Source organism: Agrobacterium sp. O3.4 (assembly GCF_041414895.1).
Classification (GTDB): Bacteria; Pseudomonadota; Alphaproteobacteria; order Rhizobiales; family Rhizobiaceae; genus Agrobacterium; species Agrobacterium cucumeris.
In genome coordinates this window covers 1-57,671 of record NZ_JALPZP010000003.1, presented here as the reverse complement: position 1 = coordinate 57,671, position 57,671 = coordinate 1, and the positions used below count along the sequence as shown (strand labels likewise).

Sequence of the window (57,671 nt, the reverse complement as noted above, 5' to 3'; positions counted from 1 at the left end):
GACACAAGGGTCGGTGGTCAATATCACCTCCGTCAACGGCATGGCGGTGTTCGGCCATCCGGCCTATAGCGCGGCCAAGGCCGGGCTGATCCATCTGACGAAGTTGATCGCTGTCGAATACGGAAAATTCGGCATCCGCTCCAACGCCGTGGCGCCCGGAACCGTGCGCACCCAGGCCTGGGAAGCTCGGGCGGCCAGCAATCCGCAGGTCTTCGAGGAGGCGAAGCACTGGTATCCGCTGCAGCGGATCGTGCGGCCCGAAGATGTGGCCAGCGCCGTCGCGTTTCTGGCCGGTCCACAGGCACAGGCCATCAGCGGCGTATGCCTGCCGGTTGATTGCGGGCTGACGGCGGGGCAGGCGCCGCTGGCCCGGACTTTTTCGCAATCCGAACACTACTGATCGAAGCCCTTTCACGGGCTCAATACGCAATGAAGGGGAGCATCATGGCGCTCGCAAATTATCGTCTCGAAAATTCATGGCATCCGCTCGCAGAGTCCGCATCCGGCGGCTTTACGTTCACGCTGGTCAATCTTTCCCGCGAGCCGCTGAAGGATTTTCGCATCGTCTACACCTCGCTGACGCGGACGGTGGACAAGCCGGTTTGCGGCAATGCGGTTTATCTGCGCCGTAATGCCAATTTCCATGAGTTTGCGCCACCAGCCGGCTTCGTGCTCGAAGCGGGGAAATCCTGGCGCTTTACCGTCGATGGCCTCCTGAGGCCCGCGCGGCATCGCACCGACGGGGCGAAATCGGCCTATGTCAGCCTTGCCGATGGCACACATCGCGCCGTTGATGTCGGCGATTTGATGCTGGATGGGCGTCATAGCGAGCCGGCGCCAGTGCTGCTTTCGGAAGGCGAGCTCGATCTGCCTTTCGCCATCCAGCCATGGCCCGCTGAAATCAATGCTGAACCGGGCGAGGGCTTTCCTGTCGCGCTTTTCCCGACGGAAGACGCAAGCACGGAAGAGGTTCTTGCGGTGGAAACCGTGCTTTCCCTGTTCCGCAGGCTTTTTACCGTCGGTCATGTGCCCTTCAGCCTTGCGCCGGTTCATGAGGGAAAGCCGCTTCATTTCAAGCAGCATAGCGGGCTGGAAGCGGAAGGGTATCGCATCACCTTCTCCGAAGATGCGGTCGTCGTGGAGTATTCGGCCGCTGCCGGTCTGCAATATGGCCTGACGGTTCTGGCGCAATTGCTGCGTGGCGCGCGTATCGATCCCAAATTCCGGTTCCCGGCGTCCGGCAGCATCAGCGATGCGCCGCGTTACAGCTGGCGCGGCTGCCATCTGGATGTCTCGCGGCAATTTTATCCGACCGGCGATGTCGTGCAGCTCATCGATATTCTCGCATGGCTGCGCATGAACCGTTTCCATTGGCACCTGACGGATGACGAGGCATGGCGTCTCGAAATCAAGGCCTATCCGCTGCTGACCACTGTGGGTGCGACCCGTGGTCCGGATGCACCGCTTCTGCCGCAGCTTGGCAACGGGGCTGAGCCGGTTTCGGGCTATTACACGCAGGACGACGTCCGCAGGGTCGTTGCCCACGCGGCCGCGTTGAATGTCGAAATCGTGCCGGAGGTTGATATTCCCGGCCACAGCACGGCGGCTCTTGTCGCCTATCCGGAACTGACGGATGGGCAGGAAGCGCCGGACAGCTATCGCTCGGTGCAGGGATATCCGAACAACGCGCTCAACCCGGCCATCGAGCCGACCTATGAGTTCCTCGGCAAGATATTTGACGAGATGGTGGAGCTGTTCCCGTCGCGGTTGATCCATATTGGCGGCGACGAGGTTGCGGATGGTTCATGGCTGGCCTCGCCGCTTGCGAAGGCGCTGATGGAAAAGGAGGGGCTGGATGGCACCTTCGGCATCCAGTCCTATTTCATGAAGCGTATTCAGGGGATGCTGCATGAGCGTGGCCGCCAGCTTGCCGGCTGGGACGAAGTTTCCCATGGTGGCGGTGTTGATCCGGCTGGAACATTGCTGATGGCTTGGCAGAAGCCGGAAGTCGGTCTTGAGCTTGCAAAACAGGGTTATGACGTGGTGATGACACCGGGTCAGGCCTATTATCTCGACATGGTGCAGGATGAAGCCTGGCAGGAGCCGGGTGCAAGCTGGGCCGGCACCGTTCCGCCCTCGCATACCTATGCCTATGAGGCCGTCGGCGAATTTCCCGAGGAATTGAAGGAGCGGATGAAAGGTGTTCAGGCCTGCATCTGGTCGGAACATTTCCTCAATCGTGCCTATTTCAACCATCTGGTTTTCCCGAGGCTACCGGCCATTGCCGAGGCGGCATGGACGCCGAAGGCGCAGAAGGACTGGCTGCGGTTCTCCGCCATTGTTCCCTTGAGCCCGGTTTATTAAGGGGGAAGGTGCCATGCGTATTGCCGTTGGTGGAATCCATACCGAATGCAGCACCTACTCGCCGGTGCTGATGGGCGAGCAGGATTTTCGCGTCTTTCGCGGTACGGAGCTTCTGGAGGCCGAATACTTCAATTTTCTCGGCGAAGGCGGGGCGGACGTGCTGCCGCTTCTGCACACTCGTGCGGTGCCGGGCGGTCCGGTGTCACGGGTGGCTTATGATGCATTCAAGGCGGAGTTTCTTGACCGTCTCAAGGCTTGCCCGCCGCTCGACGGGCTTTATCTCGCCATGCATGGCGCGATGAATGTCGAAGGCATGGATGACGCAGAAGGGGACTGGATTTCCAGCGCTCGCGCCGTCGTCGGGCCGGATGTGATCATTTCCGCGAGCTACGACCTGCATGGCAATGTCAGCCAGACGATCGTCGATCAGCTGGATATATTCGCCGGCTACCGAACCGCGCCACATATCGATGTGCGTGAGACGATGGTGCGGGCTTGGACAATGTTGCTCAAGGCCCTGAAAACGGGTGAAAAGCCCGGTGTGGCTTGGGCGAAAATTCCCGTTCTCCTGCCCGGTGAAAAGACGTCCACCGAAGATGAACCGGCCAAAAGCCTTTATGAGGTTCTGCCGGGCTATGACACCCGGCCCGGCATTTGGGACGCGAATTTCATGATTGGTTACGTCTGGGCGGACGAGCCACGGGCGACGGCCTGCGCGGTGGTGACGGGATCGGACCGAGAGGCCGCACAGGCCGTTGCGGCCGAAATCGCGCAATCTTACTGGGATGCCCGGCAGAATTTTCGTTTCGGTCCTGTGACCGAGCCGCTCGAGGCCATTCTGGATATTGCAGAAAAGACGGCTACCGGCCCGATCATTCTCGCTGACTCAGGCGACAATCCAACCGGTGGCGGGGTCGGCGATCGTGCCGATGTTCTGGCGGCGCTGATTGCGCGCAACTGGCAGGGTGCTCTCTTGGGCGGCATAACCGACCGACCGGCGGTCGAAGCCTGCTTTGCGGCAGGCGAGGGGGCGAGCCTTTCCCTGAAGATCGGCGGCAGTCTCGATCCGCAAAGCCCTTCGGTCACTGTTGAAGCCAAGGTCCTGAAATTGGATGATTCCAGCGCTGCGGATCAGCGGCAGGCGGTGGTAGGTATCGGCGGCATCACCGTCATTCTGGCGGCGCGACGCAGGCCCTATCACATGATTTCGGATTTCACGCGTCTCGGTTTTGATCCGAAGGTGGTGAAGCTGCTGGTCGTCAAGTCGGGTTATCTTTCGCCGGAGCTTGCGCCGATCGCCAATCCCAACCTGATGGCGCTGACGGAAGGCGTTATCAATCAGGATATCGAAAACCTTCCCAACCGTCGCCGGGAGGGGGATTTTTACCCATGGAAGCCGCATTTCGATTATATGCCCGAACCCATTCTTTCGGCCCGCTGGCGATGACAGCGGTCCGGTAGCTTTTATCCAGCGATCCGGCGGGGCCGGATCATCTCAGGCGAATATCCATGCCGTCGGCTCTTTCCATCGTCATCAACAATCCGTCGATCCGCATCGGGGCGCTCGCCATCCTGTTTTTCGGATTTTCGAATGCGGCGACCGCACCTTATCAGGCGGTCATCGGCATTCGCGAAATCGGGCTCAGCAACACCGTTTATTCCCTTCTGATGCTGTTTGCCGCGATCATCAATGTCAGCGCCAGCGTGCTGATGGGCATTGTCGCCGACAGGCTGGGCGAATATCGCAAACCCATGCTGTTCATCGCGCTGTTCGGTGTCAGCGGTTATATGCTGGTTTATCTGGCGGGGAATGCCACGGCCTTTGTGAGCGCGAAGCTCATTCTCCTGCCGATTTTCGGGGCGATGAACTCGCTGATCTTCGCGCATGTGCGCGCCGATGCCCGCAATCTTTCGACGGGCGACATGATTGCCGTGAACTCGATCATGCGGGCGACAATCTCGCTGTCATGGGTGCTGGTGCCGGGCATCGTCGGCATTTTTCTCATCAGTTCCGGCAATATGCTGACGGCCTTCCTGTTTTCCGGCCTCTGCGCACTTGTCTGTTTTCTGCTCGTCGCCTTCTGCCTGCCCCGGGCCGCCACGCCGGCGGTAGTGAATACGGAAGCGCGTTTCGGTCTGCGTGCCTCGCTTGCGGAAATCGGATCACGGCGGGTATTGCTGCGGATCATCGCCATCGCGCTCATCTGCTCGATGCTGCATCTCAATGATTCGATACGTTCGCTCATCATCACGGGCCAGGCGAAGGGCACGGTTGCCGATATCGGCATCGTGGCGGGCATCGTTGCTGCGCTGGAAATCGTCTTCATTCTCTTATGGGGCTGGATCGAAAAGAAGGTGCCGCAAACACTGACATTAGCGGCGGGAGCGGTGCTTTATGCGGCCTACCTCATTCTGCAGGGGCTTGCGACTGAACCCTGGCATATCTACGCGCAGACGTTCATCAGCGCGCTGGGGGCTGCTGCCATCATCAGCATCCCCATCACTTATCTGCAGGAGTTGATCGCGGACCGGCCGGGGCTTGGAAGCTCGCTGATCGCGGTCAATATCTTCCTCGGCGCAGGTCTTGGCGCTTTGATTTTTGCTCTGGGAACGATGGTCTCCACCTATTCGGGTACCTCGATATTGGGGGCCATCGTGGGTCTTGGCGGTGTTTATATGCTCTACACGCTTGATGGGATGGGTCGCCGCAGGTAGAGCGTCGAACCCAAAAGTGTGGCGGTTTTCAAATGGTCCAGTGCGTAAACAGGGCACGTTCAAATGAAAGAGGTTAGGATGATTCTCGAGATTTGCGTGGACGATGTGGCCGGTCTGGAAGCGGCGGTTCGGGGCGGAGCCGATCGGATCGAGTTATGCGCTGCGCTTTCCGGCGGCGGTGTAACGCCGTCTGCCGGCTTCATGCAACGGGCGGCGTCCTGTGGATTGCCCGTCAGCGTGATGATCAGGCCGCGCGCCGGTGACTTCGTGTTCACGCGCGATGAAGCCGATGTGATGAAACGCGATATCGACGCGGCACGTGCGGCAGGCCTTTCCGGCCTGGTGCTTGGCGCATCGCTTGTCGATGGCTCGCTGGATATCGCTCTGCTCGAGGAACTGCGCCGTCACGCCGATGGGCTGGATATGACGCTGCACCGCGCCTTCGATGTCGTTCCCAATATGGATGAAGCGCTGGAGGCGGCCATCGCGCTTGGTTTCCCGAGAATTCTGACCTCCGGCGGCGCGCGCTCGGCGCTTGAAGGGATAGAGGCGCTGGCGCATCTATCCGAGAAAGCAGCCGGTCGGATTGTCATCATGCCGGGTGCCGGCGTGCGTCCGCAGAGCGTGCAGGCATTGCTGGATCGCTTTCCGATTACGGAAATCCACGCATCCTGTTCTGCCGTCCCATTTTACGACCCGGAAAGCCGGGTGGCGAAGCTCGGTTTCACCGGCGATGGGCGCAAGGGCACGGATGAGGCGGCGGTTCGCGAATTAAAGGCGATGCTTAGCGCTCATCATAAAGGCGGCGCAAAGCTCTAGCCGTACCGGCCGCCCCATCGAGATCAAGGTGGATTGCGTCCGGTCCCGGCAGGGCCAATGCCGCCGTGATGGCATCGGCCATGGATTGCGCGGAGATATCCTTTTCCTCCAGAACCTGCGCGAGCCCCAACCGCGCGAGCCGCTCGGCACGGGCGCTCTGTTCGGTTTCGCCACCGGCTGCAAAGGGAATGAGGAGCGAGCGGCATTTGGCCTGAAGAATATCGCAGACGGTGTTGTAACCCGCCTGTGAAACCGAAAGCCGCGCGCCGGCGAGCAGGCTTGCGAAATCCTTGCGGAAACGGAAGACAGAGACATTGTCCGGTGCCTCAGCCGAAATCGCGTCGAAATCCACCTGGGGCATGTTGGGGCCAGTGACGAGGCACCAGTTCCCGATGCCGTCCAGCAGTGGTGCTGCCTCAAGGGCGGCCCGGACAAGTGCTGCACCGACCGCGCCACCGCCGGCGGACACCACGATATCGAATTTCTCCGCCGGTTGCGGCGGTGGAAGCGGGGCAACAAGGCCGGTATAGACGATGCGCTGGCTGATCTCGCCAGCAAGGGGGAAGGTGTCTTCCAGCCGGGCGAAATTCGGATCGCCATGCACCAGCACGGCATCGAAATGTTTCTTCACCAGTGACACGGTTTCTTCGTCCCGACCCGGCTTGGTTTTTTCCTGCAGGATGTCGCGCAGCGATGTCATGACCAGCGGGCGCGGTTCGCTGTCCTCGATCTCGTCCAGCAGCGGCAGCAATTCGAACCGCACCTGCCTGCGGCCGAAGGGGAAAGCTTCGATGATGACGATATCGGGTTTTGCACCATGATAGGCGCCAATCAGCATATCGGTTCTGAGCTTCCTGAAGGCGTCGTCCACCGGCTTGCCGGAACTGTCGACAAGACCGGAAAAGCTGCCGTCGCTGACGGCGATCGGTGGTAGCTCGACATGGCGGATTCCCTCGCCCGGAAAGCCCGGAACCGGGGTGCCGCCTGTCACCAGAACGACATCGAAACCATCTGCCTGAAGCGCGTTGGCAATGCGGCTGGCGCGGGCGATATGGCCGATGCCCAGAAGATGCTGGACATAAAAGAAGACGGAAGGACGCTTTTCCGGTTCACTCATGGTGCTTTTTCCCACTCGGTCTCGAACAGAGCCTTCAACTCGCTAATGCTGGTGCGGTGGTCGAAAGCGGTTCGCACACGATTCTCGGCGGCACTGCCCAGACGCTGGCGCAATTGCGGATCGGTGATCGCGCTGCGCAGAGCCTGCGCGAAGGCGGTCGGATTTTCCGGTTCCGTCAGCAGACCGTTTTCGCCAGAGACGAAAAATTCCGGAATGCCTGAAATATTGGTGGAAATGCAGGTCAGCGCCTGGCTGGCGGCTTCGACCAGCACATTGGGAAGGCCGTCACGGTCGCCATCGCTGGTAATGCGGCAGGCAAGCGCGAAGAGATCAGCTTCCCGGTAGTTTTCCAGCACTTGTTTCTGGTCCATGGCGCCGGTCCAGACGATCCTGTCGGCGATGCCAAGCTCGTCGGCGAGTTTCCTCAGTGCCGTAAGTTCGTCGCCGCCACCGATATGGGTGAAACGCCAATAGATGTCTTGCGGCAGCGAGGCCAGCGCCTGCAGCAGAATATCGATGCCTTTTTTCTTGACTGCCCGACCGACGCTTAAAATCCGAACCGGATCATCTGCGTCCGATCCGTCTCTTGCCGGTCGCGATGTTTCGAAATGCGGAAAACGGGTTAGATCGAGCCCGTGATAGCTGAGATGCACGTTCTGCTTCTCCCCCGAAAGGGTCTGCAAGTGTTGAAAACCGCCGGCGGTGCAGGTCACGGCCCAGCGGGCGCTTTGCAGCTTGGCGGCAAGGTCGCGATCATTCGAGGTCCAGATATCCTTGGCATGGGCGGAAATCGTCCAGGGTGTGCCGGTGATCAAATGGGTATAGGCGGCGACCGAGGCGGGGGTGTGGATGAAATGGACATGCAGCCACTCGGCATCCACAGGCCATTCATGCGCGAGTACTGCGGCCTGACCGAAACGGCGGAAACGGTTGCGGCTGAGATCGTGTGGCAGATCACTGAAGAAACGGCGGAGCGCGCTGGTGAAGCCCGGCTTCTTGCGGCAGGCCCACAGCGCTTTCAGGACGCGCAGCGGCTCCTCGTGCAGATATTCCGGCAGGTAGGTGACGGGTGCGCGGATTTCGTCATGAACGGGGTGACGTTTCTTGTCTGTCGGCCGGCGCATGGACATGAGTTCAAGTTTCAGTCCGGCCTTTTCAAGTCCCAGAAGTTCCTGGGCGATGAAAGTCTCGGAAAGGCGCGGATAGCCCTTGAGGAGCACCACGATTTTTTTTGTATCGGTCACGTTGCGCGTGTCTCTTTTTGAAGCGGTGGTTGTCGGGGAGCCGGTCACGCGGAGAGTGTGATCGGCGTCCGTTCGCCCTCGGGCGGCAGCCATTCGGCGATCCGTTTCGATATATTTTCCAGACCGTCGAGCTTCAGCTCCCGCGAATTGACGGAGGGCGGTGCACGGCCGGGCAGGGCTTTGAGAGCTTCCGCCATTTTTGCGGGGTTTTCGGCATCCTCCGGCAAAAGCATGTCGAAAAGGCCGAGTTCCGAGGCGCGGCTGGCGCGGATCAGCTGCTCTTCCCGCGGGACGGTGCGCGGCACGACGAGGGCGGGCTTGTCGAAGGACAAAATCTCGCAGACGGTGTTATAGCCGCCCATCGACACGACGGCCTGGGCGCCGGCGACGAGATCTTCCATGCGGTTGTCGAATTCGATGATCTCGATATGCGGAATATCGGCGACACTGCTCATGAAGCGCTGACGCTGATCCGCCGGCATATAGGGGCCGAGAACCACCAGTGCCTTGTGGGTGAGTTCCGGATCATGGCGGTAGGCGTTGATGACATCGTCGATCAATTCACTACCATCGCCGCCGCCGCCGGTGGTGATGAGAAGGTAATCGCCTTCCGGCCGATGCGCCACGGTTTCTGCCTGCGTTTTGGATCGCTGCAGGAAGCCGACGAAATCCATCTTGTCACGAACATTTTCGGGAACATCCAGTCCCGTCAGCGGGTCGTGGAAATCCGGCGGGCCATAGACCCAGACATGGTCATAAAACTGGCCGATCTTGGTCATGACGTTGTTACGCTTCCACTCGGCTTCGAGCAGTTGCGGCGCATCCATGACATCGCGCAGGCCGATGACGAGCTTGGTTCCCTGTCCCTTGAGATAAGCTAGGGTTTCCTCCACTTCACCGCGCAGGCCCATGGGTTCCTTGTCGACGATGAAGATGTCAGGCTTAAAGCTTTCGGCCGTATGATAAATGATGGAGCGGCGCATCTTCAGGGTTTCCTGAAGATCGATATGCCTGTCCATCGAGGTGTATTCGCCGTTGCGCAGCTTGATGACGCTCGGGATTTTCACGAAATCGACGCGGGCGCGATAATCGAAAGCGCCGGCAATGGTGGCTCCCGAAATGATGAGGACGTTGAGGCCGCGATAATCTTCCACCAGCGCATGTGCGATCGTGCGACACCGCCGCAGATGTCCGAGGCCGAAAGAATCGTGGCTGTACATGAGAATACGCGCGTCGTTCAAACGGGAGGTCATGGGCCACACCTCTTGTTGCCTTTCACGATAAAGGCGATGGCGGAAAGGCAGTTCATCAAGGCGTGTTCCATTTTATCTGAAGGGATCCGCAGCATCACGTAGTCCGTCACCGAAGAAATTAAAGGCCAGAATGACGAGAACGACCGGGATCGTCGGTATGAGAAGCCACGGATATAGCGCAATGACGCTGACGCTGCGCGCTTCCGTGAGCAGAATTCCCCAACTTGTGATCGGCGGGCGCAGACCAAGGCCGAGGAAGCTCAGCGCAGTTTCACCGAGGATCATGCCCGGTATCGTCAATGTGGCCGAGGCGATGAGATGCGACATGAAGCCGGGAATAAGATGTCTGCCGATGATGCGCGGTGTGCCCGCACCCATCAATTGTGCAGCCAAAACATAGTCTTCCTCGCGAAGCGCCAGCAATTTCGAGCGCACGGCACGCGCCAGCCCCGTCCAGTCCAGCATGCCGAGAATGATGGTGATGCCGAGATAGACGAGGACAGGGCTCCAGGTCACCGGCATGATCGCCGCAAGCGCCAGCCATAACGGAATGCTTGGAATGGATTGCAGGACCTCAATGATGCGCTGGACAATCAGATCGAAGGTGCCGCCGCGATAACCGGCGAGACCGCCGATCACAATGCCGAGAACGAAGCTCATGGCGACGCCGAGAAGGCCGATGGTGAGCGAGATGCGCGCACCATAGATGATACGCGACAGCACGTCGCGTCCGAGGCGGTCGGTGCCGAGCAGGAACATTTCACCGCCTTCAGCGGGGCATACAAAGTGGGTTCTGCCTTCGAACATGCCCCAGAAACGGTAGGTATCGCCCTTGCAGAAGAAACGCAGCGGCTGAACATCCGTCGGCACGTCGCGATAGACACGCCGCAAATTGTCCATGTCGAGCGTCATTTCCCGACCGTACACGAAAGGCCCGACAAACTTTCCGTTGTCGAACAAATGAATGGCCTGCGGCGGAGCGTAGATATGCTCGATATTGCGGGTATGGAGATTGTAGGGCGCGAGGAACTCGCTGATCAAGATCGAAAGATAAAGCACCACCAGAAACGCGCCGGACCAGACGGCGATCTTGTGCTGGCGGAACTGCCACCACATGAGTTTCAGCTGCGACGCCTTGCTGAAGGCCGCCATACCAGACGTGTTCGGTTCGATCAGGGATGGATCGAAAGGTGCGGTCGATACGTAATGGGGCAGTGCTTCGCCTGCTTTCGGGATGGATGAAGTCATTTGACGTTACCACCTCCGAAGCGGATTCGCGGGTCGAGTATGGCAAGGGCGATATCCGACACCAGAACACCGATCACCGTCAGGAAAGCCAGGAACATCAGGAACGAACCGGCCAAATACATGTCCTGGCTCTGCAGTGCCCTGATGAGCATGGGACCGGTGGTTTCGAGCGACAGGACGACGGCGGTGATTTCCGCGCCTGATATGATGGCGGGCAGGATCGAGCCGATATCCGAGATGAAGAAATTCAGCGCCATGCGCAGCGGATATTTGGTCAGGACCTTGAAGGGGTGCAGGCCCTTGGCACGGGCGGTGACGACATATTGTTTCTGCAATTCGTCCAGAAGGTTGGCGCGCAGGCGGCGGATCATGCCGGCCGTGCCAGCCGTGCCGATGATAAGGACGGGTATCCAGATATGTTCGAGGATCGATCTGAACTTCGCCCAGCTCATCGCCTGGTTCAGATATTCGCGGTCCATCAGATGGCCGATGGAGATGCCGAACCAGATATTGGCGAAATACATCAGGATCAGCGCCAGCATGAAGTTGGGGATGGCGATGCCGAGCAGGCCAAGAAAGGTCAGGCCATAATCGCCCCAGCTGTATTTATGCGTGGCAGAGTAGATGCCGATTGGAAAGGCGATCAGCCAGGTGACGATGATGGTGAGGAACGACACCAGAACCGTGAGCCAGAGGCGGTCTCCGACGACATCGCTCACAGGTAGCTGATATTCGAAGGAATAACCGAAATCACCGACCAGCATGCCAGTCGCCCAGCGGAAGTAGCGGATCGGAGCAGGCTGGTCGAAACCGTAGCGGACGCGCAGCTCCTCGATTTCGGCAAGGTTGGCCGTCTCGCCCATGGCGCGCAATTCGGCGACATAGCTTTCGAAATAATCGCCCGGCGGCAGTTCGATGATGGTGAAGACCAGCATCGAGATCAAGATCAGCGTGGGGATCATCACGAGGATGCGCTTGAGAACATATCGCAGCATATCAGGCGTCCCCGTCGTACCAGAAGGCATCCGGCAGGTAGACGCCAAGATACGATGTGGGTTCATAACCAAAAAGCGCCTTTTCGGGCACGTTTCGCATGCGTTTGACATGGACGACAGGCTGAAGCGCGCCGTTGACGATGCCGATGGAAAACACCTGCTGTGTGTAGATGCCAAGCATTTCCAGCCAGATGGCCTCGCGCTCTTCCTCTGTGACGCTTCGACGCCATTTTTTCAGGAGGTCGAGCAGATGTGCCGCCTCCGGCAAATCGGGCTCCTTGCCCTCGCGGCCGCCGGACAGATAATGGATGCCCCAGACCGGCCATTGCAACTGGTCGTCACCGGTGGGCGCAAGGCCGGATGGCAACATGTCCGGGGTGGGCACACCATTGTCCATGCCCATCCATACCGACATCATCACCTCGCCGCCCATGGCGCGCTTGCGGAAGACGTCGCGCTGGGTGGGGCGGACGGAAACCGCAATGCCGATATGCCGCCAGTGATCCGTCACCAGTTCCATCACATCGGTTTCAAGCGTGCTCTCGCCTGTCGTCTCGACGATGATGTAGGCCGGACGACCGTCTGGAAGGAGCCTTATGCCGGCATTGTCGCGCTTGTCGAGGCCCACTTCATCGAGCAGCCTGTTGGCTGTTGCGCGATCGAAGGCGCTCCAGGCTTCGGCAAATTCGGACCGGTAGAGCGGGCTTTCCGGCAGAACCGTGTCGGCACTTTCCTTCGCCAGCCCGTAAAAACAGACCATGTTGATTTCATGCCGGTTGATCGCAAGGGACAGTGCACGGCGCACCCGCACGTCCTGAAAATAACCCCGCCATGCCGGGTCGGCGCAATTGAGGTTCGGCAGAAGCGCAACGCGTGATCCCTGCGAGCGCTTGTACAGGTTGACCTTCAAGGGGAAACGCTTTTCGGCATCCTTCAGGAAGGTGTAGTCGGCGAAATCGAGGCCGAAATATTGCAAGTCACTGTCGCCGGATGCCGTCTTGGCCGAGATGATATCGGAGGAGGTGACGTTCAGCAGGAAGCGATCGAGATAGGGCAGCTGCAGGCCGTTTTCATCGACACGGTGATAATAGGGGTTGCGCTCGAATACGAACTGTTCGGCCGGCGGCGAGGTCGTGTTGCGCCATGCGTCCAGCGTCGGCAAAGCCGGGTTTTCCGGACGCACCTGCCGCGACATCTTGATATGCAGCCCGCTCCAGTCATCCGCCTTGTTCTTCTTGATGAGTTTGGCGAGATTTTCGGCAGTCTGATATTTGATGTGGAACTGCTTCATATAAGCGGCGGGCAGGAACAGTCTCGCCGGCGAGGCAGCCGCAAGTTTCGCCAGAAAATCCGGGTTCGGGCCTTCCCAGGTGTAACGCACGGTCAGCTGGTCGATGACTTCGATCAGGGGCGGATTGTTGTTGACCAGAAGTTCGATCGGCGGACCGCCCTTATGGATTTCCTTGTTGAGGGCGACATCCTCCCAGAAATAGCGGAAATCCTCCGAGGTAAAGTCGCTGCCATCGGACCATTTGTGGCCCTCGCGCAGCTTGAAGGTGAAGATGCGTTCTTCCTGAACGTCGTAGCTTTCCAGAATGTCCGGGTGCAGCTCGAATTTTTCGTCATAACCGACCAGCCGGGCATAATTGCTGATCGGCATCAGCCTGATGTCGCGCTGGCCGCCGATGAGCATGCGCACGGAGCCGCCATGTTTTCCCGGCTCGCGGCCGAGCGATTTCATATTCATGACGCGGGGGTTTTTCGGCAGACGTTCCGCAACGTCGGGCAACTCGCCCTTTTCCCGCTTTTCCTTGAAATAATCAGGGTCGGTATAGGCGGCGCGCGCATAGGCCGGCAGGAAGACGGAGGCCATGAGGGCGAGAGTGGTGCGGCGCGTGATCAAGGGCGAAGCTCCCGGATATCGACGTTGCCGTTTGCGAGAACAAAATGGCCGTCGCCCAGATCGGCGGAAATCATGTCGCCATCACCCTCGTCACGAAACTGTTTGCCCCAGTCGAATTTGCCCGTCGCGCTGATCTTGCCGATGGTGCGGAAATCAAGCGGACGGTCGAGGTCGGGAAAGGGCACGGCCGCCAGCAGCGATTTCGTGTAGGGATGCACGGGGGAGCGCATCATGATTTCCCGCGGCGCCAGCTCAACGATGCGGCCTTCACACATCACGGCCACGCGGTCGGCCATATAATCCACCACCGCCAGATTGTGCGAGATGAAGAGGTAGGTGAGACCGAGGTCTTTCTGCAAATCCTTGAGCAGGTTGAGAATTTGCGCCTGAACCGAGACATCGAGCGCAGAAACGGGTTCGTCGCAGATCAGCAGTTCTGGCCCAAGCGCCAAAGCTCTGGCAATGCCGATGCGCTGCCTTTGGCCGCCGGAGAAGCTGTGCGGATAACGGTTCAGCGCGCTTTCTCCAAGGCCGATCGCCTTGACGAGATTGCGAACTTTTTCGGCGCGGTATTTCGCATCACCCCGCCCGTGGATTTCCAGCGGCTCGCTCAGGATATTGCCGACCGTCATGCGTGGCGAGAGCGATGAGATGGGGTCCTGAAAGACCATCTGTATTTTCGAGCGCAGTTCCTTGAGGTCGCCGTCTTTGGCGTTGAGAACGTCGATGTCGCCCTGCGGACGGTGGAAGGTGACGGAGCCTTCATCCGGGCGGACGGCGCGCATGAGGATCTTGCTGACGGTGGTCTTGCCGCTGCCGCTTTCGCCCACCAGCCCGAGGCATTCGCCACGGCGGATTTCAAAACTGACGCTGTTGACGGCCTTGGTGGCGTTGGCATCGCCTTTGCGGAACCAGCTGGACTTGCGGGTCGTGAAGGTCTTGCTGATATTATCGACGGTCAGAAGCGGGCCGGGGGTTTTGTTCACCGCAGCGGTTTTTTTGCCGACAAGGCTTTCGTGATCAACATTGATCTCGCGTAGCGCCTTCAGCCTCTCGCCGGGCTTCATGTCGAAATGTGGCACGGCTGCCATCAGGCCCTTGAGATAGGGATGGCTTGGCGACTTGAAAATCTCGTCGACGGTCCCGGCTTCCATGATCTCGCCCTGATAGATCACGGCAACTTCATCGGCGATGTTTGCCACCACGCCGAGATCGTGGGTGATGAGCAGCATGCTCATATTCAGCCGGCTTTGCAGATCCCGCAGCAGCTTGAGGATCTGCGCCTGGATGGTCACATCAAGAGCTGTCGTCGGCTCGTCGGCGATCAGCAGCGCCGGACGACAGATCAGCGCCATGGCGATCATGGCGCGCTGGCGCATGCCGCCGGATAGTTCGAAGGGGTACATGTTCACGACCTTCTTGGGTTTGGAAAACCCCACGAGGTCGAGCGTTTCATACATTTTTTCCGCGCGTTCCGCCGGTGACAGGATGCTGTGGATGCGCAGCGCCTCATCGATCTGATTACCGACGGTGTGCAGCGGCGAAAAGGAGGTCATTGGCTCCTGAAAAATCAGCCCGATGCGATTTCCGCGTATCGAGCGGATTTCCCGGCCGTCTTTCGGCAACTGCAACAGATCGACGGGGCCGGCTGCGGCATTCTCCGGATCTGTGAAGAGCACGCGGCCGTTCACACGCGCCGTCTTGGGATGGATGCCCATGATGGTCTGGCCGATGACGGATTTGCCCGAGCCGGATTCTCCCACAAGTGCGGTGACTTTTCCGGGAAGGATACGAAGGCTGGTGCCCCTCACGGCATCAATGGTGCCGCCCATAAGAGAAAACGAGACCCGCAGGTTTTCAATACGGAGCAAATCTGCGCCTGCGCTCATGCCAAAGGGTTCCTTGCCGTCTCTTTATCGTTGCCTTGTGACAATTTGCTCAGGAGGGCTTAAAGGCACGTTATCGCAGGGTTTGTTGTCTGTCTATGCTTCTGAAACATCGAATTGTGCAGCAAATTCAAAGCCGGCTTCTGAAACGCGATGGCTTGCCTGACGGCTCTTGTTTGGCGATATGTTAACGAGCGTTTCTGGATGGGGATCCATGTCCGACAAGAAATATTATGACGCGCAGCTGGAGAAAGCCCGACAGTTGCAAAATGACGGCCAATATGCGGAAGCGCATGCGCTTCTCCTATCTCTGGTTGCGGCAAAAGACGGGCACCTGATGGGTGAGCGGACGGTGCTCGGTCTGCCGCGCCGGCTGCATGCGGCGCGGCTGCGTCTTGCCAAGGCGGAAGGCGATATGGTTGCCAGGATCGGTTACCAGTATACGCTGGTGCCGCCGCCTCATGTGCTGGCGAAATATGCACAGTTTTCACCGGAAGAGCGCCGCACGGTCAATCTCAAAAGCAGGGAGGATGTGCCGCGGTTCATCCACCAGATATGGATCGGTCAAAAAGCCCCGCCGGTATCGGTGGAAGCCTGGGCAGCTCATGCCGCGAGGCACGGATATGGCTACCGTCTCTGGCGCGAGGCCGACCTTGAGCGGGAAGGCGTGTTTGCAGACGCCGTCTTCAAGACCATGCTCGATCAGGGTGATTATCCGGGCGCGGTGGACGTGGCGCGTTATATTGTACTGGAACGATTTGGCGGCATCTATCTAGACTGCGACTGGTATCCGGCACGGGACGATGTGAGCTTCGAGGCTTTCCTGCCTCTGGTGGGGCTGACGGCATTCGATGAAAAAACGCCGCGTGATACGGGGCAGGGCAGCATGCTGCTTGCCAATTCCTTCATTGCTTCCCCGGCAGGCCATCCGGTTTTTCGCAGGATGCTGGAGGCGTTTTCCGGTGTCCTCCAGGAAATGCCGCGCGCACCGGCCTGGTGGTCGACCGGACCGCTGATTTTTACCGTCATCGCCCGGGAGGGAAGCATCAGCCTCGCACCGGCGTCGTTCGTTGCCGCGTCTCTTGCCGATCATACGCCGGTTGCGGTGGTCGAAGCGCTCCGGCAGAAGCTCAACGAGGCGAATGGGTTGCTGATCGCCTGGAAATCATGGTGAGATTTCGTCTACGAGGTCTCCGGAAGAGCGCCATCGAGCTGCGGGATGATTGTTGGTTGCTTCGAAAAGCCGCCGCAGAAATCGCCAGACATTCTCGTCATGCACGAGATGATGGGTGAGGATGCCGGTGGTGCCGCCCTCTTCGGCGGTCCTCAGGATGCGGGCAGCGGTTTCGGCGAAAAGGATATCGTCGTTGCGGCCGCCTCGGCTGCCGTGCCAGTCGATAACATCGACATGGGTGTTCAGACGGGGCGGCAGGGTGTTTTTCTCCGGGCCGAAAACGGACAGGGCGCGATATCCGAGAACCGCCAGTCCCTCGACGATAATGCCATCCACGCGGTTCCATGGCGGCACGAGCATCGGCACGAAACGTGTGCCATGCAGGTCGTGGAGTTTATCCAGTCCGGATTGCAATTCGTCGAGAACGAGGGAAAGCTCCCGGTGAGCGCCAAGTTCCTGTTTCTTCTCACCGTTCCCGGCATAATTTGTGTGCGACCAGCCATGCACGGCCACATGGGCAATATCTGACGCATCCAGATATTGCGCGAGCCTGTCCGTCGTCATTTCGGGAATGACCGCGAGGGTTACCGGCACGGAAAAGCCGCGGCAAAGATCAAGCAGCGTATCGAGCGCGGATGTCGGCTCCACGGCATCGTCGTCCCGAAGCCAGAGATCGGCGGTCATGCCGCGCCGGCTGCATTCATCCAGCGCTGCAATCAGTTTTTCCACACTCATGATCTTCGCGCCTTTGCTTGCAGCAGGATATGGTTCAGCTCTGTCGCGGCGTTTTCCAGGGATCGTTCATTGACGACGAACTGGCGGGCCGCTTTTGCCAGTTCTTCGCGCTGCCTGTCATTGTCGAGCAGGGTCTTGATCGCGTCGGCATAGGCGGCTGTATCATTTTCCGGTGTCAGTAATCCTGTGGTGCCGGATTTTACCACTTCGGGAACGCCGGCCACTTTTTCGGCTACCACCGGCAGGCCGGCGGCCTGTGCCTCAAGATAGGCAAGACCATAGGCTTCGCCATGGCCGGGCCAGACATAGAGGCATGCTTTTGAAAGAAGTGCGGCGATCTCGGTTGCGGTTTTTTCGCCGTGCCAGACAAGACGATTGTCGGGAAATGTGCTGAATATGGCCTCCACAGTGCCGCGTTCCGGTCCGTCACCGATAATATCCAGCGTCCAGTCGAGATCCTTTGGCAACAAAGCGAGGGCCTCTGAAAGCGCGCGATAACTGTTCAGCTTGTCGCCCGCCCGCATCATGGCGACGGTGATGAGCCTCCCCGGCGTCGGGTTTGGGGCATTCGCAACAAACTTTTCGGTATCGATAAAGGGTTGCAGCATTGCAGAGTGCAGGGTTGGGGACGCGCGCAAAAGCCCTTCGCGATCCCGTGCGGTGAAGCAGATATTGACCGCGGCTGCGTTCAATGCGGCTAGCAACCCGTCCTGCACCGCATGCCAGCCCATGGCATTGCGTTTTGGCGAATAGGAGGCCTCGGCGGTGACGTAGGCAATATCGAACCGTCTGGCGAGTTCCGGCCCGAGCAAATCCGGGGCCTTGTAGTAAGGGTGGTAACAGAACCAGAGGTCTGGCGCGCCTTCCAGTTTCCAGCGCTTGGTAATCGCCTCGATTTCACGCTCGGCTGCATCGGCAAGCGAGGTTCGTGCCGGGTCATCCGCCTGCTTTAGAAAGCTGCGCAGTTCTGAAGCAACGAGCACCGCATGGCCGCCCATCGTCATCGCCTGCATCAGCAGGCGCGCCATCAACCGGTCTCCGGAGGGAACGGGATGGTTGGGCGATTTGAGCGGCGAATAAAAAGCGATCTTCATGCCGATGGTTGTGCGTTGGCGGCGGTTCCTGCGTCAACCGGAATTTGAAAGGGCCGAGCCTTGACAGCCCGGCCATTCTTGCCCAACTGAAAGGCATCTTTTGCACATGCGCGGAGCGTGACACGCTTTGACTTTTTCTGACATTTCCCAGAACCTGCTTTCCAGCATCGAAAATAAAACCGCCAAGGCGGGTGTGATCGGCCTTGGCTATGTCGGCCTGCCGCTCGCCATGACGGTCGCCAAGGCCGGGTTCAAGGTCGTCGGTTTCGATATCGACCCCGGTAAAATTACCGCGATCGATGCGGGCCGCAGCTATATCGAGGCGGTATCCGATGAGGTGCTGACAAGTGTCAGGCAGGACGACGGCTTCGTCGCGACGGCCGATTTTGCCCGACTGGCCGAATGTGATGTGATCGCCATCTGTGTGCCGACGCCGCTGACGAAATATCGCGAGCCGGACCTTTCCTATGTCGAAAAGACCTGCCGGGATATTGCCGCGCATCTGCGCAAGGGGCAGCTCGTGGTTCTGGAATCGACCACCTATCCCGGCACGACCGATGGGGTGGTGAAGACCATTCTGGAGAGCCGCGGGCTGGTTTCCGGCGTTGATTTCTTCATCGGCTTTTCGCCCGAGCGGGAAGATCCCGGCAATCGTGATTTCGAGACTTCGACCATTCCGAAGGTCGTTGCCGGTGATGGCGAAGCGGCTGGAAAACTGATGGCCGCGTTTTATGGATCGGTTGTCAAAAAGATCGTGCCCGTTTCGACAAACGCCACGGCCGAGGCGGTGAAAATCACCGAAAACGTCTTCCGTGCCGTCAATATCGCGCTCGTCAATGAACTCAAGGTCGTCTACGAGGCCATGGGCATCGACATATGGGAAGTGATCGACGCGGCAAAAACCAAGCCTTTTGGTTTCATGCCGTTTTATCCCGGTCCGGGCCTTGGCGGCCACTGCATACCGATCGATCCGTTCTACCTCACCTGGAAATCACGCGAATATGAATTGCCGACGCGGTTCATCGAGCTTGCCGGGGAAATCAACACCGGCATGCCCCGTCACGTCGTCGGGCGGGTTGCGGAAGCGCTCGATATTCATTCCGGCAAGGCGCTCAGCCGTTCGAAGGTTCTGGTTGTCGGTCTCGCCTACAAGAAGAACGTGCCCGACATTCGCGAAAGCCCCTCGCTGAAGCTCATCGAACTTATCCAGGAGCGCGGTGGCGAGGCCGCCTATTATGATCCGCATGTGGCGGAAATCCCGAAAACCCGGGAATACAGCCACCTAATGGGCATGAAATCGGTGCCATGGGACAGTCGGACGATCGGCGCTTTCGATGCCGTTCTCGTGGCGACCGACCATGACAATGTTGATTATGCCGCGCTCAGTGAATGGGCGCCGCTGATCATCGACACGCGAAATGTCTTTGCGCGGCGAGATATTGCTGCAAAACACATCATCAAGGCCTGATACGGACGGACCATGAGCAGACTGGACAGTTTTATTCGCCGGTTGACCGCGCAGCGGGATATTCTCAACCACCTCGCGGCTGATCTCGATCTGCCAGAAGAGGGTGCACTGATGGAAATCGGTCTCGGAAACGGACGCACTTTCAATCACCTGCACGAACTGTTTCCCAGCCGTCGTATCATCGCTTTCGACAGGGCCATGGGTGCGCATGCCTCGTCGGTTCCGGCCCCTGAGGATCTTGTTATTGGTGAAATCTCGGAGACCGCGCCTGCCTTCATCGGTGCAGATGCGGCGATGGTTCATGCCGATATCGGCACGGGCTATCCGGAAAAGGACGCGGTTACACTGACGTGGTTGCCGGATCTTGCCGCGGGCGTTCTGGCGAAAGGCGGCATCGCCGTCAGCGGTCTGCCGCTGGAGCATCCCCTGCTGAACCCGCTGCCGGTGCCGGAAAGCGTGCCAAGGGACCGCTATTTTCTCTATCGCAAGATTTGAACCTGCGCAGGTAAACAGCAACCGCCCGGGCCTTGTCCTAGAGATAACGTTCGCTCTCTTCCTTCGAGAGCAGGAAAACTTTCATCTGTGAGTTCCGTCCGCGGATGGTGATCTGTTCGCTGCGAAGGTCGGCGATATCCTGCCCTGCCTGCGTTAGCGCCGGTTCGGAAACAACGATGGCTGCGCCGAATTCCTTGGCCTTGGATTCGAGCCGGCTTGCGACATTGACGGTATCGCCGATAGCCGTCAGGGTTTTTGCGGCGCCATATCCCATGACACCGACGATGCTTGGGCCGGCGTGAATGCCGACCACAACTTCGAGACGGACGGCGAATTGTTTCTCCAGCCCCTCGTTCAAGATTGCGATATCGCGCAATATGGTGGCGGCCGCCTTCATCGCATTGCGGCAGGCATGTTCCTCGTCCTCTCCAAGTCCAAAAAGAGCCATGGCTCCATCGCCGATGAACTTGTCGAGATGGCCGCCCGCGTGCTCGACGGCCTGGCCGACGATGGTGAAATAACGGTTCAGGAGGAAGACGACATCATAGGGCAGCTTCGCCTCGGACAGCGTGGTGAAGTTACGCAGATCGCAAAAGAGGATGGCGATTTCCTCTTCCCGGCCGGGGCGGGCCAGCTGCGCATCGACCGGCAGGTCGCTCTGCTGGGGCGGCGAAACGAGAAGCGCGATACCAAGATCGCTCGTGGGGCGTAGCTGACAGCCGAGCCTCACATCCGAATCGGCATGGATGCGTCGCAATGTGGTTTGCTCTATGTCTCCGGGTGGCGGAAGCGGGCCTTTGCTGTTCAGAATCTTGACCCGACAGGTTGAGCAGCGCCCTTTGCCACCGCAGACCGAATAATGCGGTATGCCCGCAAGCCGGCTGGCCTCCAGAATGCTCAGCCCGGCCGGCACACGCGCCTGTGCGCCATGTTCGTAGCGGATTTCGATGGCCGTCAACCGTTGCCGCCAGCTGCGCACGCCGCGCAGGACGAAAACCAGCATTACCGCGCCGATAAACGACGTTTCCGCCGTCCCGGTGATGAACCGAATCTGCGTCTCCATTTCCCGTTGCAGCGGTAACTCGTCTTTTTGAATGGTATTGTCGACGAGCCCCGGAGGAAGCGCATATTTTTCGTCGATCTCCGCCAGCCATCGGCCGGCATCGCTGAAGCCCAGCAGCGCCAGAAGCGGCAGCATCACCGCCACCGTCATGAACAGCCCGGCTATGCGCGGGTACCAGTCGCGGTAACGTAGCCAGAAATACAGGCCGATGCATCCGTGGACCCAGATGACGATCAAGGCGAGGCTTTGCCACGCGCCCTGTATCGGGTTGTTGATCCACAGCCTGCGGATGACCGAGTAGTAGCCGACATCGATGCCATAAATCATATGCGACACGCGGATATTGACGGCGTGGCCGATGATCAGAAACGGGATCGACAGGCCGAAAATGACCTGAAGCGCTTCGCGCAACGGCATGCGCAATGTTCTGCGCAGATAAAGCGAGCGCAGAACAAGGCAGACATGCACCAGAACCGAGCCATAAAAAAGCAGGCTACTGATGGGGTTGAGCCAGATGAGGCTGAACCATTTTCGGGCCCGTTCGGCGGTGTCTATGGAGATGAGTGCAAGGGAGTGATTGAAAAGATGGGAAAATACAAAAGCAAATATGATGAGACCGGATAAAATCCGGGCCCGTCTCAAATTGGTCTCCGAAAAGAAACGGATCATGCAAATCCCATCATGTGGTCGCTCAGCGCAGAATCATCATTTAATAAGCCGTGACGTCCTTAGTGCAGGGAATCTCGTGGCAATATCGTGGAGCAAAAGGCTGGCAACGGTCAATTGTGCGTGTTCGAATGTCGCCGGCGCATGTCCTGTTTAAAAAGGAGCCGTTCGGTATGCTCTCGCCTTTTGTTTTACGCATCGTCCGGACATAAAACCGCTGCGCATTTTATTGGAAATTTTCTGGACGCACGATTGCAATCGCGACTTGGGGACGCTGCCAGGCACCCAAACTTTCGCCGAGACCAGGAGGTTGCGGTGACCGCGATCAGAGTTCGATTATCTGGCCGTCCATGGCAGCGAATGCGCCACCGAACTGGGTTTTCGCCTGTTTTTCGATACTGTCCAGCTCCTCGTCGCTGCGACTTGGGGCATGGTGTATGAAACCGACATTTTTTGCATCGGCCAGTTTGGCAAGGCGGATCGCCTGTTGCCAGGACGAATGGCCATAACCGCGATAAAGGCCCATTTCGTCGTCGGTGAACATGGCGTCGTAAAGGAAAAGATCGACATCCCTGATCAGATCGAGCACGGTTTCGTCGATGCTGCCCGGCTCATGCTCCGTATCGGTGATGATGGCGAGGGATTTTCCTTCCCAGTCCAGCCTGTAGCCGATGGCATTACCGGGATGATTGAGCATTCCGGTTCTGATTGAAAGGCCGGGGCGCGGGTTGAGCGTGTCGCCGGGCATGAAGTCCCGCGTCACCATTTTTGCGCAGCAAACCTCCAGCGGCACGGGGAACCAGGGTGGGCTCATGAAATCCTTGAGCATTTCCCGCGTTGTCATGATGCCTGCCAGGTGACCGGACCAAATAGCGACGTCGTTGCAGCTGTTGTAAAACGGCTTGAAGTAGGGGAAGCCGACGATGTGATCGTAATGACAGTGCGAGAAGAACAGATCGACGTTGGTAATGCCTTCCGCCCGCAACGCCAGACCGGCGGGATGAAGCCCAGACCCCGCATCGAACAAAAGAACATGATCTCCGCATCGTACTTCGATGCAGATGGTATTGCCGCCATATTTTCGGAAGTTTTCACCTGAAACAGGAAGCGTTCCCCGCGCGCCCCAGATCTTTACCCGAAAATTTCTATTACTTTCCCGACTTGCTGTGTCGGAATCGAACGCCATGACACACCCCAATAACAACGGAATCTTACACGCTTCCCCCATGAAGCCCGTTGTCTCTACAGATTTTTATATCCGCCTTTTCTGGCGGATGCCTTTACCTCTTATTCAGTCAGCATTTCATTTATATTGCAATGGTGCGACATTTATTTTTCTAATATCGCCCGTCGGGGTAGCAAGGAATTGCCGCTCATGTTCTGGCGCTTGCGCGCGCCTTGCTGAGTTCCGTCGTCGTCTGGGTGAGGCGTTCGGCAAGAACGCGCATGACTTTTATGGTGATATCCGGGAAATCGGACATGAGCTTGAAGAACTGCTCCTTGCCGATCCGCAGGGCTTCGACATTGGTGGAGGCGCGCACAGTTGCGGTTCTAACGCTGTCACAGAGGATGGCGATTTCGCCGACAATGGCGTTGCCGGTCATTTCCGCCACTTTCAATGTGCCTGATGGGGAATCGACCAGAACATCCACCTTGCCGGTCAGAACCACATAGGCCGCATCGCCGACATCCCCCTGCCGGAACAGCACGTCACCCGTATGATAGGACACCCGATCCGATGCAAAAGCGAGTAGTTTGAGCTTCGACGGTTCCATTTCCGAAAAAAACGGGACGCGTTTCAGCATTTGAATTTCGTCTTTGAAGAGCATTGCCTTACCCTATTCTTGTTCCACCTCGGCCACGTTCTTGGACTTATGTTGCGACCATGTCCTTGAATGTACCGTTTTCCTGCGCCAGAGTCTCGTAACTTCCGTCGGCGGTGATTAGTCCCTGGTGGACGAATATGACCCGGCCGAACATGCGTGAGAGCGTTGCATTCGACAGAACCCATATGATTGACGGGTTATTGTTGTTCTGTTTCAGGAGTGTGATGACCCGCTCGACAATTTCCTCCTGTTGTCGGGGATCGAGGCCGGGAAGGGGGCGATTAAAGACGTAATAGTCGGATTTGCGGATCAGCGCGCGGGCAAGATTGAGCTTCTGGCGCTGCAGCGGACCAAGCCGCTTGCCGCCGGCACCGAGGTTGAAATCGAGGCCGACCGCCAGAACACGCTCGTAGACGCCCTGCTTGCGCATGACATCGGCGACGATGTGGGTGATACGCCGCGAGGCATCGGTATAACGATGGCTGACCTTGCCGAAGAGAATATTGTCCAGCAGACTGGTGGCGCTCATATATTTCGTCGGATCGTAGATTTCGATGATGTTTTTCAGACTGTCGGGCAGGTTTTCATGGAACATGTGCCGGACTTCGATGATCCTGTTCATGATTTCCGGCGACAAGAGGCCGAAACGCTGCCGGGGCTCGATGTAAAAGAAGCTCAGCCGCAGCATCGCGCGTTTTTCGCTCTCATTGGCATCATCGAAACCACGGCCCTGCAGGCGCTGCAACATCTGCTGATAGACTGGAATGTCATCGGGCGTCATGAATGTCAGCTGCTGGAAGAAGGGATGGTCTCCCGGCAGATCGGCGAAGATTTCGACGATGTTTTCGGCGATCGTGTAACCCATCTCGAACAGGGTTTTGACAAGACCGGTTTCGCGCATCAGCGAGCGGAAATAATCGCTTTCGATGATGGTCCGGATCGTCTGGGAGGAGTCCCGCATGGTGCCGAACAGCAGGTTTTCGCCGACCGTCGCTTCGCTGTTGTAGCTCTCAAGCTCGAAAGGCGCGATGAGGCCGCTCAAGTTCTCCTTTTCCAGTTCGGCGCGCAGCACATGCCGCAGTTCCACGATGCGGGCGGCAAGATGCAGGTCGGTCAGGGGGTCGATCGACGAGCGCAGTGCAAACTCGAGGATATCCTGCGACAGTTCCACGCTGTCGAGCACGGCCAGGATTGCCCGAATGAGATTTTCCGGTTTGCCGTCACCGGACGGGCTGGAAGCGTAGTCGATCCATTCGCTGTTTATGTCGATCAGCGGATTGCCAGCCATCTTGGCTTCGCGGATTTCCCACTTGCGGTGTTCCAGAGCCGCACCCTCATAGTTCTTGTTTGCCAGCGGGGCGTGTTTCAGGCCGTAGAGCAGATTGTCCATCAGGCTGGCATGGAAAAAATAACTGTCCGAGGAGACATAGGAGATGCGCCGTCCCGTCAGCGATTCCGGCAGTTCCAGTATGTCGACATCATTGATGCTGATCTTGCCGGAGGCCGGCCAGAGTGTACGGCCGATCGCATCCGCAAGCGCTTCGCCTCCCGCGCCGCCGACGATGGCGATGACTTCACCCGGCTCGATCTTCAGCGATGCCTGCTCCAGAAGCCGGCTGCCGCTGTCGTCTTCCAGTGTCAGATTGGTGATGACGATCGGTGCGGTGATGGCTGCGACGGTTCCCGGCGACAGTTTCTGCACGTTCTCTTCGATCATGTTCGGGGCATTGAACTGTTCGAAGACCTGCTCGTATTTCACCTGCACATCCTGACGTGCCTGATCCCAGTCGATCAGTTCCTTCAGCGGTCCGGGCAATTCCTTGTAGGCGTTGATGACGGCGACCAGCTGGCCAACATCGAGGCTGCCCTTGAGGGTGAGATAACCGCCAAGCGCATAAAAGAAGAAGGGCGTAAGCTGCGCGAGGAAGTTATTGATGAATTTGACCAGAAACTTCCACTGGTAGAGATCGTAACGGATCTTGAAGATGTCGCCGAGCCGGTGGGAAGCATCGGCGCGCTCGAAATTTGACGTATCATAGGCGTGGATGGTGCCGATGCCGTCGACCATCTCGCCGATGCGCCCGGCAAGCTGGCGGGCGCTCAACTGCCGCTGGCGACCGAGTTCAATCAGGCGACGGCGCATCTTGGGGATGATGCCGACCTGAATGGCGGCCATGAAGGCAGCGATCAGACCCAGCCAGAAATTCTGCACGAGGATGAAGAAGAGAGCAGAGAGCGCCTGACCGCCGAGAAGCGCTGGCTGCACGAAGGCGTCGCCGGTAAAGCCGCCTAGCGGCTCGACCTCGTCCTTCACCATGCTGGAGATCTCAGCGCCCTTGACCCGCTTGAAATGGCTGGGTGGGAAGCGCAGGATCCTGTCGATCAGTTCAAAGCGGACACGCCGGAGAAGCCGTTCGCCAAGGCGGCCCTTGAAGGTATTGATGTAATATTTGAAAAGCCCGTTGATGACGACAAGCGCAAGGAATGTCAGGCTGAGCGCCATCAGCATCGACATGCGGTTGAGTTCGAGCCCGGGGAACAAGGTCACGGTGCCCCAATAAGGGATATCGACCGTGAGATGCATGAAAAGCTGTGTTGCGTTCGCCCCTTCGAAACCATCCCCCTGAATGGGGCCGTTGACGATCTGCTTGGGCAGATCGAAGGCGAGGAAGTAGGGGATCATGGACAGGGCCACGATCAGCAGAATGAAAAGCTGCTGCCGCCTCGTGTGCGACCAGATATAACGCGTAAGGCTTTGTTCCATATAAAACTTCTATGACCTGTCGGGGCAAGCCCGGGGTGTTGGTTTGCGCGGTGTCTAGACGATCCGGTGGGCGGGTGGCGCAAGCTCCTCCTGCAAATAGGTACGTGACTCGCTATTTATCAGTATATTCAAGCGGTTTCGAGCAAAATAGCATCCGCATCGAGGCTTACCCGCCACACTGAAAGATTGTTTTTGCAACCCGTGTGTCGCAATCCATATAAATGCGACAGTATTTTTAGAATTCTCTAATGTTATTGTTTTTAGTGTAGAACAGGCGTTAAGACACTTGGGTATAGTGATCCCGTAGTGGTTGAGCCAGACGCTGGCGCAATAGTGGCAAGGTCGATGGCGATAGATATTTCAGAGCGTGCAGGCGGCGAACCTCCCCTTGAGTCACGGCAGCTTTTCGACATTGCAGCGGATGGAATGATCGCGCATCCCGTTTCTTTTGAAGGGCTTGCCGGTATTTTTCATCCGGCGCGCAAAGATGTGCAGCGGGATCATGCGGTTCTTTTCGTCAGCCCGTGGGGCATGGAAGAGCTGTGCAGCCGCAAGTTTCAGCGCGTTCTGGCCGAGCGGCTGGCCGCTTCCGGCGTTGCCAGCCTGCGATTTGACTATCTTGGCTCAGGCGACGCGCTCGATCCGGACGATGTGGGTCGGGCGGCGGACTGGCTTTCCGACACGCGCGCGGCGTTTGAGTATCTGAAGCGTCTTTCCGGCTGTTCCGGGGTTGTCGTTGTCGCGCAGGGCCTCGGTTGCGCGATTGCAGCTCAGGCACTTGCCGGTACTGCACCCGCCGGTTCCATGGCTCTTCTGGCGCCGGTCGTCTCCGGTCGCGCCTATCTGCGTGAACTGGCGATGTGGTCCTCCATGATTGACGATGGTCTTGGTCTTTTACCCGCGCAACGCTCAGTACAGCCCGGGGCGATCGCCGGAATGACCATGCCTGTTGGTGTTGCGGATACGATCAAGAAGATCAATCTCTCCGGTCTTGAAACTGTTCCGGCCCGCAATGTCCTTGTGCTTGCGAGAGCCGGTCGTGTGACTGACAGTGATCTCGCCAGACATCTCGCGGCGCTTGGCGGTGAGGTGAAAGAGGCGGCTTTTTCGGGTTATGACGATCTCGTTTCCAGCCCGACGCTTTCGAAAATATCCGGCGATGTCGTGAACCGACTGGTGGATTGGGTCTTGTCACAGACCCATGCCGGGAACCCGGTCACACTCCCTGAAGATTTCACCATCAACGCGCCACAGCGCGGCAATGGCTTTTTCGAACAGCCGGTGCAATTTGGTGAGGGCGGACGGCTTTTCGGCATCTTTTGCGAGCCGGACCATCGACAACCGGTTTCTTCGGTCCTTCTGCTTGGCGCGGCCTATGACCGGCATGCGGGCTGGGGCAGGCTTTCCGTGCAGACCGCCCGTGCCCTTGCGCGTGCCGGTGTCGCGTCGCTGCGCTTCGATGCCGCCAATATTGCCGACAGCCCGCCGGTCAAAAACGTGCCGGATCAGGTTCTTTATGATGCCTCGCAGAATGACGATGTCTCTGCCGCTCTCGATTTTCTCGAGCGGCGCGGCAAAGGTCCCTTCATCGCGGCCGGCCGGTGCAGCGGTGCCTATCTCGCTTTCAACGGCGCGCTTGCGGATGGTCGGATCAGCGCAGTCGCTGCGGTCAACCCGGTCGTCTTCCACTGGCAGAAAGGCCGCTCCGTCGATGAAGCCTTGCACAAGCGTCCGCGCTCGTTTGGGGAGTACAGCCAGCGTTTTCGCCAGGGGGCAACGTTCAAGCGTCTCTTCAGCGGCGATGTGGATGTCATCAGTGCCGGACTTAACATCTTCAAGGCAACGATGAAGAAGCTTTCGACAAAAACGGCAAGGCTGTTCCGCCGGGGCAGCGAAGAAGGGCGCGCCGTTTACGGTGCTTTTGATTCACTCAAGGCAAAGGGCACCGCTGTCAGTCTGCTCTATAGCGACAATGACGACGGGCTTGAGCATTTTCGCTATTACTTCGATGCCGATGGTCGCGGGCTTTCGGCCTATCAGAATGTGTCGCTGACAATTATTGCCGATGCCGACCACAATCTTTCGACACCGGAAGCGAAAACGATCTTCATCGATGCGGTGACGCGATTGGCTCTAAAAGGAGAAACGCCGGCCGGAGCCCAGTGATACCACGTCTCCGGACGGTGGCGTTTCGATTGTCCCGGCCTCCGGCACAAGATTGATTGTCTTGCTCTCGCCGGGGGCGAGATGGAACCAGTTTTCCGAGGCACGATAGCCTTCCGCCGACACATGGACGGATTGCGCCAGCCGGTCGGTACCGATTTCGAGCGACCAGTTGCCGTTGGTTTCGCTGATACCCGAAGACAGATTGGCGGCATGCAGCGCTTTTTTCCGGCCGAGCGGAAAATGGAAGGCGTCGGCGATAACAAGCCCGGTTGCGACATCACGAAGCCGGGCGACCGTGACATCATGGGATGGCGGGCCGAAACGATAGGCATAGGTCGTGTCGAAAAAGGCGCCGAACAAATCGGTTGCGGCAATTATCTGGCTCTGCCGCGGCGAGAGCGTCAGCGGGCGTTTGGCGTGCACGACTGGCTGCATGCCGTCGCGCAGGCATGTCAGTTCCAGCATGGCGTCCAAGCTCTCGCTGGTTTCGTTGATGAGATGGATGTCCAGCCCGTTGGTGCCTTCATCGGCAAGGCTGAGCTGGACGGGGCGGAACGCGCGCTTTAATGCGTGCCAGACGGATTTGGGCCGGCCGGTGGCGTCGATGATACCCCAGCCAGCGCCGGGAACGAGATCCTGCAGGGTCCAGACCAGCGCGCCCCGACAAGAGGAACTGCTGCGCCGCCATTCGGCGAAGGTCGCTTCCATAACCTCGGCTGTTGCTGCACGGGACATGTCGAGATAAAGCCCGCCATCCTCGCGTCGCAGAACGTCCGGTTCAACGTCGTAAAGCAGCTTCAGATAATGGTCGCGAACATCTTCGAAATCCCAGGACGCGCCGCGATCGCGCGGCGTGCGGGCTTTCCAGCGTGGATCGTGCACGGCCACGCCGGGAAGATATTTGTCCAGCGTTTCCTGTTCGGGAATATTGGAAAAAGCCAGGCACTCGGCGGCAAAGCGCACATCGGCGCGGCGGGCATCTTCCAGCGGACGGCAATAGGCGCCCACACCATAATAGTGACCGACCCCGGCATTGGGGAAAAATGGCAGCGCGCCGCCGGAGGGGGAGTTGGTGACATAGGCCGCATCCGGCCGTTTCTCAGCCAGCACATCCGGAATAATCTCCTCGGTGAGCGTCGCCTTCCATATCTGTTCCGGCAGGCCGAGCATGGCGCCCTGCTGGTACATCTCGCTGCCGCCGCAGAAAACGGCGAGGGAGGGAGAAAGCGCTGTCGTCTCGAGGAACTGCGAGATTTCCGTAACAATATGCTGGCGCAGGCCGTCATCCTTTGCCGGGTAATCGAAATTGGCAAGCATGGCGTCCTGCCAGACCATGATGCCCAGTTCATCGCAAAGCGCGAAGAATTCCGGCGTCTCATAGGCCATGGTGCCGCCGATACGGATCATGTTCATGCCGGCTTCGGCTGCTTTTTTGAGCCATGGCTCGTAGTCCGGCCGTGTTCCCGGCAGGCGCACGATGTCGGCCGTCGCCCAGACTGCGCCGCGGCAGAAGACGGGTTGGCCGTTCACCTTGAGCCCGAAACCGTTGCCATCCTCGCCGTTATCGATCTCCACCTGGCGGAAACCCGTGCGCCCGAGCCTGTGTTGCTTGCCGTCCAACTCCAGAATGATGTCGTGCAGCGCGGGTCTGCCATGGGTGTGCGGCCACCAGATTTCGACGCCGGGTATGAGTAGTTCGCCGAGGAGTTTGCCGTCCTCGCCCTTTGAAAGATTGATACAGTAACCCGCGCAAATCACCCGTGCGGACTGGATGTCACGGTTCGCTTCAAGAGCGATGCTGACCTTTCCCGTGCCGGTATCGTCAAGCGAAGATTGCAGGGTGCAAAGCACGCTTTCCTGCTTGATGAGGCTGATGGGTCGCCATGGGCCAGCGGCATGGATTTCCGGGCACCAGCCGGGCATATGGCCAAGTGCGGTGGTACGGATCAGCCGCAACCCCTGTGTGTTCATCATCTGCGGACGCCAGCGGGCGCGCGGACCGGTTTTTTCGAGCCGTGGTGCAAGCGCCCGGAAACAGATCGAAAGTTCGTCCGCGCCTGTGAGCGTGACTGGCACTTCCAGCCTTTCGAACATGCTTTGGCTGGCGGCGATCAGCTCACCGTTGAAGAAGATTTCCGCAACGGTTGCGAGGCCGTCGAAGCGCAGTGTGGCCCGTTCCCGCACATCGGAAATCATCGTCAGCCGATACCAGGCATCCCTGTCGTTGAGCGTGACAGGAGCAAGACGATCGAATTTCCCGGCATCCTCCAGTGCCTGCGCCACCGTGCCGGGCACGGAGACGTGCAGGCTTTCAAGTGTTGCCGGGATGTCGGACGGGGTTTCGCAGGCATCGGCGGGCGTCAGTGTCAGCGTCCAGCCTTCACTCAGAAACTCCTCGCTTTCGCCCGGAAAATAAGTCCTCACGCGGCCTCGCTGGCGTCAGATAGTTTCGCCGCAAGGCTTTCCATCAAGCCATCCCATGCGTCCGCTGCCGGATCGAGCACGGATGCCAGCGCGTCGAATTTGCGGCGGGTGACAGCGCGGGCTAGCTGGAACTGCACGGTCTTGGCGACCTCGGAGATACGCAGCGCGTGGTCCCTTGCTTCGGAAAAACCGTCCTTGTCGAGCCATTCGAGATGGCTTGCCGCCAGTTCGAAATTGGCGCCGAGCTGGCGCAGCGTGTTGAAGGCATATTTGTGGAAAAAGCCGAAGGGCCTGTCGGCAACCTTTTCCACCTGCGCCGGAAACACGGCTGAAAAGGCTCTGACCGGATTGGCGGATGGCCGCCGTGAAAAATGAAATCTCAGCAATCGCTCGGCCGTCTTGCGAACATGGGCCGACGACGGATTGCTTTCTGCGAATTTCGCAAATTCGGTGTAGGGCAGGAAGGGTGGGTCGGTCTCGGCCAGATGGTGCTGGAACAACCCGTCGAAATCCTCGCCCGACAGATGGAAAAAGCCGGCATTGTGGAAGTAGTCTAGTTCCCGGTTCGCCAGATCGAGCCGGTTGATGGCGACGGTGGTTTTGCCGTGCTCCTTCTGATAGCCCACCCCATGGGTGTCGGGCATATAGAAGCTGTCCATCTCGACCAGGCAGATGCGACCGCGTTCCAACTGCGCCTCGATGTGGTTTTCCACCCGGTCGAAGATCGCCAGTTCGGTGGCGCGAACGCCATAAAGCGCTTCGAGATCTTCCAGCGGCACCTTGAAGAAGGTGAACTGGTCACCCTCAAAGTCCTGCGTCAGGGTGAAACCGAACATGGCTTCCGGCGGCAGGCCTTTCGAGGCCAGAACCTCTATCCACAAATCGATGTAGCAATTGGTCTCCGGCCACATTCTTTCGGAAGAATGGAGCGGATGTTGCACATAGTTCTTGGGATCAAGGCCCGGAAAAATCTGCCGCATGGATAATCAGCCCCAGAGGGTTTCCACGACCTTTGCAGGCCATTTCTTCACATACAGACCATGATGCGCAAACAGCGCCAGAGCGATACGCTCAAGGCCGAAACCGACGCAGGCGGTATGGGCGACATCGCCGTTGGCGAGGTTCAGACCCCATTTCTGGCCGAAGGCATCCTGATGGTAGTTGAAGCTCATGCAGGCTGTCGGGTTGGTCGTCGATGTGACCGGGATCAGCAGTTCGAATTTCAGGTTCTGATCGCGCTGGTTGTTGGCGAGCATCTTGCCGGCGCGGCCGAAGAAAGGATCGTTGGCGACATCGATGGTGACGTCGAGGCCGACCGCCTTCATCATCTCGACGCCGCGATCCATCCAGGTCTGGCGGAATTCGGTGACGTCGGACTCTGTGCCCATGCAAACATATTCGCGCATGCGGAAAAGCTGCTGGCGCGCCGGATCCTTGGAGGGTTCGTGGCGGAAGCAATAGGACTGGATGTCATAGAGACCGCCGCCGGCGGGCAGCGCGCCGCGCTTGGCGATCGTCGGATAAAGCGGATAGCAGGCTGCCGGCGTCAGCACGATGTCTGTGGCTTTCTGGTCCTTGGTCCAGTCTTCACCCTCATCCATGCATTTCAGAAGGCTGACATGGTCAAGCTCGCAGCCGCAGAAGGAATGGACCGTGCCGGCCAGCTGCGGAAAGCTTTTCATGTAGCCGCTTTTTTCGAAGTAGGCGCGGTTGATGCCGGGCGGAAAACGGATCGCTTCGGCGCCATCGGCGGCGCCCGTGCGGTCGATCAGCCGCTCGAATGCGGCAATCACGTCCTCGAACTGGCCGCTGCGTCCATAAAGACCGTCCACACCCGTTTCAATCAGCAGGCCTTCTTCGAACAGTCGATCGAGGAACGATGTTTGCATGTCCATGGTCTTATCCCAAGAGGCTGGTGTCCTGCTTGTGAACCAGCAGGAGATTGGCGGAATTGCCGAGAATACGGTCGTTGGAAATCATCAGGCGGGCGGAATGCGCGTCGCGCAGATGCCGGCCGAGGCTGTAGGGCGTGCCGTTCTTGTAGCCCATGATGCCGCAGACCAGCATGGCGTGGTCGATGATCTCGAGAATGGTTTCCGAAGAGCAGATCTTCACATTGTTCATGGCGACAGCAAAAGCCATGGACATCAGCTTTTCGGCATCGCTCTTGGTGTCCTCATAAGCCTTGATGCCGGCAATGATATTGGATTTCACCACCTGCAGCTTGGTGGAGACCTCGGCAAGCCGTATCGCGCCGGGAGGGGCGGTGCCGGGCGATTTGCGGGCCGCGGCTCTGACGAAGGATTGCGCGCGCAGCACCGCGTCGGAGGCGATGCCATACCATACGGCGCTCCACAGGAGATGCGAGCTTGCAAGCATGGATTGTGCAGCGATTTCCGCGAAGGGCTTCGGGAAAATCTGCGCCGCCGGCGCTTCGCCGCGGAACAGGAAGCCGTCCGAACAGGTGCCGCGCATGCCGAGCGTATCCCAGATATGGGTCTTTTCGAGCGTGTACTGGTTTTTCAGGAAAACCGTCATCACCTGATCGGCAGGCGCGGCGTCCTTATGGGCGCGCGAGGTGATGAGGATCGCATCGGCATTACTGCCATAGGAAATGACGGTGGCATCCTTTTCCAGCCGGCAGCTATCGCCATCCACCTCGATCGCGCAGATGGAATTGCGTAGATTGCCGCCAATGCCGCCTTCGGTGGTGGCGGAGCCGAGCAGAAGCTGTTCGCCGGCGATGCGGCGCATGAAGCCCGCATGCCATGCGCTTGCCTCGCCGTGTTCCACCAGGCTGGACAGCTTGATGTGATGCATGGCGAAAATCATCGCAGCTGCCGAACAGGCCTGGCCGATCCGCGCGCAGATATCGGCGATTTGCTGCAGGGATGCGCCTTCACCGCCGAGGGCGGAGGGGACCTGGATGCCCAGCAGGCGTTCCTGCCGCAGCGCATCGACAGCTTCCTGCGGGAAGCGGCCGGTGACATCCACCTCATCCGCATGTTTGGCGGCAATGGTCGCGACACGGCCCGCGCGCGCGGACAGCGTTTCATCCTGCGGCGCTACGGTCACGTTCATCAGGCAGCCTCTTTACCATCCAGGATGAGCTTAACGGTGTCTTCAATGGCCTTGATGCTGGCGAAAGACTTGCGGTTCAGCAGATTGTCGGGAAACTCGATATCGAATGCTTCTTCGATACCCAGCATCAGTTGCACCGATGCAAAGGAAGAAAGGCCTGCCGCATAAAGATCTGCTTCATCTGCAATCGTATCGACGGGGGTGGGAAGCTGGCCGAATTTTGCCAGTATTTCACGAATAGTCGCATTCATTCCGACGTATCTCCAATGAAATTAACATTAGGAAGGTTTGTGCTTATCGTTATGTCGCAAACGATAATATTCACCTAAACCGTTAGGTTAATTACAACTAACGGCAGCATGCGCCATTCCCGCACCTTTGCCAAGCGTTGATCGGCGGCCTTGACAAAAGGCGGCCGGTGTTTTTTCCTGTGGCCATTCACCAGGGGTGTCCCGTCAAGGGGCTGAGATTCTGCTTTCATGCGCAGTGACCCGTTGAACCTGATCCAGTTCATACTGGCGTAGGGACGGTGCAAAAACCTGATGTCGGCTGGCGTGTGCATTGCGCTGTCGGCGGCGGTATTTTCCATCATTCCGGCTCGAACTGGGTCTCCACTGTCAAACTTTGGAGCCTCAAGATGAATATCGCTGCCAAGAATATCCCGCTGTCGGTCACCACCGGGCCGCATGCGGCCTCCACGAAAATCCACAAGCCAGGAATTTTACATCCGCATATCCGCGTGCCGATGCGCGAGATCGCCGTCCACCCGACGGCAGGCGAACCGCCGGTAACGGTTTATGATTCCTCCGGTCCCTATACCGATCCCACGCATCCCGTTCTGATTGAAAAAGGTCTGCCGCGACTGCGTCATGACTGGGTCGTGGCACGTGGTGATGTCGAGGCTTACGAGGGTCGGCACGTCAAGCCGGAGGATAACGGCTTTGCCACCGGCGAGCGCCTGACGCCGGAATTTTCCGTGCGCCACCAGCCACTCAGGGCGACTGCCGGCAAAGCGGTGACACAGCTTGCCTATGCGCGAGCCGGCATCATCACCCCGGAAATGGAATTCATCGCCATCCGCGAAAATCTCGGGCGCGAGGCGGCCAAGGAGAAGCTGGTGCGCGACGGAGAAAGCTTTGGCGCGCATATCCCTGACTACGTGACGGCCGAATTCGTTCGGCAGGAAGTGGCGTCGGGTCGGGCCATCATTCCTGCCAATATCAATCATTCGGAACTTGAACCGATGATCATCGGCCGCAATTTTCTGGTGAAGATCAACGCCAATATCGGCAATTCTGCCGTCACTTCCTCCATGGCGGAAGAGGTGGAGAAGATGGTCTGGGCGATCCGCTGGGGCGCGGATACCGTCATGGACCTTTCGACCGGGCGCAACATCCACAATATCCGCGAATGGATCATCCGTAATTCGCCGGTGCCGATCGGCACAGTGCCGCTTTATCAGGCGCTGGAGAAGGTCAATGGTATTGCCGAGGACCTGAATTGGGAGGTGTTTCGCGACACCCTGATCGAGCAGGCGGAGCAGGGGGTGGATTATTTCACCATCCATGCCGGCGTGCGGCTGCATTACATTCCGCTCACCGTCAACCGCGTTACCGGCATCGTCTCGCGCGGTGGGTCGATCATGGCCAAGTGGTGTCTGCATCATCATCGCGAGAGCTTTCTTTATGAGCATTTCGACGAGATTTGTGACATTTGCCGCGCCTATGACGTTTCCTTCTCGCTGGGCGATGGTCTGCGTCCCGGCTCGATCGCCGACGCCAACGACGCGGCTCAGTTCGCCGAGCTGGAGACGTTGGGCGAGCTGACGCAGATCGCCTGGGCGAAGGACTGCCAGGTGATGATCGAAGGCCCCGGCCATGTGCCGATGCACAAGATCAAGGAAAACATGGACAAGCAGCTGAAGACCTGCGGCGAGGCGCCCTTCTATACGCTTGGACCGCTGACGACCGATATTGCACCCGGTTACGACCACATTACGTCAGGCATCGGTGCGGCGATGATCGGCTGGTTCGGCACCGCGATGCTCTGCTACGTCACGCCCAAGGAACATCTCGGCCTGCCTGACCGTAACGACGTGAAGGTCGGTGTCATCACCTACAAGATCGCTGCCCATGCCGCCGACCTTGCCAAGGGCCATCCGGCGGCACAGGTGCGGGATGATGCGCTTTCGCGCGCAAGGTTCGAATTCCGCTGGGAAGATCAGTTCAACCTGTCGCTCGACCCGGATACGGCGCGGTCTTTCCATGATGAGACCCTGCCGAAGGAGGCGCACAAGGTCGCGCATTTCTGCTCCATGTGCGGGCCGAAATTCTGCTCAATGCGGATTTCCCATGATATCCGCGCCGAGGCGCAGAAGGAGGGGCTGGAGGCCATGGCCGCCCGCTTCAAGGAAGGCGGCGAGCTTTATATGCCGCTGCCGACGCCTGCAAATGCCGAATAAAATGCGCGTTCTTGTCAAGGGAACGGGGGTCGCCGGATTGACGGCGGCCTTCGAGCTGGCGCGGAGCGGTGTTGCTGTCGAGGTGTCGGAGCGCAATTCCGAGCCTTCTCGTGGGGCGTCGTTCTATGCGGGCGGCATGCTGGCGCCTTGGTGCGAGCGTGAAAGTGCTCAAGAGGCGGTTCTGACGCTCGGTAAGGTGGCGCCTGACTGGTGGGACGAAGCGGCTCCCGGCCTTGTAGTCCGTAACGGCACGCTGGTGGTCGCGCCTGCCCGCGACATGGCGGAGCTGTCTCGTTTCGCATCGCGGACCAGTGGCTATCGCTGGGTGGATGAGGGCGAAATCGCCGCTCTGGAGCCTGATCTTGCCGGCCGATTCCGATCCGGACTTTACTTCCCGGGCGAGGGACATCTCGATCCGCGCCTTGCTTTGAAATCGCTGCATGAGCGGCTTTGCGCCATGGGTGTGCCGTTTCATATGGGCGTTTCGGTGGATGAACAGCGGTTCGCCCGGGTGGTGGATTGCACCGGGTCTGCGGCGGTAGGAACGATTTTCAGCCTTCGCGGTGTGCGGGGAGAGATGCTTTATCTCCGCACGCCAGAGATCTCCCTCTCCCGTCCCGTCCGGCTGCTGCATCCGCGCATTCCGCTTTACATCGTGCCGCGTGAGCCCGGCCGTTTCATGGTGGGTGCGACGATGATCGAGACGGAGGATGCCGGAGCGATTTCCGCCCGCTCGATGATGGAATTCCTCAATGCCGCCTATGCCGTGCATCCGGCCTTTGCGGAGGCGGAAATCATCGAGACCGGCACGGGCGTGCGCCCCGCCTATCCCGACAATCTGCCTGATGTGACCGAGGACGGGCGAACCGTCTTCATCAACGGCGCTTACCGGCATGGCTTTCTGCTCTCGCCGGCGATGGCGCAGCATGCGGCCGGGATCGTCTGCCAAACTCTTATTCAAAAGGAACAGGATCATGAAACTTCTGGTGAATGGCGACGAGCTTGATCTTGCCGCCGAGACGCTGGCCGGCCTGCTTGCCAGCCTCGAATATGAGGGCGAGTGGCTGGCGACGGCGGTCAATGGCGATCTGGTGCATTCGGAAGAGCGCGCCGATTATTTGCTGAAAGCTTTCGACCGCGTCGAAATCCTTTCGCCGATGCAGGGAGGTTGAGGCCATGCTGACGCTTTATGGCCGCGAGGTCTCGTCCCGTCTTCTGCTCGGTACGGCGCGTTATCCGTCTCCCGCCGTGCTTGCCGATGCGGTGCGGGCCAGCAATGCGGATATTCTGACGATTTCGCTGCGTCGGGAAATGGCGGGCGGCAAGCAAGGCGGTCAGTTTTTCGAGCTGATCCGCGAACTGGAACGCCATATCCTGCCCAATACCGCCGGTTGCCACACCGTGAAGGAAGCGGTGCTGACGGCGAAGATGGCGCGTGAGGTGTTTCGCACCAACTGGATCAAGCTGGAAGTCATCGGTCATCACGATACCTTGCAGCCGGATGTCTTTGCGCTGGTGGAGGCGGCAAAAATCCTCTGTGACGAGGGTTTTGAGGTCTTTCCCTATACGACTGATGATGTTGTCGTGGGCGAAAAGCTGCTGGAGGCCGGCTGCAGGGTGCTGATGCCCTGGTGCGCGCCGATCGGCAGCGCCATGGGACCGCTTAACTTGACGGCACTGAAATCGATGCGGGCGCGGTTTCCCGATGTGCCGCTGATCGTCGATGCCGGTATTGGCCGGCCGTCACATGCGGTGACGGTGATGGAGCTTGGCTATGACGCCGTTTTGCTCAATACGGCGGTTGCCGGGGCACGTGAACCGGTCGGTATGGCGGAGGCTTTTGCCCGTGCGATAGAGGCTGGCCACTTGGCATTTCTGTCCGGGCCGCTGGAACCACGGGATATGGCCGTTCCCTCGACACCTGTTATCGGGACAGCGGTTTTCTCCTGATCGCGGCTTTTGCCAGAGGCGGGGCATGTCACCTTTTTGCGTTGACAGTGCCCGGCCGCGGCGGGATACCGGGAGGAAAGGGGAACGGCATGGCGACACGCAACAATCTTCTCACGGATATCGACGGCGTTTCGGTCGGCAATGTCACCGATCTCTCCCTCGGCTCCGGCGTCACGGCGATTGTTTTCGAAAAGCCCGCCATTGCCTCCGGCTCGGTTCTCGGCGGTGCGCCCGGCGGGCGCGATACTGGCCTTTTGGACCCGGCGATGACGGTGGAAACCGTGGATGCACTGGTACTTTCCGGCGGTTCGGCCTTCGGGCTGGATGCGGCGGGCGGGGTTCAGGCCGGGTTGCGTGAGATCGGTCGTGGGTTGCAGGTAGGTTCCACCCGCGTGCCTATCGTGCCGCAGGCGATCCTGATGGATCTGCTGAACGGCGGCGACAAGGAGTGGGGCCTGCATTCGCCTTATCGCGAGATGGGATATGCGGCCTTCAAGGCGGCAGGCCGCGCGGCGTTTGAACTCGGAACGGTTGGCGCAGGAACGGGCGCGACGACAGCCACCTTCAAGGGTGGCCTCGGTTCGGCCAGCGCCATCAGTTCCGGCGGCTATAAGGTGGCGGCCATCGTCGCGGTCAATGCGCTGGGTTCCGCGACTGTTGGCACAAGCCGTCATTTCTGGTCCGCGCCGTTTGAAATGCAGGGCGAATTCGGCGATTGCGGTTTTCCGGAACGTTTCGAACCTGACCATACCGCGCTGCGGCTCAAGGGGGTCAATCTCACCGCGACGACCATCGGCGCTGTCGTGACCGATGCGACACTTACAAAGGCGCAGGCGCATCGCCTCTCCATCATGGCGCATGACGGGCTGGCGCGTGCGGTTCTGCCTGCCCATTTGCCGAGCGACGGCGACACCATGTTCGCGGCTGCGACCGGCGACAAACCGCTTGAAGGCGGCGTTCATTTTGCCGAACTCTGCTATCTCGCCACAATCGTGATGGCGCGGGCGGTGGCGCGCGGTGTCCATGCGGCGACGGCGCTGCCGGTGGCGGGCGCACAAAAGGCCTATCGCGATCTTCATGGGCAGGGCCGTTAAGCGATGAACGAAACGAGAGTACCGCTGAAACCCGTCCTTCGCATTGACTTCCCCCCTGGGGAGCGCCTGGGCCACGGAAAGATCGAGTTGATGGAGTTGATCACCGAGACAGGCTCGATCTCGGCCGCCGGGCGGGCAATGGATATGTCCTATCGCCGCGCATGGCTGCTGGTCGATGCGCTGAACCATATGTTCATGCAGCCGGTGATCGAATCCCAGCGCGGCGGCAAGCAGGGTGGCGGCGCGGCGCTGACTGCCTTCGGCACAGAATTGCTTGAGCGCTATCGCGGCATGGAAAGGCGGATGACCGAGGTCTTGCGTCAGGATATCGAGTGGCTGGAGGCCAACCGCAATCCCGATGATGCCGTCAATAGGGATCGAGAGCCGCCGATTTTATGATCGCATGTATCGGTTTGCCGGGCTCCAGTTGCAGGCGTTCTCGCGAGAGGTCGGTGATGCGCGACTGGATGATATCGCCACCGCAATCCACCTGAACCGTCACCATACCGTCCTCGCTGACCGAGATATCTGCGATATGGCCTTCGAGAATGTTGAGCGCGCTGAGGCCTTCGGGTTTCACCAAAGCCAGCATGACATCGCGAGCCGGTATCAGCACCCGTGCAGGGTTGCCGGGTGCTCCCATTTTTGCCGGAACCTGAAGCAGTGCTGTGCTGAGCCTTACGGCAGCAAGCCCGTGCCGTGCATCGAAGCTTTCGATGTGCCCTGACAGGATGCTGCCCGCTTCCCGCCGCTCCAGATGGCTGCTGAAATCGGGTCTCCCCAGCACATCGGCCGCATTTCCCTGCGCCTCCACCTTGCCGTCTTTCATCACCACGATGCGGTCGGCAAGGCGGGCGACTTCCTGGATGGAATGGCTGACATAGACGATCGGAATTTTCGTCTCGTCGCGCAGCCGTTCGAGGTAGGGAATGATCTCGGCCTTGCGCTGTTCGTCCAGCGAGGCGAGCGGTTCGTCCATCAGCAATAGTCTGGGGGAAGAAAGCAAGGCGCGGCCGATGGCAACACGCTGTTTTTCGCCGCCTGAGAGTTTGTTCGGACGGCGCTGCAAGAGATGGCCGATGCCGAGCATGTCGACGATACGGTCATCGTGTGCGACCTTCGTTTTGTCTGGGGTGAACCATCTGCCATAATTCAGGTTCTGCGCCACGCTGAGATGCGGGAAGAGCCGCGCTTCCTGAAAGACATAACCAAAACGGCGTCTGTGGGCCGGCAGGAACAGCCGGTTTCCGCTATCGGCCAGTACTTCGCCGTCGAGCGAGACTTTTCCTTCATCTGGCCGCAGCAGGCCGGCAATGATGCGGATCATCGATGTCTTGCCGGAGCCGGAGCGCCCGAAGAGTGCGGTCACGCCGCCTTCGGAGGCAAATGACGCGTCAAGTTCGAAGGAGCCGAGGCGGTGGTGAGTTGAGACCGAAAGCGTCATTCCATGCTCACCCGTTTGCCAATGATACGGGCCAGAAACTCCGAGACGAGCAAGGCGAGCATGGAAATCACGACGGAAACGATGGTCAGTCGCAAAGCACCGGCATCGCCGCCGGGCACCTGCGTGAAGGTGTAGATGGCGGCGGACAGCGTCTGGGTCTCGCCCGGAATGTTTGAAACGAAGGTAATGGTCGCGCCGAATTCGCCCATGGCCTTGGCAAAAGCAAGGATCATGCCGGCGATGATGCCGGGGAGTGTCAGGGGGAGCGTGACGGTGAGGAACACCCAGAACGGGCTTGCCCCCAGGGTACCCGCTGCTTCTTCCAGCTTGCGGTCCACCGCCTCGATGGAGAGGCGGATGGAGCGCACCATCAGCGGGAAGGCCATGACGGCGCAGGCGAGCGCTGCACCGGTCCAGCGGAAGGAAAAGACGATGCCGAAATAAGTATCGAGAAATTGCCCGATGGCACCCCTGCGGCCGAAGAGAACGAGCAGCAGGAAACCGGTGACGACGGGTGGCAGAATGAGCGGCAAATGGACGATGCCGTTCAGCAGCGATTTGCCCCAGAAGCGGCCGCGGGCGAGCGCCACGGCCACCGCAATGCCAAAAGGCAGGCTGGCAAGCATGGCGATGGAGGAAACCCACAGGCTGAGCCTGATCGCCGTCCATTCTTCAGGGCTGAGTGTCCACCAATGCAATGCCATATCCTGCAATCGTCAAGTTTCATGGCCCACCGGGAGGTGGGCCTGAGACAAGCTTATTTCAAAACGGTAAAGCCTTGCTTTTCGAAGAAGGGCGTTGCCTTGGCCGACTTCAGGAAGTCCAGATAGGCCTTTGCTGCCGGGGACTTTGCTTCTGAGAGAATGGCGACCGGGTAGATGATCGGCGGGTGGCTGTCTTCCGGGAAGGTGCCGACAATCGTTACGCCCGGATCAGCGGCTGCGTCGGTCTGGTAAACGATACCGTAGGGTGCTTCACCGCGCGAGACGAGCAGCAGGGCGGCACGCACACTTTCAGCGCCGGCGACTTTCTTTTCAACCGAAGACCAGGCGCCGAGCTTTTCCAGAGCGGCCTTGCCGTATTTGCCGGCGGGAACGGAATCGACCGCGCCCATGGCCAGACGGCCTTCACCCACGAGAGCAGCAAGATCGAAGCCCTGCTTGATATCGACCGGCTTTGCCTTGTCTGCGGGAGCGACGAGAACGATGCGGTTACCGAGAAGATTGGAGCGGCTGTCAGCGTTGATCAGCTTCTTTTCGGCGACATAGTCCATCCATGCAAGGTCAGCGGAAATGAAGATATCCGCCGGCGCGCCCTGCTCGATCTGCTTGGCGAGCGCGGAGCTTGCGGCATAAGAAACGGTCGCTTCGTTGCCGCTTTCCTTTGCCCATTCGGCATTGATGGCGTCGAGCGCGTTTTTCATGCTCGCGGCAGCAAAGACCGTAACTTTTTCGGCGGCATGGGCCGGAACACCCACAAAGGAAGCTGCCACCCAGAAGGAGGTGGCGGCGGCAATGGTTTTGAAGAAGCTGCGACGCAAAAGTCTCATGGTCTGTTACCCCCGGTTTCGAGATATTCTGGTGAATATATCGATAGGCCTATAGGGCAATCATTATATTTTCAAGAATATATCGATGGGTTGGGAAAAAGGCCGCAGCTTTGGCTGGCGCGGTCAGTGAAAAAAGTTCGAAAATTTGTCATTCGTCATGTTCGGACCGGTGCCCGACATCGCAGGCATAACTGCCCGCATATCCGATCAGAAACGTTCGCCGGCGAAATGGGCGATCTGTGCGCCCGCTTCGTAGTAAGCTTCCTTCACCGCACGGAAAGCCTGTGCCTTGGGTTCCGTTATCGGCAGGGGCAGGTCGCTTTCGGTTATGTCACCCAGAATATGCTGTGCAATTACCTTACCGAAGGCGGTGCCGGGCGCGATACCGCGGCCATTATAGCCTGAAAAGCCGACGACATTGTCTGCGAATTTGTGAAGGCGCGGCACGGCATTGTCGGTCATGCCGATCTGGCCATACCATTCACATTCGAATTCCGTATCCCCGAGCTGCGGGAAGAGCCGCTTCAGTGAGCGTTTCGCCCAGGCCCGGTGAATGGCGGCGCCGGTGCCACGCAGGGCGCCGACACTGCCGAACACCAGTCGGCCGGCGTTGTCCATGCGGAAGGATGAGAGGATTTCCTTCGTATCCCAACAGCCCTCACGGCCCGGTAAAATGCTTTTTTTAAGGTTGTCGCCGAGCGGCTTCGTGGCGAAGTTGAAATAGGGCAGGTAGGTCTGTTCGTCACGGACAATCTGCCACGGGCCGGTGCTATAGGCTTCGGTGGCCACAACGATCCAGTTGGCGGTTACCGATCCCTGCTGCGTCTTCACCACCCATTGTCCACCGCTGCGTTCGGTCGCCACTACGGGGGTTGTGGTGTGCAGCCTCGCGCCTGCATTTTGTGCTGCGGCGGCGAGACCACGAACATAGGCAAGCGGCTGGATCGTGCCGGCGCGGGTGTCCAGAAGAGAGCCGGAATAAGCCGTGCTGCCGGTGCGCCTTGCCGTTTCATCGGCATCGAGAACACGCACGGGCGCGCCCCTCGCAGCCCATTGTTCACAACGCTCGCGAATTTCGGTGAGGCCCTTCTCGCCGACGGCGCAATGTAAGGTGCCGTTTTTTTCGATCTCGCAGGGAATCTCGTGTTTTTCCACCAGTGTGCGGACGAGCAGCGGCGCGTCGCCCAGAAGGCCGAGAAGACGTTCCCCATAAACCTCGCCCAGTACACCCGGCAATTCCCTGGGCATGACCCACATGCCGCCATTGATGAGGCCGACATTACGGCCTGCGCCGCCGAAGCCGATTTCCTTAGCCTCGAGAAGGACGACGTCCACGCCTCTTTCAGCAAGATGCAGGGCGGCGGATTGCCCGGTGAAACCGCCACCGACAATGACGACATCGGCAACCGCCGAGCCCTGCAAGGCGGGCGTTACGGGCGGCTGCGGCGCGGTCTTTTCCCAGAGGCCGTGCGAGCGGGGGTCGTTGTACATCGTTCCACCATATTCCGGGCCAGTTCATTTGTTTTTCGTATGAGTGACAAGCCCTTGTTTATGAGACTTTACAAGCGCTCGCACCTGTTGAATATCGACATATCGTCAAGAGTTCATTCCGTGAGGGAATATGGTTCTGCCGCCGCGCCGTTTTCTGCCATCGCTTTCACTGCTGGCGGCCTTCGAAGCCGCTTCGCGGGCGGGCAGCGTTACCGCTGCGGCGAGGGAACTCGGCCTGACGCAGGGCGCGGTCAGCCGGCAAATCCTGGCGCTGGAAGAACAACTTGGCGTGGCGCTGTTTCTCCGCGAGCGGCAGACGATCCGGCTGACAAGGGCGGGGGAGGGTTATGCGCGGGAAATTCGCGAAGCCCTGCGGCGCATATCGACCGCTTCGCTCAATCTGCGCGCCAACCCGGATGGCGGCACGCTCAATCTCGGTGTTCTGCCCAGCTTCGGCACACGCTGGCTCGTGCCGCGCCTTCCCGATTTCATCGCCCGGCATCCGGGTGTTTCGGTCAATCTTCTGACGCGGTCGTCACTGTTCGATTTTCGGACCGATACCGTCGACGCGGCGATCCATTTCGGTCTGCCACACTGGCCGGGCACCGAGCTGGTTTTCCTGATGCAGGAAAAGGTCGTTCCGGTATGCAGCCCGGCCTTCAGGGAGCGCCATGAACTTTCAAGGCCGGGCGATCTGTTGCAGGTGCCGCTGCTGCACATGACGACACGGCCGGATGCCTGGGAACAATGGTTTCGCGGCCATGATGTGCGTTTTGACAATGTGCACGGCATGCTCTTCGATCAGTTCACCACCATTGCCGAAGCTGCAGGTGCGGGGCTCGGCGTATCGCTCATTCCTTCCTTCATGATCGAGGAGGAGTTGCGAAGTGGGCGTCTGGTTGCGGCTGTTGCGGGGGAAGTGGAAAGCGAAGAGGCCTATTACCTTGCCTGCATGCCTGATCGCGCCGGTTATGCGCCGCTTGAGAGCTTCCGGCGCTGGATCGTTGCCGAGGCGGCAATTGGGCCGGGAGCGTTTTCGGCGTAAACCGGCGGGCGGTCTTGCAAGTCTGCTGCGGCTCAGCCAATAGTGCGCCATGACGCGTGGCGCCAGATGCCACACACCGAAAGTTCCAATACGGGAGATGTCCGTGAAGCCCATTTTTGTTCAGCTTCAATGTGAGCCCGGCAAGACCTATGATGTCGCCGACGCCATCTATAAAACCGAACTGGTTTCCGAGCTTTATTCCACCAGCGGCGAATATGATCTGCTGCTGAAAATCTATCTTCCGCAGGAAGAGGATATTGGCAAGTTCATCAACCAGAACATCGTCAATATTCCAGGGATCGTCCGCTCGCTGACGACACTGACCTTCACCGCGTTCTGACGCAGATAAGCATTCATGCATGCATGGATATCATCGCTGTGAAGGCGGTGGTCGGGCTGCCCGGGGGTGCGCGCCGCTTCATCGAATCTAGATGTGTTGTTTACGGGAAGGCCTTATCGGGGCTTTTCGGATCAGCGGATGGGAGTGTTTTGATACACCCTGCAGCAAACTGTCATGCAAAATAAAAGCGCGCCATCGGCCCGCAATTTGGGGTCCGATATTTGGCGCGCTCTGGTTTTGACGGTTCAATGAGCGGGCGATAGTTTTCCCGCATCAGGCCGCGGCCAGATTCCGGTTGCGCACGAGATCACGGATTGCGATCCGCACGTCATCAGCACTGTCGAACTTCTGTTCGTCCAGATCGTGAACGTGGAACTTCACCGCGATGAACTTCAACCGGTCGTTGTCCGGTATGACGATGCCGACGGGTTCGCCAGCGAATTCAATAACTTGCTTTTGCATAGATATACTCCCGCTGTGGCTAATTCACAGCATGTTGTCGAACTGAATTTCAGGAAATTGAGACCGTTAAGTCACATTCGACAGCAGCGGGAACACGTGGATTTAAATCCAGCATTCCAGGACACAAGACCAAGGATTGCGTTAATGTTGATATATTTTGACATGACACACTCCCTGTAATTGGTGTTGGTCCGGAATCAGGAGACTCGTTCTCCAGTTACACACTGATAATCCAGACCCGCATGAAAATCAATGCTGATTGTTATAGGTAGAATATTTTTCTTTATGATGACAGGAGAGGGGCGGAATTGTGAAATTTTTGTTTTCGTTGGGGGCCGCCCGCAAAAGCCCGGCACAGCGGGCTTTTTATGTTTTTTTTAATTGCTGCCAGCTGTCCGCGGCGGGTAAATATGATCGTTTCCGTTGAAATCAGATATGGAATAACAGCCATCGCGGGTTTTTTCGGCCGCATTTGAGCCAATTGCCGCCTTGCCGTGGCCTCCGGGTATGTCGAGAACATAGGTCGGCTGGCAGAGACCGGAGAGATTTCCCCGCAGAGCGGAAACGATTCGCTGGCCTTCTTCGATCGATAGCCGGAAATGGCTGGTGCCGGGCGCAAGATCTGGATGGTGCAGGTAATAGGGCTTGATGCGGGTCTCAACGAAGGCGCGCATAAGCTCGGCCAGAGTTGCGGGGTCGTCATTGACGCCCTTCAGAAGCACCGTCTGGCTGACCATGGCTATGCCGGCATCAATCAGCCGCGCGCAGGCGCTTCTGGCTTCGTCGCCAAGTTCGCGTGCGTGATTGGCGTGCAGAGCCACATAGGTGGTCTTGCCGCTGGCTTTCAGGGCTTCGATAAGCGGCCCGTCGATGCGCTCAGGATCGACGACCGGCACGCGGGTATGAAAACGAACGATCTTCACATGCGGTATGTCTTTTAACCGCTTCATCAGATCGGACAGGCGTCGCGCCGAGAGCACCAGCGGATCGCCGCCGGTGAGGATCACCTCCCAGATGGCCGGGTTGGCTTTTATGTAGTCGAATGCGGCGTCCAGCTCCTCCGGGCTCATCATGCCGTTGCCCTGCGGGCCGACCATTTCGCGACGGAAACAGAAACGGCAATAGACGGGGCAGACATGCACTGCCTTTAAAAGAACCCGGTCGGGATAACGGTGAACGATGCCATGCACGGGGCTATGGGCATCGTCGCCGATCGGATCGTCCCGTTCTTCGGGAAGGTGGTTAAGTTCGGCCATATCCGGCACGAATTGCCGGGCAATGGGATCCTGTGGGTCGCGGCTGTCGATGAGGTCGGCAATCGGTGGCGTGATCGCCAGCGCATAACGCTGCGTCACCGCGCGCAGGCTCTCCAGTGCGCTGGCCTCGATCAGCCCCGCTTCGACAAGCGCTTCCGGTGTCTTGATGGTTTCAAGCCTTGTCATCGTCCATATTCCGCAACGGGTGCCCACATGACGAGATCGATGCGGGGAGCACCGGTTGCCAGCATTACCAGCCGGTCAAAACCGAGCGCGATACCGCTGGCCTGCGGCATGATGGCGAGAGCCGCCAGAAAGTCCTCGTCCAGCGGATAGGTCTCGCCATAGACCCGCTGCTTCTCGGCCATTTCCATTTCGAAGCGCCGTCTTTGCTCTGCAGCGTCGGTCAATTCACCGAAGGCATTGGCAAGTTCCACGCCGCAGGCATAAAGCTCGAAACGTTCCGCCACCCGCGCATCGCTTGCGGACTTGCGGGCAAGGGCTGCTTCACTGGTTGGGTATTCATCGAGAATGGTGACGCGGCCGAAACCCAGTTCCGGCTCCACCCGCTCGACGATGACGCGGCTGAACATATCCGCCCAGGTATCATCTTCGGCGACGCGGATACCGGCATGGGTAAGGCTGGCGGCGAGATGTCGCTCATCGGTCTCGCCGTTTTGGCCGATTGTGGCCAGAAGATCTATTCCCGCATAACGCTCGAAGGCCTCGGCGACGCTCAGGCGTTCGGGCTCCAGAAACGGATCGACACTGCGGCCAAGATAGGTGAAGTTTTTTGTGCCGGTGGTTTCAGCGGCCAATGCCAGAAGATCGGCGCTGTCCTTCATCAAGCTCTCATAGGTTTCACCGACCCGATACCATTCCAGCATGGTGAATTCCGGGTGGTGCAGGGGGCCTCTTTCCCGGTTCCTGTAAACATGGGCGAAACAGGAAATACGTTTTTCACCGGCCGCAAGCAGCTTCTTGCAGGCGAATTCCGGCGAGGTATGGAGATAGAGCGGTACGGCATCGCCGCCCGGCGTCAGGCCCTCAGTGGCAAAGGCGTGCAGGTGGGCCTCGTTACCGGGGGAAATCTGCAGGGTGGCGGTATCGACCTCGAGAAAATCAGCGCGGGCAAAGTGGCTGCGAAATGCCGACTGGATCGCGTTGCGGCCAATGAGAAAAGCGCGGCGGTCGGCATGGACGTCGGGCGTCCACCAGGGCGACATTGTCTCGTTGCGTGCACGCATCTTCTCTTCTTTTCCGTCTTCTCTGCGGCGCCTGTTGCGGATAAACGCCCCGCAAAACGCCTGATCGCGTCATTTAAAGCAATTCCGGGCGGAAAACCGCTAGGCACTCTTCCGCGAATTGCTGTAGAAGGCTGGCAATTCGCGCGGATTTAAGGTAGTTGCGCCCCAGAAAAAAGACAAAATGTCTGCCGGGGCCGGTGCTGCCGCGCAGTCCTTTACGACGCATTTCATCGAGTTACAAGGAAGTCATATGGTCAAGGTTATCGCCTCATCCGTCCGCAAGGGCAATGTTCTCGACGTGGACGGCAAGCTTTACGTCGTTCTTACCGCGCAGAACTTTCACCCCGGCAAGGGCACGCCGGTCACGCAGGTGGACATGCGCCGCATCGTTGATGGCACGAAGGTCTCCGAGCGCTGGCGCACCACCGAACAGGTCGAGCGCGCTTTCGTCGAAGACCTGAACTTCCAATTCCTTTATGAAGACGGCGAAGGCTTCCACTTCATGAACCCGGAAAACTATGACCAGGTCGTGGTTGATGTCGAGACGATGGGTGACCAGAAGGCATATCTGCAGGAAGGCATGACCTGCGTTCTTTCCATCCACGAAGGCAACCCGCTGGCTGTTGAACTTCCGCGCCACGTGACGCTGGAAATCATGGAGACGGAACCGGTTGTGAAGGGCCAGACGGCTTCTTCGTCCTACAAGCCGGCAATCCTTTCCAACGGCATCCGCACGATGGTTCCGCCGCATATCGATGCCGGCATCCGCGTCGTCATCGCCACGGAAGACAATTCCTACGTGGAACGCGCCAAGAACTGAGCCTGGTGACGGGTTAAACAAAAAAAAGCACCGGGTGACCGGTGCTTTTTTTATGTCTGGAACAATAAAAAAGCCCGCGTCGAAACGCGGGCTTTTTCGTTTGCCTTGTGGCGTGTCTTACATGGCCTTCGCTGCGGTCCGGGTCGGGCCGGCTGCTTTCTTCGGGGCTGGCTGGCCAACGGCATAACCGCCGCCGAGCGCCACGTTCAGCGACACGTAGTCCTGTGCAGTCGTCTGGATCGCCGTGGCAAGGTTTGCCTGCGCATCCGAGACAGAACGCTGGGCATCCAGAACATCGAGCAAGGACGATGCACCATCACGATAGCTGGCGGTGGAGAGCTGCAGCGCTTCCTGGTAGGAGGCGACGGTCTTTCTCAGGGCATCGACGGTACGCTGGTCGCGATTGACGGCGGCCAGGGCGTTCTCGACTTCTTCCACCGCGTTAAGAACGGTCGATTTCCAGACGAGATATTGTTCGCGCGCCTGCGAGTTGGCGATGTCGACGTTGGCGCGCAGTCGGCCACCATCAAGGATCGGAAGAGTGAGGCTTGGACCGAAGGACCAGCTATTGGCCGTTCCTCTACCGCCGCCGCTCAGGAAATTGTAGCTCGGGGTGATCGCGCCACCAAGCTCGATGCTCGGATAAAGTTGAGCCTCGGTTACACCTATCGTGGCGACAGCAGCGGCAAGATTGCGTTCGGCGACGCGAATGTCCGGACGGTTGCGGATCAGGTCGGCCGGGATACCGGTGCGGGGAATCGCGCGCGCAACAGGCTGGCGTGCGCCCTTCTGCAGTTCGGTAATAAGCGATGAGGCCGGCATGCCGAGCAGGGTCGCGATGCGATGCGCGGCCTTGCGGAAGCTGGTTTCAAGGCCGGGGATCTGTGACAGCGTGGAATTGACCAGACCTTCGGACTGGACGACGTCAAGACGTGAGGCCGCACCGGCTTCGAGCTGCAACTTGGTCAGATCAAGCGTTTCGCGGCGGGAAGACAGGTTCTGACGGGCAATCGCCAGACGCTCCTGATAATAACGCACGTCGATATAGGCTGCGGCCACTGACGAAATCAGTGTCAGGCGCTGAACATCAACGGTAGAATAAGCGGCATCGAGCGACGCATTGGCGCTTTCCGTTGCCCGGCGGTAGCGGCCGAAGAGGTCGAGGAACCAGGAAACGCTGAGGCTGCCGTTGGACACGTTTGTGACGGGAACGTCACGATAGCTGCCCTTGGTTCCGCTGGTCGTGTGGCTGCCACTGCCCGTCAGGCTCGGCAGGCCGCCGGCGCCGTCCACGATCACCTGGGCCTGCGCCTGATTGATACGCTCGATCGCCTGCATCACGGTGAGGTTCTGCGCCAGGCCCGTCGAAACGTAACCGTTCAGGCGGCCGTCGTTGAAGGCAGTCCACCATGCAACGCTGCTGATGTCGCCATTACTGGTTTTTCCGGCTTCCGCAAACTTTCCCGGCAATTGAACTTCCGGCGTCTTGTGGTCGGGTCCAACAACGCAGCCTGAGAGCAGCAGCATTGTCAGGGGAAGAGTAGCGCGAATAGACAGCATATAATTTTCCCAATTCTCTAGGTTGGCTTACCGAGCGCGGCTTGCTGACAAATGGGCTGCGCGGTCGATATGCCGTAGAAACGTGCATTTGCCAAATCGGCAACATTTCTAGCAGCGTATTAACGGTTGGCACAGCCCATTTTTGTTTTGTTAACGCCTTGAAAGGCGACGAATGATGACGAAAAAGGACGGAACGAAGAAAATTCCGAGCAGTGTTGCAGAAAGCATACCACCCAGCACCCCGATACCGATTGCATTTTGCGCCGCGGAACCTGCCCCGGTTGCAATAGCGAGAGGTACGACACCGAGGATAAAGGCGAGCGACGTCATGATGATCGGACGCAGGCGCAGCTTGGCAGCCTCAAGTGTCGCCTCCAGCAAAGTTAAGCCGTGCTCCTGCCTTTCCTTGGCGAATTCGACGATCAGGATCGCGTTTTTCGCCGCAAGACCGATGGTCGTCAGCAGGCCCACCTTGAAGTAGACGTCGTTCGACTGGCCGAAGAAATGTGCTGCGGTCAATGCGCCAAGCACACCCACCGGCACGGCCATGATGACCGAGAAGGGGATGGACCAGCTTTCATAAAGCGCGGCAAGGCAAAGGAACACGATGAGCACCGACAGAGCGTAAAGCATGGGCGCCTGCGAACCGGACAGACGTTCCTGGTAGGAAATGCCCTGCCACGCCACGGTGTAGCCGCCCGGCAGGCTTGCCGTCAGCCGCTCCATCTCGTCCATGGCGTCACCGGAGGCAACACCCGTCCCGGCGGTACCTTCAAGCGAGATTGCGCCCGTACCATTATAGCGTGCCAGAGACGGCGGGGCGTTGATCCACTTCACCTCGCTGAAGGAGGAGAAGGGCACCATTTCGCCGTTGGTGTTGCGGGCATACCAGAACTTGAGGTCGTCCGGCTGCATGCGGTAGGGCGCGTCGCTCTGGACATAGACGGGCTTGAGTTCGCCGTTGAGCGTGAAGTCATTGACATCCCGGCCGGCAAAGATCGTCGTTAGCATGAGATTCACGGAGGCAAGATCGACGCCCATGGCTCCCATCTTTTCCTGATCGAGAATGATCTTCATCTGCGTTTCATTGTCCTGGCTGTCGCTTCGAAGCGAACTGATCTTCGGATTGCCGGTGGCAAGCGCGATCAGTTCCTTGGATGAAGCAGTCAGGGCGTCAGTGCCGTTGCGGCCGCTATCCACGAGATACATCGAGAAACCGCTCGATGTACCCATGCCCTGAATGGCTGGCGGCAGAAGCGGGAAGACCTGCGCATCGCGGAAACCGAAGAAGGTGCCCATGGCGCGCTGCACGATGGCGGCAGCGTGCTGATCGGGCGCGGTTCGTTCGCCGAAATCCTTGAGCTTGGTGAAGACGATTGCGTTGTTCTGACCCGAGCCGCTGAAGCTGAAGCCAAGCACGCCGAAAACCGATTCGACATTGGCGGCTTCTTTTTCGCGGAAGTAGCTCTCGACCTGCTTCACCACCTCGTTGGTGCGTTCGATGTTCGAACCGGTCGGCGTCTGAATGATCGTCAGAAGCACGCCCTGGTCTTCCTGCGGCAAGAACGAGCTTGGCAGCTTGCTGAAGAACCAGGCGCAGCCGCCAATGACGATTGCAAAGAGGATCATCACGCGCAGGGGGCGTTTCAGCAGGTAGCCGATGGAGGAGACATAGCCGTCCGTCGTCTTCCCGAAGCCGCGGTTGAACCACGCTCCCGGACCGCGCTGCTTTTTATGGTGGTCGATGGGCTTGAGCATCGTGGCGCAGAGTGCCGGCGTCAGAACGATGGCGACCACCGCTGAAAGCAGCATGGCTGAAACGATGGTGATCGAGAACTGACGATAGATGATACCCGTCGATCCGCCGAAGAAGGCCATCGGAATGAACACGGCCGTCAATACAAGCGCGATGCCGATGATCGCCCCGGTGATTTCACCCATCGATTTTTCGGTTGCCTCGACCGGCGACAGGCCTTCTTCCGACATGATGCGCTCGACGTTTTCGACAACGACGATGGCGTCATCGACGAGAAGGCCGATGGCCAGAACCATGGCGAACATGGTGAGGGTGTTGATGGAATATCCCGTCAGCGCAAGGATGCCGAAGGTGCCGAGCAGCACGACGGGCACGGCAATCATCGGAATAAAGGTGGCTCTGAGGTTCTGCAGGAACACCAGAAGCACGACGAAGACGAGGATGATCGCTTCGATCAGCGTATGCACCACTTTCTCGATCGAGAGCTTCACGAAGGGTGTCGTGTCGTAGGGATATTCGATCGAAACGCCTTCGGGCAGCGAACCCTCGACGGCCGAGAGCGCCGACTTTACGCGCGCCGCCGTATCGAGCGCGTTCGCACCCGTGGCAAGATTGACCGCGAAACCGGCAGAAGGCCGGCCGTTGGAACGGGAATCCCCACCATAGGTTTCCTGGCCGATTTCGATGCGGGCCACGTCGCTGAGGCGGACGGTCGAGCCATCTTTTTCGACTTTCAGGATCACCGATTCGAAATCGGCGACCGTGGTGAGCTGGCTCTGCGCCGTTACCGTTACGTTGAGCTGCTGACCCTTGACGGCAGGCACCGCGCCGAGCGAGCCGACCGAAACCTGCGTGTTCTGGCTTTGGATGGCGCCGGTGACGTCGGCCGTGGTCAGCTGATATTTGTTGAGCTTGAACGGATCCAGCCAGATGCGCATCGCATATTCGGAGCCGAAGACGTTGATGCTGCCCACACCTTCCAGACGCTTGATCTGGTCTTCGACGCGTGAGGAGAACACGTCGCCGAGATCGGCCGAATTGCGCTTGCCGTCGGTCGAGATAAGCGCCCCGACCATCAGGATGCTCGATGTGGAGCGGCTGACCTGGATACCCTGCTGCTGCACGGTATCAGGCAACTGCGACTGGACGAGCTGCAGCTTGTTCTGCACCTGAACCTGCGCAATGTCAGGCATGATGCTGTTACCGAAGGTCAGTGTCACTTCGGCGCTGCCGGTGGAGGAAGACGACGTCATATAGGTGAGGTCGTCGAGGCCGGTCATGCCGTCCTCGATGATCGTCGTTACCGATTTTTCGACTGTTTCGGCGCTGGCGCCGTTATAGGTCGCGCTGACGCGCACCGTCGTCGGCGCAATATCGGGATATTGCGAGATGGAGAGCGTCGCGATTGCCAACGCGCCGCCCAGCATGATGACGATGGCGATAACCCATGCAAAAACGGGGCGCCGGATGAAGAAATGGGCCATGGCAGTCCTGCCTTACCTTTTACGAGCTTCGACCGAGGGTTTCGTGCTCATGCTTATTTCGAGGGGGCGGCGGCAGGCGGAGCTTGCTGCGGCAGAACAACGATACCGCGATCGTCGATGGTTACTTCCACCGGCGCGACAGTTGCGCCGTCGGCAATCCACTGGAAGCCGTCCACGATGAGCTTGTCGCCATCCTTGACGTTTTCCATCACCAGCCAGGCGTTGTTGGATTGCTGGCTGGACGGGAAGGTGCGGGTTTCCACCTTGTTTTCCGCCGAGACGAACTTTGCGGTCAGTTCGCCATTGGCGTTGCGGCTTGCCGCGCGCTGCGGAATGCGGAAGCCCTTCTCCTTGCCGATGGTCAGCGTGGCGCGAACATAGGTGCCGGGAAGCAGAAGATCGTCCGGATTGTCGAAGAGGGCGCGAATGGAGAAAGTGCCCGTTGTTTCGCTCACCGCCATGTCCGACATGTCGATCTTGCCGTCATGTTTGTATTCGGTGCCGTCTTCCAGCGTCAGATGAATGCCGGTTTCCTTGGTGTCGCCGCCGAGCTGGCCCGACGAAATCGCATTTTTCAGACGCAGAAGATTGATGCTGGATTCCATCAGATCGATATAGATCGGATCGATGCGGCGCAGCGTCGTCAAAGCGGTCGTCTGGTTTGCCGTTACCACGTTGCCGATGCTGAAAGCGGTGGCGCTGGTGATGCCATCGAAAGGCGCGCGAACCTTGGTGAGATCGAGATTGATTTCAGCCGTTTCCAGCGCCGCCTTGGTCTGGGCCACGTCGGCCTGTGCCTGCAGCAGCGTCACCTTGGCGTTTTCATATTCGATCTGCGTTGCGCCGCTGTTGACCAGCCGTTCGTAGCGGGCAAGGTTCGCCTCGGCGCTTGGAACGCTGGCTTCGGCCTTCGCCACGCTGGCCTTGGCCTGCGCCACTTCCGCAAGATAGGTGTTGTCTTCGATCTGGTAGAGAACGTCGCCCTGCTTGACTTCGCTGCCTTCCTTGAAGGGAATTTCGCGGATGATGCCGGTGACGCGCGGACGGATCTCGGCCGTCTGGAACGCGCTGGCGCGACCGGGAAGCACTGTTGTCAGAGGATATTCGCTGCTCTTCATCAGGATGATGCTGACCGGAGACGGCGGACGCTCGGCACCCTGACCCGCGGTCTGGCCGCTCTCGCCGCCATCGCTGCATCCTGCCAGGACCGCGGTTACACACAAAGAAGCAAATAGGGGTAAAATACGTCGGCTCATTGTTCTTCCCTGCGTATCGGTCGCATTCAACTATAAGCGCAATGTCGCTCGGCGGATGCGCGCCCGGGAGGAACGGTTAAGACGGGAAAGGCCTTCTTGGGGGCCTTCGTCATCACATTCATTCCGGACCGCCACGCGCATAGAAGCGCAGGCTTAGGCGCTTCGCAAGCAATTGCGAGAAGGTGACGTAAATAGGGAATCGTCACTTAGCAAGCGGATTGCGCAATCCGGCGTCGACTAAATCGACGAGTTGGTCACAACGTGTTGCTAAATTGCCGATATCTTCCCGGGCAAGGAGGACGGGATGTATGACGCTGGTCAGCGCGTGGAGCACGGTTTCCGCCAGACTGGGAATGTTGGTGGCGGTGTAGGTTCCCGTCTCGACGCCGTCCTCAATGATCTCAGCCAGCAATTTCACGATGACGGATTTGTAGTAATCTCCGCACTTCATGTCCTGCTTGGCGGTCATCAGGATCATTTCGAAGACATAGGGATTTTTATTGAGATCCTGGTGGTGCTGTTCCATGAGGTTGCGCGCGAGGTGACGCAGCCTCTCAAGCGGTGCATGGCTTTTGTCGAGTGGACAGATCTGCCGTTCGAAAGCGCCTATCTGTTCGAAGCCGAGGGCATCGACCAGGGCATTCTTCGAGCTGAAATTCTTGAAGACATTGGCAGGTGACATGCCAAGCGCTGCAGCGATATCGGCAATCGCCACGGCATTAAAACCACGCTCGCGGAAAAGTTCTTCGGCTTTGGCAAGAATGTCCCGCCGGGTTTCCTCGGCGGAACGGCGGGGCCGGCGTTTGACAGGACGATCGCTCTTCCTGTCCACCTTTCTCGCCTGTTCTATCATTTTGCTCACGGTCAGACTCCGGGGAAGAAGGGCTCCAGATTCCGGCGTACTCTTGCAAGCGGCGTCTCACCGCTATCGTCGGGAACGAAACTCTGTCCGGTGATGCGTTCGTAAGCATCAATATAGACCTTCGAGGTCTGCAAGACGAGGTCCTGCGGAATCTCGGGAACCTCGTCCTTATAGGGGTCGCAACGTTCGGCAACCCAGGCCCTGACGAAATCCTTGTCGAAGCTCGCCGGCCGGGTGCCATTGCGGAAGCTTTCCTCATAGCTGTCGGCCATCCAGTAGCGGCTGCTATCCGGCGTGTGGATTTCGTCGGCCAGAATGATCTTGCCGTTTTCATCCGTCCCGAATTCATATTTTGTGTCGACGAGAATGAGGCCTTGCTTTGAGGCAATCTCCTGCCCGCGCTTGAACAGCGCCAGCGCATAATGGGACAGCGTGTCCCATTGCTCCAGTGTCAGAAGTTTCTTCTCGACGATCTCTACAGGTGTCAGCGGCTCGTCATGGCCGCCATCGAAGGCCTTGCTTGTCGGCGTGATCACCGGCTCGGGTAAAATCTGATTGTCCTTCATTCCGTCCGGCAGGCTCATGCCGTACATCTGCCGCTCACCCTTCTTATAAAGGGTCAGGATCGATGTGCCGGTGGTGCCGGCGAGATAACCGCGAACCACGACTTCGACCGGCAATATGTCCAGTCTCTTGCCGATGACGACATTCGGATCGGGATAACTCACCACGTGATTAGGGCAAATATCCTTCGTCAGCTCGAACCAGTAGCGCGCCGTCTGGGTCAATACCTGTCCCTTATAAGGAACGCATGTGAGTATCCGGTCGAAGGCGCTCAGGCGATCGGTGGATATGATGACGCGGTTGCCGTCAGGCAGATCGTAGTTTTCCCGCACCTTGCCACGGTAATAATTCGGCAGCTCGGGAATGACGGCTTCATCGAGAATGCGCACGGGTTCTCCAATTCTTGGCTTTATGGGGGGCGTTGGGCGCCCAGTCTTTCTGAAACTCTTGTCCGTTCCTATGGCATGTTTCCCGGAACAGGACCAGTCGCTACAGAAAGGCGGCCCTTTCCGGCGTCTTTTGGTGCTTTT

Annotated in this window: 48 protein-coding genes and 1 riboswitch (1 of these 49 running past the window's edge); of the genes, 18 read left to right on the top strand and 30 right to left on the bottom strand. The window is 58.8% G+C overall.

What is annotated here, in order from left to right:
- The 5 genes from M0412_RS17515 to M0412_RS17495 form a co-directional block, all read left to right on the top strand.
- Positions 1-400: the 3' portion of an SDR family oxidoreductase gene (locus M0412_RS17515; RefSeq protein WP_269701263.1), read on the top strand. It extends 383 nt beyond the left edge of the window; the window shows 400 of its 783 coding nt (coding positions 384-783); its start codon lies off the left edge, out of view; the stop codon is at positions 398-400.
- 44 nt (positions 401-444) lie between these two features.
- A complete protein-coding gene (locus M0412_RS17510) occupies positions 445-2,364 on the top strand; it encodes a beta-N-acetylhexosaminidase (protein WP_269701265.1) in 1,920 nt (639 codons plus the stop codon).
- Between the two features lie 13 nt (positions 2,365-2,377).
- On the top strand, positions 2,378-3,811 hold the full coding sequence (locus M0412_RS17505; RefSeq protein WP_269701267.1) for a M81 family metallopeptidase: 1,434 nt from the start codon (positions 2,378-2,380) through the stop codon (positions 3,809-3,811).
- 62 nt (positions 3,812-3,873) lie between these two features.
- A complete protein-coding gene (locus M0412_RS17500; protein WP_269701269.1) occupies positions 3,874-5,079 on the top strand; it encodes an MFS transporter in 1,206 nt (401 codons plus the stop codon).
- A gap of 78 nt (positions 5,080-5,157) precedes the next feature.
- Positions 5,158-5,898 (top strand): copper homeostasis protein CutC, encoded by a 741-nt coding sequence (locus tag M0412_RS17495; protein WP_269701271.1) that lies wholly within the window; start codon positions 5,158-5,160, stop codon positions 5,896-5,898.
- Here the strand turns inward: M0412_RS17495 and M0412_RS17490 are convergent.
- From M0412_RS17490 to M0412_RS17460, 7 genes are all read right to left on the bottom strand, one after another.
- Complete coding sequence (locus tag M0412_RS17490) at positions 5,864-7,015, bottom strand: glycosyltransferase family protein (protein WP_269701273.1); 1,152 nt, start codon at positions 7,013-7,015, stop codon at positions 5,864-5,866. The two genes, M0412_RS17495 and M0412_RS17490, sit on opposite strands and share 35 nt — an antisense overlap.
- The gene (locus M0412_RS17485) at positions 7,012-8,259 is read right to left on the bottom strand and encodes a glycosyltransferase family 4 protein (RefSeq protein ID WP_269701275.1); all 1,248 of its coding nucleotides are present in this window, start codon (positions 8,257-8,259) and stop codon (positions 7,012-7,014) included. The genes M0412_RS17490 and M0412_RS17485 overlap by 4 nt, the downstream gene beginning before the upstream one ends.
- Positions 8,260-8,303: 44 nt before the next feature.
- Positions 8,304-9,512 (bottom strand): glycosyltransferase family protein, encoded by a 1,209-nt coding sequence (locus M0412_RS17480; RefSeq protein WP_269701278.1) that lies wholly within the window; start codon positions 9,510-9,512, stop codon positions 8,304-8,306.
- A 72-nt stretch (positions 9,513-9,584) separates the two neighbouring features.
- Positions 9,585-10,760 carry an ABC transporter permease gene (locus M0412_RS17475; RefSeq protein WP_269701280.1) on the bottom strand — a complete coding sequence of 392 codons (1,176 nt, stop codon included), beginning with the start codon at positions 10,758-10,760 and terminating at the stop codon, positions 9,585-9,587.
- Positions 10,757-11,755 (bottom strand): ABC transporter permease, encoded by a 999-nt coding sequence (locus tag M0412_RS17470; protein WP_142842335.1) that lies wholly within the window; start codon positions 11,753-11,755, stop codon positions 10,757-10,759. The genes M0412_RS17475 and M0412_RS17470 overlap by 4 nt, the downstream gene beginning before the upstream one ends.
- 1 nt (position 11,756) lies before the next feature.
- Positions 11,757-13,658, bottom strand: a complete 1,902-nt coding sequence (locus M0412_RS17465) for an ABC transporter substrate-binding protein (protein WP_269701282.1) — start codon at positions 13,656-13,658, stop codon at positions 11,757-11,759.
- The gene (locus M0412_RS17460; protein WP_142842337.1) at positions 13,655-15,547 is read right to left on the bottom strand and encodes an ABC transporter ATP-binding protein; all 1,893 of its coding nucleotides are present in this window, start codon (positions 15,545-15,547) and stop codon (positions 13,655-13,657) included. The genes M0412_RS17465 and M0412_RS17460 overlap by 4 nt, the downstream gene beginning before the upstream one ends.
- 211 nt (positions 15,548-15,758) lie before the next feature.
- Here M0412_RS17460 and M0412_RS17455 point away from each other — a divergent pair, with 211 nt between their 5' ends.
- A complete protein-coding gene (locus tag M0412_RS17455; protein WP_161991392.1) occupies positions 15,759-16,718 on the top strand; it encodes a glycosyltransferase family 32 protein in 960 nt (319 codons plus the stop codon).
- Here M0412_RS17455 and M0412_RS17450 read toward each other — a convergent pair.
- Positions 16,710-17,453 (bottom strand): polysaccharide deacetylase family protein, encoded by a 744-nt coding sequence (locus M0412_RS17450; RefSeq protein WP_142842338.1) that lies wholly within the window; start codon positions 17,451-17,453, stop codon positions 16,710-16,712. The two genes, M0412_RS17455 and M0412_RS17450, sit on opposite strands and share 9 nt — an antisense overlap.
- Positions 17,450-18,547: a glycosyltransferase family 4 protein gene (locus tag M0412_RS17445; RefSeq protein ID WP_142842339.1), complete on the bottom strand. Its 1,098-nt coding sequence runs from the start codon at positions 18,545-18,547 to the stop codon at positions 17,450-17,452. Before M0412_RS17445 ends, M0412_RS17450 begins: the two co-directional genes overlap by 4 nt.
- A gap of 127 nt (positions 18,548-18,674) precedes the next feature.
- Here M0412_RS17445 and M0412_RS17440 point away from each other — a divergent pair, with 127 nt between their 5' ends.
- Both M0412_RS17440 and M0412_RS17435 read left to right on the top strand, forming a co-directional pair.
- Positions 18,675-20,015, top strand: a complete 1,341-nt coding sequence (locus M0412_RS17440; protein WP_161991393.1) for a nucleotide sugar dehydrogenase — start codon at positions 18,675-18,677, stop codon at positions 20,013-20,015.
- Positions 20,016-20,027: 12 nt separating this feature from the next.
- Complete coding sequence (locus M0412_RS17435) at positions 20,028-20,510, top strand: class I SAM-dependent methyltransferase (protein WP_142842340.1); 483 nt, start codon at positions 20,028-20,030, stop codon at positions 20,508-20,510.
- Between the two features lie 37 nt (positions 20,511-20,547).
- On the opposite strand, the gene M0412_RS17430 is transcribed toward M0412_RS17435, so the two are convergent.
- The 4 genes from M0412_RS17430 to M0412_RS17415 form a co-directional block, all read right to left on the bottom strand.
- Entirely contained in the window at positions 20,548-22,242 is a 1,695-nt protein-coding gene (locus M0412_RS17430; RefSeq protein WP_142842341.1) for an adenylate/guanylate cyclase domain-containing protein, read from the bottom strand.
- A gap of 322 nt (positions 22,243-22,564) precedes the next feature.
- Complete coding sequence (locus M0412_RS17425) at positions 22,565-23,266, bottom strand: MBL fold metallo-hydrolase (protein ID WP_269701289.1); 702 nt, start codon at positions 23,264-23,266, stop codon at positions 22,565-22,567.
- A 346-nt stretch (positions 23,267-23,612) separates the two neighbouring features.
- A complete protein-coding gene (locus tag M0412_RS17420) occupies positions 23,613-24,068 on the bottom strand; it encodes a cyclic nucleotide-binding domain-containing protein (RefSeq protein WP_046799488.1) in 456 nt (151 codons plus the stop codon).
- A gap of 43 nt (positions 24,069-24,111) precedes the next feature.
- A complete protein-coding gene (locus M0412_RS17415; protein WP_142842343.1) occupies positions 24,112-26,829 on the bottom strand; it encodes an ABC transporter ATP-binding protein in 2,718 nt (905 codons plus the stop codon).
- 345 nt (positions 26,830-27,174) lie between these two features.
- Between M0412_RS17415 and M0412_RS17410 the strand changes: the two genes are divergently transcribed.
- Complete coding sequence (locus M0412_RS17410; RefSeq protein ID WP_161991394.1) at positions 27,175-28,995, top strand: serine aminopeptidase domain-containing protein; 1,821 nt, start codon at positions 27,175-27,177, stop codon at positions 28,993-28,995.
- On the opposite strand, the gene M0412_RS17405 is transcribed toward M0412_RS17410, so the two are convergent.
- Genes M0412_RS17405 through M0412_RS17385 form a run of 5 tightly spaced genes read right to left on the bottom strand, consistent with a single transcriptional unit; the run spans position 28,963 to position 34,751 of the window.
- A complete protein-coding gene (locus M0412_RS17405; protein ID WP_269701294.1) occupies positions 28,963-31,419 on the bottom strand; it encodes a glycoside hydrolase family 2 protein in 2,457 nt (818 codons plus the stop codon). The two genes, M0412_RS17410 and M0412_RS17405, sit on opposite strands and share 33 nt — an antisense overlap.
- Positions 31,416-32,399, bottom strand: a complete 984-nt coding sequence (locus tag M0412_RS17400) for a DUF1839 family protein (protein ID WP_142842346.1) — start codon at positions 32,397-32,399, stop codon at positions 31,416-31,418. The genes M0412_RS17405 and M0412_RS17400 overlap by 4 nt, the downstream gene beginning before the upstream one ends.
- A 6-nt stretch (positions 32,400-32,405) precedes the next feature.
- Positions 32,406-33,314: an amino acid--[acyl-carrier-protein] ligase gene (locus M0412_RS17395; protein WP_269701296.1), complete on the bottom strand. Its 909-nt coding sequence runs from the start codon at positions 33,312-33,314 to the stop codon at positions 32,406-32,408.
- A gap of 4 nt (positions 33,315-33,318) precedes the next feature.
- Positions 33,319-34,500: an acyl-CoA dehydrogenase family protein gene (locus M0412_RS17390; protein ID WP_269701298.1), complete on the bottom strand. Its 1,182-nt coding sequence runs from the start codon at positions 34,498-34,500 to the stop codon at positions 33,319-33,321.
- A complete protein-coding gene (locus M0412_RS17385; protein ID WP_003504852.1) occupies positions 34,500-34,751 on the bottom strand; it encodes an acyl carrier protein in 252 nt (83 codons plus the stop codon). The genes M0412_RS17390 and M0412_RS17385 overlap by 1 nt, the downstream gene beginning before the upstream one ends.
- A gap of 182 nt (positions 34,752-34,933) precedes the next feature.
- A riboswitch (TPP riboswitch) is annotated at positions 34,934-35,045 on the top strand.
- 92 nt (positions 35,046-35,137) lie between these two features.
- Between M0412_RS17385 and thiC the strand changes: the two genes are divergently transcribed.
- The 6 genes from thiC to M0412_RS17355 all read left to right on the top strand — a co-directional run bounded on the left by thiC (position 35,138) and on the right by M0412_RS17355 (position 40,404).
- Positions 35,138-36,961, top strand: coding sequence for a phosphomethylpyrimidine synthase ThiC (gene thiC / locus M0412_RS17380; RefSeq protein WP_142842349.1), 1,824 nt, complete (start codon positions 35,138-35,140; stop codon positions 36,959-36,961).
- A gap of 1 nt (position 36,962) precedes the next feature.
- A complete protein-coding gene (gene thiO, locus M0412_RS17375) occupies positions 36,963-37,967 on the top strand; it encodes a glycine oxidase ThiO (protein WP_269701310.1) in 1,005 nt (334 codons plus the stop codon).
- Complete coding sequence (thiS, locus tag M0412_RS17370) at positions 37,936-38,133, top strand: sulfur carrier protein ThiS (RefSeq protein ID WP_065114209.1); 198 nt, start codon at positions 37,936-37,938, stop codon at positions 38,131-38,133. Before thiO ends, thiS begins: the two co-directional genes overlap by 32 nt.
- Positions 38,134-38,137: 4 nt before the next feature.
- Positions 38,138-38,911: a thiazole synthase gene (locus M0412_RS17365; RefSeq protein ID WP_269701313.1), complete on the top strand. Its 774-nt coding sequence runs from the start codon at positions 38,138-38,140 to the stop codon at positions 38,909-38,911.
- A gap of 89 nt (positions 38,912-39,000) precedes the next feature.
- Entirely contained in the window at positions 39,001-40,005 is a 1,005-nt protein-coding gene (locus tag M0412_RS17360) for a P1 family peptidase (protein ID WP_269701315.1), read from the top strand.
- A 3-nt stretch (positions 40,006-40,008) separates the two neighbouring features.
- Positions 40,009-40,404 (top strand): winged helix-turn-helix domain-containing protein, encoded by a 396-nt coding sequence (locus tag M0412_RS17355; protein WP_269701317.1) that lies wholly within the window; start codon positions 40,009-40,011, stop codon positions 40,402-40,404.
- Here the strand turns inward: M0412_RS17355 and modC are convergent.
- The 4 genes from modC to M0412_RS17335 all read right to left on the bottom strand — a co-directional run bounded on the left by modC (position 40,373) and on the right by M0412_RS17335 (position 44,489).
- Entirely contained in the window at positions 40,373-41,449 is a 1,077-nt protein-coding gene (gene modC / locus M0412_RS17350; protein WP_269701319.1) for a molybdenum ABC transporter ATP-binding protein, read from the bottom strand. The two genes, M0412_RS17355 and modC, sit on opposite strands and share 32 nt — an antisense overlap.
- Positions 41,446-42,153: a molybdate ABC transporter permease subunit gene (gene modB / locus M0412_RS17345; RefSeq protein WP_065116060.1), complete on the bottom strand. Its 708-nt coding sequence runs from the start codon at positions 42,151-42,153 to the stop codon at positions 41,446-41,448. The genes modC and modB overlap by 4 nt, the downstream gene beginning before the upstream one ends.
- A gap of 53 nt (positions 42,154-42,206) precedes the next feature.
- Entirely contained in the window at positions 42,207-42,998 is a 792-nt protein-coding gene (modA, locus tag M0412_RS17340; RefSeq protein ID WP_269701321.1) for a molybdate ABC transporter substrate-binding protein, read from the bottom strand.
- 207 nt (positions 42,999-43,205) lie between these two features.
- Positions 43,206-44,489, bottom strand: a complete 1,284-nt coding sequence (locus M0412_RS17335; RefSeq protein ID WP_269701323.1) for an FAD-binding oxidoreductase — start codon at positions 44,487-44,489, stop codon at positions 43,206-43,208.
- Between the two features lie 130 nt (positions 44,490-44,619).
- On the opposite strand from M0412_RS17335, the gene M0412_RS17330 reads away from it, so the two are divergent.
- Together M0412_RS17330 and M0412_RS17325 are read left to right on the top strand one after the other, a co-directional pair.
- Positions 44,620-45,534: a LysR family transcriptional regulator gene (locus M0412_RS17330; RefSeq protein WP_269701325.1), complete on the top strand. Its 915-nt coding sequence runs from the start codon at positions 44,620-44,622 to the stop codon at positions 45,532-45,534.
- A 103-nt stretch (positions 45,535-45,637) separates the two neighbouring features.
- The gene (locus M0412_RS17325) at positions 45,638-45,874 is read left to right on the top strand and encodes an Lrp/AsnC ligand binding domain-containing protein (protein ID WP_003521320.1); all 237 of its coding nucleotides are present in this window, start codon (positions 45,638-45,640) and stop codon (positions 45,872-45,874) included.
- Between the two features lie 273 nt (positions 45,875-46,147).
- On the opposite strand, the gene M0412_RS17320 is transcribed toward M0412_RS17325, so the two are convergent.
- The 3 genes from M0412_RS17320 to epmA all read right to left on the bottom strand — a co-directional run bounded on the left by M0412_RS17320 (position 46,148) and on the right by epmA (position 48,839).
- On the bottom strand, positions 46,148-46,336 hold the full coding sequence (locus tag M0412_RS17320) for a hypothetical protein (RefSeq protein WP_045019798.1): 189 nt from the start codon (positions 46,334-46,336) through the stop codon (positions 46,148-46,150).
- A 377-nt stretch (positions 46,337-46,713) separates the two neighbouring features.
- Positions 46,714-47,778: a lysine-2,3-aminomutase-like protein gene (locus tag M0412_RS17315; RefSeq protein WP_269701338.1), complete on the bottom strand. Its 1,065-nt coding sequence runs from the start codon at positions 47,776-47,778 to the stop codon at positions 46,714-46,716.
- Positions 47,775-48,839 (bottom strand): EF-P lysine aminoacylase EpmA, encoded by a 1,065-nt coding sequence (gene epmA / locus M0412_RS17310; RefSeq protein WP_269701341.1) that lies wholly within the window; start codon positions 48,837-48,839, stop codon positions 47,775-47,777. The genes M0412_RS17315 and epmA overlap by 4 nt, the downstream gene beginning before the upstream one ends.
- Positions 48,840-49,089: 250 nt before the next feature.
- Between epmA and efp the strand changes: the two genes are divergently transcribed.
- On the top strand, positions 49,090-49,659 hold the full coding sequence (gene efp, locus M0412_RS17305) for an elongation factor P (RefSeq protein WP_142842361.1): 570 nt from the start codon (positions 49,090-49,092) through the stop codon (positions 49,657-49,659).
- A 117-nt stretch (positions 49,660-49,776) separates the two neighbouring features.
- Here efp and M0412_RS17300 read toward each other — a convergent pair whose 3' ends face one another.
- From M0412_RS17300 to M0412_RS17280, 5 genes are all read right to left on the bottom strand, one after another.
- The gene (locus tag M0412_RS17300; protein WP_269701345.1) at positions 49,777-51,219 is read right to left on the bottom strand and encodes an efflux transporter outer membrane subunit; all 1,443 of its coding nucleotides are present in this window, start codon (positions 51,217-51,219) and stop codon (positions 49,777-49,779) included.
- 150 nt (positions 51,220-51,369) lie between these two features.
- Positions 51,370-54,459 carry an efflux RND transporter permease subunit gene (locus tag M0412_RS17295; protein ID WP_142842363.1) on the bottom strand — a complete coding sequence of 1,030 codons (3,090 nt, stop codon included), beginning with the start codon at positions 54,457-54,459 and terminating at the stop codon, positions 51,370-51,372.
- A gap of 53 nt (positions 54,460-54,512) precedes the next feature.
- The gene (locus tag M0412_RS17290) at positions 54,513-55,715 is read right to left on the bottom strand and encodes an efflux RND transporter periplasmic adaptor subunit (protein ID WP_269701348.1); all 1,203 of its coding nucleotides are present in this window, start codon (positions 55,713-55,715) and stop codon (positions 54,513-54,515) included.
- A gap of 202 nt (positions 55,716-55,917) precedes the next feature.
- Positions 55,918-56,577, bottom strand: coding sequence for a TetR/AcrR family transcriptional regulator (locus tag M0412_RS17285; RefSeq protein WP_269701351.1), 660 nt, complete (start codon positions 56,575-56,577; stop codon positions 55,918-55,920).
- A gap of 2 nt (positions 56,578-56,579) precedes the next feature.
- On the bottom strand, positions 56,580-57,530 hold the full coding sequence (locus M0412_RS17280) for a phosphoribosylaminoimidazolesuccinocarboxamide synthase (protein ID WP_269701354.1): 951 nt from the start codon (positions 57,528-57,530) through the stop codon (positions 56,580-56,582).
- Between the last annotated feature and the right edge of the window lie 141 nt (positions 57,531-57,671).

Bases quoted from the DNA above. Each gene is read 5' to 3' on its own strand.
- M0412_RS17415 (WP_142842343.1), bottom strand. From the start codon at position 26,829: ATGGAACAAAGCCTTACGCGTTATATCTGGTCGCACACGAGGCGGCAG.
- thiS (WP_065114209.1), top strand. From the start codon at position 37,936: ATGAAACTTCTGGTGAATGGCGACGAGCTTGATCTTGCCGCCGAGACG.
- modA (WP_269701321.1), bottom strand. From the start codon at position 42,998: ATGAGACTTTTGCGTCGCAGCTTCTTCAAAACCATTGCCGCCGCCACC.
- M0412_RS17460 (WP_142842337.1), bottom strand. From the start codon at position 15,547: ATGAGCGCAGGCGCAGATTTGCTCCGTATTGAAAACCTGCGGGTCTCG.
- M0412_RS17410 (WP_161991394.1), top strand. From the start codon at position 27,175: ATGGCGATAGATATTTCAGAGCGTGCAGGCGGCGAACCTCCCCTTGAG.
- M0412_RS17320 (WP_045019798.1), bottom strand. From the start codon at position 46,336: ATGCAAAAGCAAGTTATTGAATTCGCTGGCGAACCCGTCGGCATCGTC.
- thiC (WP_142842349.1), top strand. From the start codon at position 35,138: ATGAATATCGCTGCCAAGAATATCCCGCTGTCGGTCACCACCGGGCCG.
- M0412_RS17430 (WP_142842341.1), bottom strand. From the start codon at position 22,242: ATGATCCGTTTCTTTTCGGAGACCAATTTGAGACGGGCCCGGATTTTA.
- M0412_RS17290 (WP_269701348.1), bottom strand. From the start codon at position 55,715: ATGAGCCGACGTATTTTACCCCTATTTGCTTCTTTGTGTGTAACCGCG.
- M0412_RS17395 (WP_269701296.1), bottom strand. From the start codon at position 33,314: ATGGACATGCAAACATCGTTCCTCGATCGACTGTTCGAAGAAGGCCTG.
- M0412_RS17470 (WP_142842335.1), bottom strand. From the start codon at position 11,755: ATGCTGCGATATGTTCTCAAGCGCATCCTCGTGATGATCCCCACGCTG.
- M0412_RS17315 (WP_269701338.1), bottom strand. From the start codon at position 47,778: ATGACAAGGCTTGAAACCATCAAGACACCGGAAGCGCTTGTCGAAGCG.
- M0412_RS17365 (WP_269701313.1), top strand. From the start codon at position 38,138: ATGCTGACGCTTTATGGCCGCGAGGTCTCGTCCCGTCTTCTGCTCGGT.
- M0412_RS17300 (WP_269701345.1), bottom strand. From the start codon at position 51,219: ATGCTGTCTATTCGCGCTACTCTTCCCCTGACAATGCTGCTGCTCTCA.
- M0412_RS17400 (WP_142842346.1), bottom strand. From the start codon at position 32,399: ATGCGGCAGATTTTTCCGGGCCTTGATCCCAAGAACTATGTGCAACAT.
- M0412_RS17490 (WP_269701273.1), bottom strand. From the start codon at position 7,015: ATGAGTGAACCGGAAAAGCGTCCTTCCGTCTTCTTTTATGTCCAGCAT.
- M0412_RS17510 (WP_269701265.1), top strand. From the start codon at position 445: ATGGCGCTCGCAAATTATCGTCTCGAAAATTCATGGCATCCGCTCGCA.
- M0412_RS17450 (WP_142842338.1), bottom strand. From the start codon at position 17,453: ATGAGTGTGGAAAAACTGATTGCAGCGCTGGATGAATGCAGCCGGCGC.
- M0412_RS17355 (WP_269701317.1), top strand. From the start codon at position 40,009: ATGAACGAAACGAGAGTACCGCTGAAACCCGTCCTTCGCATTGACTTC.
- epmA (WP_269701341.1), bottom strand. From the start codon at position 48,839: ATGCGTGCACGCAACGAGACAATGTCGCCCTGGTGGACGCCCGACGTC.
- M0412_RS17495 (WP_269701271.1), top strand. From the start codon at position 5,158: ATGATTCTCGAGATTTGCGTGGACGATGTGGCCGGTCTGGAAGCGGCG.
- modB (WP_065116060.1), bottom strand. From the start codon at position 42,153: ATGGCATTGCATTGGTGGACACTCAGCCCTGAAGAATGGACGGCGATC.
- M0412_RS17385 (WP_003504852.1), bottom strand. From the start codon at position 34,751: ATGAATGCGACTATTCGTGAAATACTGGCAAAATTCGGCCAGCTTCCC.
- M0412_RS17420 (WP_046799488.1), bottom strand. From the start codon at position 24,068: ATGCTCTTCAAAGACGAAATTCAAATGCTGAAACGCGTCCCGTTTTTT.
- M0412_RS17455 (WP_161991392.1), top strand. From the start codon at position 15,759: ATGTCCGACAAGAAATATTATGACGCGCAGCTGGAGAAAGCCCGACAG.
- M0412_RS17330 (WP_269701325.1), top strand. From the start codon at position 44,620: ATGGTTCTGCCGCCGCGCCGTTTTCTGCCATCGCTTTCACTGCTGGCG.
- M0412_RS17500 (WP_269701269.1), top strand. From the start codon at position 3,874: ATGCCGTCGGCTCTTTCCATCGTCATCAACAATCCGTCGATCCGCATC.
- M0412_RS17335 (WP_269701323.1), bottom strand. From the start codon at position 44,489: ATGTACAACGACCCCCGCTCGCACGGCCTCTGGGAAAAGACCGCGCCG.
- M0412_RS17390 (WP_269701298.1), bottom strand. From the start codon at position 34,500: ATGAACGTGACCGTAGCGCCGCAGGATGAAACGCTGTCCGCGCGCGCG.
- efp (WP_142842361.1), top strand. From the start codon at position 49,090: ATGGTCAAGGTTATCGCCTCATCCGTCCGCAAGGGCAATGTTCTCGAC.
- M0412_RS17445 (WP_142842339.1), bottom strand. From the start codon at position 18,547: ATGAAGATCGCTTTTTATTCGCCGCTCAAATCGCCCAACCATCCCGTT.
- M0412_RS17475 (WP_269701280.1), bottom strand. From the start codon at position 10,760: ATGACTTCATCCATCCCGAAAGCAGGCGAAGCACTGCCCCATTACGTA.
- modC (WP_269701319.1), bottom strand. From the start codon at position 41,449: ATGACGCTTTCGGTCTCAACTCACCACCGCCTCGGCTCCTTCGAACTT.
- M0412_RS17360 (WP_269701315.1), top strand. From the start codon at position 39,001: ATGGCGACACGCAACAATCTTCTCACGGATATCGACGGCGTTTCGGTC.
- thiO (WP_269701310.1), top strand. From the start codon at position 36,963: ATGCGCGTTCTTGTCAAGGGAACGGGGGTCGCCGGATTGACGGCGGCC.
- M0412_RS17435 (WP_142842340.1), top strand. From the start codon at position 20,028: ATGAGCAGACTGGACAGTTTTATTCGCCGGTTGACCGCGCAGCGGGAT.
- M0412_RS17505 (WP_269701267.1), top strand. From the start codon at position 2,378: ATGCGTATTGCCGTTGGTGGAATCCATACCGAATGCAGCACCTACTCG.
- M0412_RS17295 (WP_142842363.1), bottom strand. From the start codon at position 54,459: ATGGCCCATTTCTTCATCCGGCGCCCCGTTTTTGCATGGGTTATCGCC.
- M0412_RS17480 (WP_269701278.1), bottom strand. From the start codon at position 9,512: ATGACCTCCCGTTTGAACGACGCGCGTATTCTCATGTACAGCCACGAT.